A 57,671-nucleotide genomic window follows, 5' to 3' on the forward strand; every position below is an offset into this window, starting at 1 on the left:
CCCAAAACAATATTAGTATTCTGATCATAGTTATGGTAGTTATCAACTTCAAAACCAAGACTATTTAAAGCACTAATAATTTGTTCATCACTAATCTTATTTAAATCAATATAACATTCTAGTCATTTTCTTGTTATTATCATCGTAGTTGTCCTTTCTTAATTAAAACCTTTAAACTGGTCTAAAAATCGTAAGTCATTAGTATAAAAGCGGCGAATATCATCAACCCCATATTTTAACATTGCAATCCGTTCAATCCCAATTCCAAATGCAAATCCAGTTAAATCTTTTGATTGTCCACATGCTTCAAATACGAGCGGGTTAATCATCCCGGCTCCTAAAATTTCAATTCACCCGGTAAATTTACACAAGTTACATCCTACGCCCCCACAACAAATACAAGTCACATCAACTTCTACTGATGGTTCGGTGAAGGGAAAGTAACTTGGACGCATTCGAATTTGGGTTTTATCACCAAACATTCGTTGACAAAAGTATTGTAAGGTTCATTTTAAGTTTGCAAAACTAACATTCGGGGCCACTAAAAATCCGTCAATTTGCATAAACTGGTGGGAATGTGTGGCATCATCATCATCGCGGCGATAAGTATTTCCGGCGGAAATTATTGCTAACACTTGGTCTTGGGAAGTCATCCCACTAATTGCACGAGCGGTAACATTTGTACAGTGGGTTCTTAATAAAATACTATCACTAATGTAAAAAGTGTCTTGCATATCACGGGCGGGATGGGAAACCGGTAAATTTAACTGTTGAAAATTATATTCATCACTTTCTACTTCTGGTCCAAATACTGTGTCATAACCTAACTCTTGAAATATTTGGGAAATTTCATCAATAATGATATTAAGCGGATGTTTATTTGCAAACTTTAATTGATATTCTCGTAATGTTAAATCAATTTTTTCATTTTCTAACTTATTATTTAAATAAACTAGTTCTAATTCTTGCTTTTTGGTTTGTCATAAGGTGGTTAGTTCACTTTTTGCTTTATTAGCTAATGCCCCCATTGCCACGCGTTTTTCATGTTTTAAATCTTTTAAACCCCGTAGTAAATCATTAATTGTTGATTTTTTCCCTAAATATTTAATTTGCATGTTGTTTAATTCTTCTAAACTACTTGATGTGTTAATTTCCTTGATTGCATTTGCAATTAATTCTTGTAATTCTTTTTCCATTGTCTAACTCCTTTTTGTGTTGATAAGAAAACTCCTTATTTAATATCAAAAGATATCAAATAAGGAGTGAATATATCACGGTACCATCCTTGTTCAGATTAAAGTAATCTCTTAATTAGTTAACGAATTATGAAATAATCCGGCTGGGATTAGCAGCTCTCATTAGGTGAATTCATTAATCCCTCATAAACTATTTCTCACCAATTATAGTCTCGCTGGATATCAGTTAAATTAATTACTACTCCTAAATCATTGATTTAAAATATTAAATTTTATTTATATAAGTATTATAACCTATTTTATTCAGTTAGTTCATTAAGTTTACGTTTTTTAACTAAATACATTGATAGCATTCATGACAAGACAAGAACAACGCCAATAATAACCCCGGCTTTGAGTGGTGTTTGTCAATTAAGCGGAACATTTAGTACTACCATAAATTTTGTAAAGATAATATCAAGGGCAATTTTTCAAATTAAAAGTGTTAAGAAATAAGATAAAATAAAAGTCAGAATAATTCCTAAAACATAATTTCCAATTACAATAAAATTGACTTGGCCGAGGCAATAACTTAGCGCTCGCATTGTTAAAATAATTTGACTTGCTTCATCAATAAACGAAGAGGTTACAACTGCTAAAATAATGAAAATAATTGCTCCGTTTAAAATTTGCATTATTAACAAGGAATTATTAACTAATTTTAAAGCGGCTTTGGCGATTGCTTGCTGTAAGGTAATTGTTGAAATGCTATTTGGGTTTAATAACAAGGCCGCGTTGTTATCATCATTATTCACTAATTTTTTTAAGATATCCAATAAACTACTATTTAAATCACTATTAAAGAAATTTAACGCTAAATTTTGAAGCTGGAATTTAACATTTGTTTTTCCTTTAATAACATTATCAATATTAATGTTGGGATCAATTAACTACTCTTTGGAAATGATACTATTTATAGAAGACTGGTAATGGTTGGTTATTATTATCCACATACAAGTTTTTTAAATTATCATAATTAATAAAAACATTATTTTTTAAATTATCGTTTTTAATAATTCCTTTAATAGTAATCGGAATATTAAATTTACTTAAACGATTATTAATAGTTAAATTAAAATAATCATTAACTTGTAAATGGGCTAACTTAGCAAAACGATAAGAAATAATGTCAGGAATTTTACCATTTATTAAATTAGTAGTAAAAATATCATTAACCTGATTAGTTCGAATTTTATCAAAACGATAAAATTGATCCCAATTCTGACTTGGTAATCACACTAAACTAATATCATTCAGAACAACATTCTCCTGGGCACTAGAACTAACTTTTAGATTTAGATATGGTAACCCAGTCTGGGGATTGTAATAAACTTGGTTAAAAGCAAGGAGAGTGTGGGTAGTTTGCAAATCTAAAATATTTGGTAACTGTTCTAAACTCTTAATTCAACTAGGAATCGGAATTGTCTGGCCCAGACACTGACAGCTAAGGATAAATACTGAACTAAATCCGCCAAATAAATTGCTTTATAACCAGGATGATAACTAGCAATTTGAGCTAAGGCAACAGCACAATAACTTGGCAGTTTTTTTATGTGCAAAAGTAGTTTCATCATAACAAAAATAAACATTAATTTCTTTTGTTGTGGGATCAAAGGTTGCTAATAAATAAGCTAAGGTTAAGCCATCACCCCCATTATTCCCAAAATTACTAAAAATTAAAAAATTTTGGTGCGTAAAATTAAGATTATTAAATAACCCGCGAGCACTGCGTGTCATTAGTTCTTTAGCTTGATAATTTTTAAAGTTTTCATGAAATATGCATCAAGTTGATAAGTCATTTTACTAGTACCCAAGTATTTGATTGTCATCATCCTTACTATGTGTCAATAATATTTTACTATCAGAAAATAAAAAAAGTTTTAAATTCCTTGTTTTTTTAAAACTTCAATTTTTTCACGATAATTTGGTAAGTATTTTTTTACATAATGTCAAAATGATTTTGAATGATTGTGGTGGACAAGATGACTTAGCTCATGAACCACAACATATTCAATAACACTTGGATCAAAATGAATTAATTTAATATTTAGCACAATTTTGCCGGTTTGTGGATAACAAACTCCTCATTTTCTCGTCATTGATTTAATGTTCAGGTTCTTATATTCTAACTGCATAATTTTAGCTCACTTATTAACTAATTGCTCAAATTTATAAGTAAACTTCTGACGTAAAAAATTATGGAGTTTTTTTAAGTTTTCTTCATAACTCCCATAATCTTTCATTATAAATAATTCTTTATTAATAATTTTGGTATGAATATTTTTGGTCGTTAATTGAAGTGGGTATTTGTTATTAAAAACAATTACATAACCTAGATGGTTAACAGGCGCAAAGGCAACTTTCCGATAAATATCATGATAATCCATAATCGTAAGAATTTTTTTAATATTGCGATAAATTAATCCTTCAATTTCTCAGTCATTCGCGTGACTCGGCGCTGAAATTTTAATCTTGCCATTATTAACATTTAACACAATATTCTTTTGTTTTTTAATGGTTAATTCATATTTAATTAATTTTCCTTGGTAAGATAATGTTTTTGTCATTGTTATAATTTACCTTCAAATTATCAAGCGCTCAAAGAAAAACCGCAAAGCTTAACAAGGTGGTTTTGATTGTTTAATTATTGTGCTCGTCATTGTTATTGTGGGGTGGATAGTTATTAACCAGCGGGTTTTGGTTATTAAACTCATTATGTTGCGGTTTTTTTACTGTAATATCTTCACGATATTTTTTCCCCGCTTTTCAGATTTTATCAATATCTCCTAAAAATACTTTCCCATCATAAGAATGATCAACCTTGGCATTTGGATTCGAACGACCACCAACAGTCCCTTTGATATAAGGACCCCCAATTTTTTGTTCAAGTGTTCTCGTATCAATATGGGCACTTTGTTTTGATTTAGGAATAAATAACGAAGTTTTGGTTTGCACTTTATTAACTTGGTTCGGAGATTGGTAATGATATGATTCATGGTGTTTAATAACATCACCTTTTTGAACTAACTCAGCGAGGTTAGCGATGTCAACTCCTTTTGATGATTCATCCAAAACTTCCCCATCACGTAGGGTACGCAAATATTGTCCTTCAGAGCCCACCCGAATTTCTTTTTTTGTTTCATTTTTTCTTGTGGCACTAACTCAGCGACTATTATTAATACTATTTTCATTAGCAATTTTTTGGGCGCTTGCCATGCGTTGTTTTAATTGGGCCATTTTTAATTTTAAATCATTATTAACGCTTGGCGCTTGATTAACTGGGGGAAGCGCACTAGGTTTAATTTCATTTGCTTGGACAAATTGTTTTTGGGGAACTGTCCCGCCAGCTCCAATCCGTCCGGCAGCTAGGTTAATAGCACGTTGACGGTTACAATCATCTTCAGATAATTGTGAATTTTTCATTACCGCAAGACTATATTTTAAACCAATAATGGCCCCAATTGTTAATAAGAATGGACCAATTAAAAGTAAGATTTCTAGTGGTTGAAATTTTAAACCATAACGATATTTTTCGCCAATTGTAGTTGGTGTTACTGTGGCTAAATAAATTGCCACAATTGTTAAGGCTAATGAAGCAAGTCCAACAACAAACGCTAAAAAGTAACCAAAAATTTTAAAACTATTATTTTGGGGAATTAGCACTGGAATTAAGTATAATAAGGAAATTCCAAAAGTAATTGCAATTAAAACTTCTCCAACAGCGGTTTGATTGGCAATCATTTTTGCGACAGCACTACTGTTATCTCCCTCAATAGCGCGTACAACACTCACAAGATCGTCAAAAATTATTTTTCCCGGAACTTTAATCCCTTGGGCGGTGGCATCTTTGGCAATAATAATTACCACCCCAAAAATTATTGTTGATAAAATCGCCCCAATAATAATTAAAATTCTTGATGATATTTTTAAACTCTGCATATTTACTCACCCATATTTCTTTATATATTGTCTTACATATAACCATCACTATACTATTTTATTTTACATTATTTTTAGCAAAAAGGAATTAGTTTAAAAAAATTATTTACTTTTCGAAGTTATTTAGGATATGTGAACAAATAACTAGAAAACTAAGAAAAGAAAACCCCTATTTACTTCTTATAGGGGTTAATAAAACTTAAATTAAAAATTAACAAATAATCTTAATTCAATGTTAAGTTTTCTAATAATAAATCAAATGTTCCCGGTGCTTGAGTTGAAGTTATTGCTAAGTAAAATAATTTATCTTGCACAATTGTGTCATCACTATATTTATCCCCAGGAATATATGTTCCTTCTGATTCGGGAGTTGCGATTTCAAGTTGATCAATACTAATTTCACTAATACTTGTTGATAATGTTTTATTAATATTAATTGCGGCAGTTTTATATGTAGAATCTACATTAAACATGTCTTTTAATTGTCAAGCATAGTAATAAAATCCATGATTAGGTAATGCAATTGCTGATTGTGGTGTTGAATCTTGGTGTTCAATACTTTGTGATTTTGTATAATTAATTGTATAATTTAGTCTTAATGCTAATAAATTTTTAACAACTTGTTTTAGTTTTTTATTTTCTATTGCATTAATTATTTGCTGGTTACCAAAAACTTTTATCTTAACTGTCCTTGCTTAGTTTAACCTTATCAAAAATTTTCTATTTTCATTATACATCTTTTGCTAAATATTTAAGGAAAATATTAAAAAAATAACATATTTTTGATTAATTTTATAAAAAGAAAAAAATTAAGGTTAAATAATATAAGTTAATTTTACTAATAAAAAAGTTATTTTAATTAATTAAAATAACTTTTTTCTCTATTAAAATTTTTATTGTTTTACTATGTAAAAGTTAGATTCTTGATATTTGCTTCCAAATGGAATATAACTAAAATAAGGGCCATAAATACTTCTACCATATATAAATTTAACTTCTCAATTTATTTTATTATTTTGATCATCATTAAATAATATGGTTGAATCATCTATAAGTTTTGATTTTGAGACATTTTTAAAACTATTTTCTAATCAAAAATAATTTGTATCAATTGAAGCATTATTTCTAAAATTGCTACTTAAAATATCTAAAATTTTACTTTTAGATGTAACATTACTTTTAATTTGGTTAAAAATATCACTATTTACAAAAAGTTTTATCTTATCTCCGTCTTTTATAGCATTAAAAAATTTGAAAAACTGGTAAATTAAATTCCCAAAATTATTAATTTTATTTTTTAAAGCTTCTTTTGTTAAATAAACATTAATTTGTTCATTTGCAAAACTATTGCTAATTAAAGGAATTCCTCAAATTTTAAAATAGCATAAATTAAAACTAGAGGAATTTAATAAAATTTTATCATCTCATTCTTCTCTTAAGTACTGTTTATTAAATTCATTGGCATTATCTTTTAAATTATTATTACTAAATAATCAGTTTAAATCTTGGTCACTAATATTGTCCCTATAAACTGAATAGTCATAATATAATTTTCATCCCTCGCGAGAAGTCACAGAATGTAATAATTCTTCATTATCATTAATTTGATAATTAACTTCATTTTTATTTATATTATTATCTAAAAAATTTAAAAACTCATATTTTATATACTTACTAATTTCTCTTACAACATTATTACTGAATAAAAAATTATTGTTTTCATATAATTTTTTATTTAATGAATTATTTTGCTGATCATCTATTATAATTTCATTATTTTTTTCGCTATTAAATTTTTTTATTTCTTCTAAAATTTTTGAAGCATATTTATTTACTAAACCCTTAATATATTCTTTATGATTAGTAAAGATAAATTCACCAATTAAATTTATTTTGGTTTTGTGTTCTTTATAATTTAGTTCTATTTCAAACTTATAACTTAGATTAATTGTTTTAATATTTGATATATCAAATTGGGTAGTCTTATTAAGATTGAAAACTTCTGGATTAATATAATTTCCGATAATTTCAACCGAATTTTTGACAATTTCAGTGGGTGGTTTAATATTACTACTAATATAAAAATTAGAATATTCATTCATAAGTTCTCTATTTTGAGATTTTTGTCAATTATTAATAATATAATCCATAATATTTTTTCAGTACCATTTTCTATTTTAATATTATCATTTTCTTCAGTAATTTGTGAAAATAATTGACTATTTTCTAGTTTAATAATGCCTTCACTATTTACTTTTTCATAAAATGAATTTTGTACTTTATTTTTTATATTATTTAAAGTTTCTATATCTTTTATTTTTTCTAATTCTTTCTTATTTGTTGTTTCTTTCTTTAGAGTTTTACACGCATTTATATTACTTACTATTGATGTTGTTAAAGTAAATATTCCTAATAAACTCATTAATTTTTTCACTTTTTCTATAACCTCCCATTATCAATTATTAAAATAATTGATAATAAAATTATATAAATTTAAAATTATATAAGTAATTTTTTATTAAAAAAATTTATAAAATTACAAAAAAATTGATAAATTTAGAAAAATATAATTTTTGAATTCAGAATATATAAATTAAAATAAAGTTTACTAATCTTAATTAATGTTTATTTCCTCCAAAAAATTCCTTTAACTATTTCTAAAAATTATGAATAAAAAGTTAAACAAAAAAACTCTTTTTGCTATATAAAAAGAGTTTTAAAATACAAAATTTTTATTTTTAAAGTAAATTTTATTTGGTAACTTTAAAAAATTTAATTTTTAAATGTTATTATACTAAATCATCTTTAATTATCAAATAAAAGTTTCAAGAAGTTAAAGGTGTATAGCAAATTGAATTATTGATGCTTTTGCCACCATACATTAAATCAAAATTTCATGTTATTCTTTTTGGAAGTTTAATAGTGTGATCATCGACTATTGTTCAAGTATGATTTTGCTTAGTTTCATCCCCTAAAGTAAACATATCAATATCTTCTAATTTTGCAATATCTTCTTGATTAATAAAATTATTAGTAATATCTATTAATGCATCATTATATTTTTCATTTTTAATTTGATCAAATAAACTTTTACTCAATGATCACTTTCTGACTCAATATGGTAATTTTTTATAAATAAAGTAATAATTGTTGCAAAATTAAATAGCTTTTTATTTAATCCATCTTAGGGGTTTGTCTCCATTTGAAACAATTTTCGATAACTGTAATCCTGCGATACTAATTTTTGCTAAATTAACATTAAAACTAGCTAGTTGTAATTCATCGCTACTAATTTCAAACACTTTTAAGATTTGTTTATAGAATGGTAAAAATTTTTCCGGCGTAATTTGATCTGATTGAAATCCCTTTCCTGTTCAGTGATTAGAAAAATATTTAGAATCGGCAATTAAAATTCCATTTGTTGTTTGATCAATTGCAGAAGATAATAATGTTAAAATTGATTTATCATCATTTCAAGTTACTTGTTGCATTATATCAGTTAATTCTGAATCATTATTTAAAAAACTAATCAACACTCAGCTTGGACGATATTATCTAAATTAATATGAGAAGTTGTATAATTAATATCAAAATTATCATATAATTTTTGGTAGGCAAGTTTTTTATAAATTATAATATATTCACCACTAAAATAGTTAATAATATATATCACCTGATAATTTAGTCATTGTTTCAGTTTGAAATTGATTAATTTTTTGAGGATCATTGGAAATAATAAAATTAAAGGTAAAATTATTAGATGATGATATTTTCTTATACTCTATATTATAATGAATATTAAATTGGTAAGAAACAGCTTTTAAACCATCAATCCCGACACCCGGATTTAAATTATGTAAATCTTCTAAATTAATAAAATTTAGGGTACTAATATTTTTCTCCATGTTTCAAGTTAAGGGATAACTGTTAACATATACGTTGGAGTATTCTTGAGCAATTTTAATATTAATTTGGTCTAAATAGTTTTTAAAAATAGTATTAATATTATTAATCCCCTGATTAAAATTACTATCAGCAATATCAATAACCGCAGTTGGTTCTTGTTTATTAACATTATTGAAGAAATTAGCAAACACCTCTGAACCATATTGCGTAGTATCAACATATTGGTTAGAATTTAAAAAATCTAAAAAATATTTATTAGTTTTGTTAACAATATTATTTAAAACTTTGGCATCTTTGGTTGTCGTAGCACCTGGAGTAGCATTATTTGTTTTAGAACCGGTACAAGCAATTAGTGTCGTTATTGCTCCAACTGTTAAACTAATCGTACCTAAAATTATTAATAGCTTTTTCATACTATCCTCTCCTTTAATAAGTTATTTTTAATTATGGGTAATTTTTTGATTTAAAAAATTAAAAGTAAACTTCGCAGTTGAAATTTTAGTGACCGGAATTTTATATTTAAGTGCAAAATTAGTGATATAAAATAGTGATAAGGGGGATGAAATGATAAAAAATAACCGATTAGTGATTAGTATTTTTATCATGCCAATTAACTGCTTTATTAACTGTTAGGAACCGCGAAATTAAAAGTCCAGACGTTTACATTCAATAAAGTAAGTGTTACTAAGGTTAAACTGTTTGAAATTACCAGTATAATATTGAGTACCATTCATCACCATTGTAAATTCATCAATATAGTCTTTAATTTCATTTAACAAGTGAGATAAAAAGAAGACTGTTTTACCCCGTAATGTTAATGCTTTTAAATATTTAATTATTTTTTCCCGGTTTTCAACATCTAATCCCGCTTCAGGTTCATCTAAGATTAAAATTTCGGGATCATGGATAATTCCCTGAATAATCATCACCCGCTTTTTCATACCTGAAGAAAAAGAATTAACATCTCTATGACGAGAATCTCAAATTTTTAGTGATTTCATTAAATATTCTAAACGATAGTATAAATACTTACCATTAACCCCATTCATTGGCTTTACCAAAGTTTTTTAAAAAACTCCAGGCACTAATATTTTCAGGAAAAGTAATATACTCGGGAACATATCCAATCTTTTCTTTAGCAGCAATGCTGCCAGCTTTTTTCCTTCAATAGTAATTTAATTGACCCTTTATAACCTTTTAACCCCCCAATAAGGGATTTAATTAGCACTGTTTTCCCACTCCCAGAAGCGCCCAAAATAGTATGTAATTTACCTTGGGTTACAACAAAATTAAAGGGTCCAATTTTATTCTTTCGAAATTTTCGAATAAAATTTTTTACTATAATTACTGGTTGGTCTCTAAGCATAATGGCATTTGTCATTGGTAGTTTTAAATTATTTTGTTTCTCCATAAAGTCACCCCCTCTTTGTAAACGACATTATACTATATTTTTTCGTTGTAAAATTATTATTGACATAATAATTAAAATTGCGGCTAAAATTAAGTAAATATTCCGTATTAAAATAATATTCAAATAAAACTGATAATTAAGATCAATTTTATTATTGGTATTTATTGTTAAAGGAAAATCTTGATAATTCATTAACAAGTTTTTTTGACTGTCAAAATCAATATGGCTATTTTCTAACAAAGCAAAACTTACTGGTAAATAAGAAAGTGAACTTGTTCAAATTTGATTTCAATGTTCAATAACATTTAATTTTGAAATTAAACTATAATTCTATGATAATGCAAGATATTTTTTTAATCCAGCCTATTCTTGGGTCACATTTTTAAAATTTAAACTAATATTATTACTAATATTCATAATTAACGAATAAGGAATTCCTCCGATTAAAAACAAACTACAAAAAATTACCACAATTATTAGGACTGCTTGAGAATTTAAAAATGTGGAAATAAAAATAATTCCACTGGATGCGAAGTAACTTAACATTAAAGAATAAACTAATAATTTTAAAATTAAAGAATTATATAATTGGAAATAAACTTCATTTTTAGTAATTGCTTGGCTTAAAAACCAACTAAAAATGTGGCTAACATATTAATTACTAAAAAAATAAAAATCATTAGCCAAATTGATATATATTTAAGTAGAAAAATAGTAAAGCGAGAATATGGTTTTGATAAAATTAATAAGTAAGTACCGTTTGAAAATTCTTGACTAAATATTTTTGCTACAATTAATAAAATAAAGAGTAGCAAAAATATATTATTAAATATTAAAACTCCATACTGAAAATTAACCATAAAGCTTTCAACATTAGCCGATGATAAGAATAACATTAATCCTATTCCAATAAATAATGCTATTGATAATCCTAATAATACTCAAATAATAATTGAAGTATGAATTCTATACTGTCAAAATTATTAATATTTTTTTACCTTTTGTTTAAAAATTAAAAAGAATAAAAAAAATACCCAACAAGTAAGATAAAAAAACTAAATGATCTTTTATGTAAACTTGTTGGATGCCAAGATAAATAATATTTACTACAATATTTTGTAGTATATTATTTAAAATTGTTTGAATAATTTTATAATTAATTCTGTCGACATATAAGTGTTTTCATAAGCATAAACATTGAACATAGTTGAATCACTTTAGTAGTGTTTGTTCTTGTTCCACACCTGAACCAATAACATAATTTAGTTTCATCCCAACATATGTAAACGCTGTTCCTGGTGTATCATTTCTTACAAATGTCATACGAGTAGCTTTAAAATCTGGAGTTTTCATTAATTTTTCTACACTCTCTACAAAAGTATAATAGATACTTCCGTGAGCACCGAAAGTTCCATTTTTATACGAATAGTAAAAATTTGCTATTTTTCATTCTGTAATATGATTTTCATTAATAAACTTAACTGCCTCATTAATATTATCAACAGATCTTGAGGATAAATATGTGTACCTGTCCCTGGCGGTAACATACTTTCAAAACTAGTAAATGATTTTATTTCGGTTACCATATTATTATTAATATTATTTGATATTGTTGGTAATACGGCTGATGGTACTAAAGCAGCAATACTTAATAAAGATAAAATTATTTTCATAATTATGTCCCTCTTTCTAAACATTTTATTCCCACCCAAATAAATCCCAACTCATAAATACATATTTTTAAATATTAAAATAATTTTATTTATTATTTAATTTTGAATATAAAATCTTATTATAATTTACTTAATCTTTATTTATTTTCTTAAAATAATTTTAGATGTTATTTATTATTCACCTTTATTCATAAATAATTTCTAAATTAAAATATATTTATAAAATTATATTTTAATTTTACAACAAAAAAAGAATAGTTTCTACTATCCTTTGCTTACTTTAAACTTTCTTTAGGGTGCAATTGGATTAATCTTATATATTAATCTAAATTTTAATTGTGAATACTTATAATTTAAATTATTACCCCTACTAAAAATTTCCTTATATCCTATTATTTAGAACTTATTTTAATAAGTTAAAGTAATCATTAAAAAAATTAGAATAAAATATTTAATCATCAATTTTTAACACAGCCATAAAAGCTTCTTGTGGGACTTCCAATGTTCCAATTGCTTTCATCCGTTTTTTCCCTTCTTTTTGTTTTTCTAGCAGTTTTTTCTTACGGGAAATATCCCCCCCGTAACATTTTGCTAAGACATTTTTTCGTAAGGCTTTAATATCTTCGCGGGCAATAATCTTATTATTAATTGCGGCTTGAATTGGGACTTCAAAATTCTGACGAGGAATAATTTCTTTAAGTTTGGCACATAATAATTTTCCCCGGTGGTAGACAAAATCCCCGTGAACAATAGTTGATAACGCATCAATTACTTCGCCATTTAAGAGAATATCCATTTTTACTAGTTTGCTAGTTTGGTAGCCATCAAATTCATAATCAAATGAGGCGTAACCCTTACTAATTGATTTTAACCGGTCAAAAAAATCAAAGACAATTTCATTTAATGGCATTTGGTAAATTAAAATCCGGCGGGTATCATCAATATATTCTAAGTTTTGATAAATTCCCCGTTTGTGCTGACATAATTCCATTAACGGACCAATATAAGTGTCAGGAGTCATAATCGTTGTTCGCACATATGGTTCTTGAATATAATCAATTTTTTGAACCGGGGGCAGTTTACTTGGATTATCAATTTTAATCATTTCTTTATTTATTAAGTAAACATGGTAAATTACCGATGGTGCGGTGGCAACTAATTCTAAATTGTATTCTCGTTCTAAGCGTTCTTGAATAACATCCATGTGTAATAATCCTAAAAAAACCACAACGAAAACCAAATCCTAATGCTTGTGATGTTTCTGGTTCATATACTAGGGAAGCATCTGATACTTGAATTTTTTCTAACGCTTCTTTTAAATCTTTATACTTTGCAGAATCAATTGGATATAATCCACAAAAGACCATTGGGTTTAGTTTTTTATAACCTAATAATGGTTCCTGGGCAGGATTAGCAACACTAGTAATGGTATCCCCCACATTAATATCTTTAATAGTTTTAATACTAGCAGCAATTCAACCTACTTCTCCCGCTTCTAACTGGTCTTTTTTAACTTCTTTTGGCGTTTTAATTCCCACTTCGGTAACATCATAAACCGCATTGGTACTCATTAACTTAATTTTTTCCCGCACTTTAATAATTCCTTGCTTTACCCGAACTGAAAGCATTACCCCTCGGTACTTATCATAATAAGAATCAAAGATTAAAGCGCACAGTGGTTTATTATCATCCGCATCAATTGGGGCAGGAATATATTTAACAATTGCTTCTAACACTTGGTCAATATTAACTCCTGTTTTCGCACTAATTAAGGGCGCTTGCTCGGCAGGAATTCCAATTATTTTTTTAATTTCAGCTTTTACCCGTTCAGGATCAGCAGATGGTAAATCAATTTTATTAATAACTGGAATAATTTCTAAATTATTATCAATTGCTAAATAAACATTTGCTAAGGTTTGGGCTTCAATTCCCTGGGCCGCATCAACTACTAATAACGCTCCTTCACAAGCAGCTAAACTCCGGGATACTTCGTAAGTAAAATCAACATGACCGGGAGTATCAATTAAATGAAAAATATACTTTTCACCATTTTTAGCATGGTATGTTAGTTGGACTGAATTTAATTTAATTGTAATTCCACGTTCACGCTCTAAATCCATCGAATCTAATAACTGGTTTTGCATTTCCCGCTTTTCCACGGTACCAGTTAATTCTAAAATCCGATCAGCTAAAGTTGATTTTCCGTGGTCAATATGGGCAATAATACAAAAATTGCGAATATGTGATTTTTTCATTAATTAACTTCCTTCTTTTTACATTAATCTTTTAATCTCTAATAATTATAAAGGATAAATTGCATAAATAACATTAAAATAAAAAAATCACGCTTGTGATTTTTTACTTTTATTTTCTAATTTTTAACGCTTCAATAATAGCTTTATAACGTTCAAAATCTTTGTTTGCTAAATATGATAACAAGTGTTTTCTTTGCGCAACATTTTTTAACAAACTACGACGTGAAGTAATATCTTTTTTATGTGTTTGTAAATGTTCTGTTGCGTTATTAATTTCTTGGGTTAGAATTGCAATTTGCACTTCTGGTAGCCCCGTATCATTTTTATTTCTGCCGTATTTTGATACAATTTCAGCTTTTTGTTCTTTAGTCAACATTACGTAATATTCTCCCTTCATTTAATGGTTTATTTAATGTCAAATCAAAGTAATTAACAAAGGGTGATGTTAATAACAACGAAATAACAACCTTATTAATCATAACGGATTATCAAATGAAACTCAATAAAAATTAAAGAAAAAACATAACTAATTACCTCAACTATAATTATTAAACTAACTTAATTAAAATATTATTCTTATAATATTGGATTTTTTCCTATTTAATCAATTTTAATATTTTTTACATTATTTTTTCCTAAAAATTATTATATTACACAAGCGTCACATTCATAATTTTCACTATCTGCTAATACTTCTTGGCGGACACGGACATAATAAATTGATGAACATCCTTGTTTAAAAGCTCTAATATATGCTTTATTTAAATCACGGGTCGTAGAGGTATCGGTCATGAATAATGTTAATGAAATTGCTTGGTCAACATGCTGTTGGGCGACGGCAGCAATATCAATAATTGGGTTTGGTCCGACTTCATAAGCTCCTAAAGCGTAATAGCCCATATTATCAAAATTAATTTGGTAAGCAGGTACATATACCCGTCCTAATTTTCCTTCCTTGCGAACTTCAACGGGAGCAACCACAGGTTGTAAACTTGGAGTACATGATGATAGATAACTAATCGAACCAGTTGGTGCTACGGCCATTAAATGAGAGTTAGCCATCCCCGTGCTTTTAATTTGTTCACATAACGTAATTCAATCTTGTTGGGTTGGAATTATAATATTATATTTGGCAAATAATGCTTTAACTTTATCAGTTTGAGGTTGGTAGTGATCTGGTGCACACTTGGTATATTTATCAAAATATGAACCATCGGCAAATTTAGATTCATCAAAGTTCTTAAAAACACCAACCCGCTGAGCCAGTTGATTTGATGCTTTAAAAGCATGGTAGGCCATCACATAGAAAAAGATATTCGTAAAATCAACTGCTTCGGGAGAATTATAAAAAATATGATTAGTTGCTAAAAAACCATGGAGGTTCATTGCTCCCAAACCAACCGCATGATTTTTTTGGTTACCATATTCAATTGAAGGAGCACTTGCAATATTACTGTTACGTGATACATGGTCTAATGCTTTAATTGCTTGATAAATTGCTTCAGAAAAATTGCTTCCACTTTCCATCATTTTGGCAATATTAACACTCCCTAAATTACAACAAATGTCTTCCCCCATTTTCTTAAAACTAAGATCTTCATTATATTCACTCGGAGTACTTACCTGAACAATTTCACTACATAAGTTACTCATCACAATTCGGCCAGGATGCGCATTCCGATTATTAACTGTGTCGTCAAACAATAAATATGGATAACCACTTTCGAAATGTAATTCCGCAATTGTTTGAAATAATTTTCGTGCATCAATAAAGGTTTTTTTAATGTCCAGATTATTTAACATATTATAGTATTCTTTAGTAATGGCAATATCACTCATCGGTTTTCCATAAACTTTTTGAATATCATACGGACTAAACAACGCCATTTTTTCATTATTTTTTGCTAATTCAAATGTAATGTCAGGAATCACAACCCCCAATGATAAGGATTTAATTCGAATTTTTTCATCGGCATTTTCTCGTTTCGTATCTAAAAATAACATAATATCAGGATGATGAACATTTAAATATACTGCACCAGCTCCTTGACGTTGACCTAATTGATTAGCATATGAAAAGGAGTCTTCCAAAATTTTCATAACCGGAATAACCCCCGTGGCTTGGTTAGCAATATTTTTAATTGGTGCTCCAAATTCACGAAGGTTAGTTAAACATAAGGCTACACCCCCACCGCGTTTTGATAATTGTAAAGAAGTTGAAATTGCACGACAAATTGATTCCATATTATCTTCAACTCTTAATAAGTAACACGAGATGTATTCTCCTCGTTGTTTTTTTCCCGCGTTTAAAAAAGTCGGAGTTGCTGGTTGAAAGCGCCCTAACATCATTTCTTTTAGGATTGCTTGGGCGGCATGAAAATCACCATCCCCAAAAAATAATGCATTCATTACCACCCGATCTTCATAAGTTTCTAAATATTGCTGATTATCAAAAGTTTTTAAAGCATAGGAGTTAAAAAATTTTAACGCTCCCATAAAACTAGGAAAGTGATGATGATAACTTTTGGCAAGAGTTGTTAATTTTTCAATTTCTTCGATTTGATATTTATTAATAATTGTTTCATCATAGTATTGTTCGGCTACTAAGTAGGTGATGCGCTCTTTAATATCATCAAATTTTTTAAGATTTGGTAACACATGGTGGTTTAAATAACTTTCAGCCGCTAACACGTCAAATTGAAAATTATCTTTTCCCCGTTCAAATATTTTTGATTTTGCATTCAAAGCAATGTATTCTTCATTATCTACATTATTTGTTAACAGAGAAACTTTATTTGTCTTCATAAATTCTATTCCTTTCAAAAATCACTTAATATTTTTTTGATGGTTTGAACATCATGTGGAGTTCCTAGTAATTCAAATTGGTATAATAATGGAACCTGTAATTTTTTGGAAAGAATTGGTCCAGCCACCGCAAAGGTGTCACCAAAATTAGTATTTCCAGAAGCAATCACCCCGCGGCAAAACTGGCGATTTTGGTTGTTATTTAAAAATTTGATTACTTGTTTAGGAACTGCTCCTTTATAATCATTGCCACCACCCCCATATGTGGGGCAAATCAAAACATAATCTTTCGCAACTAAGATTTCTTCTGATAAATCATAGGGAATACGTGTATTTTTAATATTTAGTTTTTGGATAAAGCGGTGCGTATTATTTGATGTTGAGGAAAAATAAACAACATACATTTCACCCGTTGGTTTGGTAACTGATTGGTTGGAAACTCTAATAACATCCTCATGCATAATTATTCATCAAATCTAAAATTCTCAATCTTCGTCTTCAGTTTCTTCAGTAATCCCCATTACATAAGAAGAACCATTTCCAGAAAAGAAATCATGGTTTTCATCTGCGCGGGCTGATAACTGAGTGAAAATCTCGGGGGCAATTCTAGTTTCTTCCTCACTAAAAGGTGATTCATAACCTAAATTTTGTAAAAACTTCCCAGCATTATATAAACTAAAGCGAATTGCATCTTCAGCTAACCCAAAACCTTCATAAAGTTCATGTAAATATTTTTTTTCTAAAATAATTAACTCATTTAGTAAATCAAAAACAAATTGTTTCATTTCTTCCTGCTGAGCTGGGGGTAATTTAGCAACTTTTTGTTGGTATTTATAACCACTATAATAGTTATGAATAACTTTGTCTCTTAAAATTAATCGGATAATATCCGAAGTATTTGGGAGCTTACCACGGGCCGATAAATAAAATGGTAAATAAAATCCTCCATATAGTAAAAATCCTGGCATTAAAGCAGCCGCAACTTTTGATTTTAACGGATCATCACCAACATAATATGGAATTAACGCTTGGGCACGTTCTTGTAAACTTTTTGTGTTGATAACTCATTCATGGGCTTCTTCAATTTGCTCACTTAAACATAAAGTTGAAAAAATAGTTCCATATGATCGCGCATGAACAGCAACCATAAAAGCAAAGTTTGTATAAATAACTTGTTCATGGTCGGTCAATGAGTTAGGAATTTGGGCAACATCCCCAACCGTTGCTTGGATTGTATCTAATAATGTTAAACCAGTAAATGTGCGGGTAATTAATTGTTGTCATTCCGGATTTAAAGTACGTCATGATGTTAAATCATTAGAAACTGGGATTTTTTCTGGTAACCAAAAATTTTGGGTAATTCTGGTTCATACTTCTAAATCTTTATCATCATTAATGACATTTCAGTTAACTGACCGCATTTTCCCCTGAAAATTAGCTTGGGCATATTCAAGGGGTGAAAGTGATGCTTGATAATATTTATTTTTTTGTGCTGCCATAATTGCTCCTTTCAAAGATATTTTTAATTAATTAGCGTTACTAAAATAAACCCAAAAGTAATCTGGATTTTTTAATTATTCAACAATATTAATTCCCGTTCAATGCTAGATGGGATTTGTTAATAAATTATGGAAAGTTAACAAAAAACTTGTAATAATCCCTAAAACAAGTTTTCCTTGACAACTAAAAAGCATTCACTTCATTAGGGAAAGGAGTACAAATATTTTTAAATTATTTAAAAGTAATCAAAAAAAAGCATTAGCAAGATTATCAAAGATTACAAAATAATTTTGTTATTTCATTCCCAGGAATAACATAATTTTAGTGAGATAACAGACTGGTTTCCTGGCTTAGCATCATTTTACTAGTTACCCTTCTCAAAGTTTCCTTTAATGGCTATGTAACGTTCATCCGCATCACAGTTGCTGGGACAGCAAGAGAATCTAACTCTTTTCCCAAACATCTATTATTCCAAAGCTATTTAGTTGTAAACATATCTTACTATATTATTTTTAATTTGTAAAATAATAAAAAAGAATAATAATTATTCTTTTTTATCCTTAATTATAAAGGTTTTTTGTATTCATTTGTATTTGTTGAAGAAAATTCATATGAGTCAAGACGAGATATCTTTCCTATTTTAAGTTTTTTTCCGCATTAATTTTTTTCGTAATAATAGTTTCTTTTTTTTAATTTTGTTACTACTAATTCACCATCATTAATTTCTTGCTTTTATTTTTCTTGAATTTTGTGAATGGTCTTCAAATAATTATCTATTATATTAATTTTTGGTTAAAAACTTGACCATAATTATTAGCAGTTATAAATCTTAATAAACAGCTTTGAGCATTTAAAGCATTTCACAAAAAACTTTCAAATTCACCAGTATCACTAAAAATAACATCAGTTATTTTAAGTTCTTTTTTTTGATACTTACTTTTACTTAAAATTTGTTGCTTACTGCTTCTTGCAAATAACATTCCGTTTGCAAATTTGAAGAGTCTTCTAATTTTTTCTTTATAGAATTTTCATAATAATTCTCGTGCTTTATATTCATTGTAACGAATTTGGCCTTGAATATTATAAACTTTTTGATAATTTGTAAAAGTTTTTAAAGCATCTGTTCAATTTAAATAAGCACTTTTATCATTCCACTGATAAACTGTTATTGGTTTCTCATAAGATGCTGATAATACATCTCGTGATAATTCTCCACTACCATTAATGGTAAAATTACCTGGATTTTGGATTGTATTAACAGTTGCAATTGGGATTTTATTTTTAATATATAACGATTTAATTGTTCTCTAGTATTAAATACCTCACCATTAAATACATAATTATTGTCATTAAAGCCAAAACTTATTACTTCCGCATTCGATCTAGCCTTGGACCAGAATCATAAAAATATTTCAAAGACTCATCTCTTTAATCTCAGAAATTAAATCTGCCCTTACCAATGAAACTTCTATATCTATATCATCAAAATATAGTTAGCATAAAAATAAATAAATACTCTATATTAGAATTTGCCAAATAATTTAATCTATCATAAGTCATTTCTAGATTACTTACTGATTTATCTTAATAAATCAATTCTTAAAACTATTTTTTAAATAACATTTATTAAAATTATCTTTAAAAACTAGTAATAATTAAATACAGACATTAATATGCCTTTTTAATAATAACATAATATTATTTTATTTAATTTTAAATTATAAAAATTTTTTTATAAAAATAAGTTTTAATAATTCTTAATAAAAATTATTTTACGGTTTCTTGTTCTAATTCACTTTCTAAATCAACTTCTAATAAATTATGTTCTGCTAGTTCTTGGTCAAGTTCAATTGTATGTTCAGTACGTTTTAAATCTTTGTAAATAAAGAACCCAAACAAAATTCCTAAACAAATTAAAATTACTAATAATACTGTTAAAGCAATAATCGTTAACATCTACTCCACCTCGTCTTCTAATTTAGGTTGTGATACTTTAGGAATTTCATTTTGAATAACTGTCTTCTTAATTTTATTTTTTTTAGCATCAAAAATTTCAGGACTATTAGCTAATGCCGAAATTATTGGTACCAAAATTCCTAACACTAATGCTAAGATAAAAATATATAATGGGTTAGTTGTTGTTGAAATCACAAAATCATAAATAGAAAAGCCAATAATAATAAATAAAATAACCGGGATAACATAATACATCATTAAGCGGTATAATGTCCCTAATTTAATTCATGAAACTTTATTGTTATATTTAATTAGGACATCTAATTTTTTAGTTTTATGAACAAAGAAGATTACTTGTGCAAATGATACTAAAATTAAATCTAACCCAGCAGCTAATAATTGGAAGGAATTAATTAACTGGTAAGTATTTTCAAATACTAACGCTAAGCCAACCACAATGATTAATGTACATATTCCAAAAATAACTCGGCGCTTTTTAAAATGATACTGAGTCTCAATTGCATCTACAATAACTTCGGTATTTCCGACCGTAGTACTTAATCCCGCAATGAACAAGGCTAAGAAAAAGAGAATTCCTAAGAAGCTACCAAAGCCTACAACAGTATTTTGGTTAATAATATGGAAAGTCTTTGGAAGCACATTAAAGACGAACACTATCGAATCACTACCAAATTTATTAGTAATTTCTTGCTGGAATAATAAAATGTTAGTTTTATCACTTATACTATTATTAACAATTGCCCCGGACGAACCAAAGATAAAAATTAAATTGGTAACTGATAAAAATAAAATCCCAATTAGTAATAAATATGTTTTGGAAGTATTATCTTGGTTATGGGGAGCAACTCCGGCAAACCGTATCATCATTCCCATTCCTAACGAAGTGGTAAAGAATGCTAAGGAAAAGACACTACTTCAAGTTTGGGTTGTCCCTAGTTTTTTTAAATTATCTTTTAAAAATAAAGTAGCTAACCCTTCTTTGCTACCCGGAACTGTTAAAATATAAATTGCTAAAATAAAAATAATAATAAATAATAAGGGCATAAATACTTTGTTTAATTTTTCAATCCCTTTAATCCCAAATGATAAGATTAATCCCACTAAAATAACAACTAAGAGAAAGGCTAAAAATACAATTCATTGAAAACCACCATGCGCACTAACACCAAAGCCACCACTCTGCAAAATATGCTTATTAAAAATATTACCACCCATATCATTAATAAGACTGGGACTAAATTCAATTCCAATTGAAACAATTGTATAACCAACTAAAACTGAATAATATATTGGAATAATAATCATTAAGGTTGATTGAAACCACCCAATAAATTTACTTACTTTAACATTTTCTTTTTCAAAAATATTAATCACACTTTTACGGCGCAAGTTTCCTAAATTAAATTCAAAGATTAATAACGGAATTCCAACAATGATCATTGCTACAATATAAAACAAGAAAAAATAAAATCCCCCGTTCTTATTAATATAACCAGGTAATCCTCAAATTACCCCTAGTCCAATTGCTGCTCCTAAAGAAGAAACAATAAAACCAACTTTGCTCATTTGCTTTTTCTTATTCATAGTTATCTCCTAACTTTTATAATAAAATTTTAAATATTATGGAAAATAAGATAAATTTATAAAAAAATTTTTACCTTTTACATTAAATGATTATACCGTAATTTTAATAATTTGTCATCAATTTTAAATATTTTTTTATGACCCTAATTTTAATTAACTGGTAAAAGAAAAAATCTCTTTATAAATAAAGAGATTTTTCAATATAATATTTAATTAAAAATTACTTTGTTTCTGGTGATGTTTCATCTGTTAAATTATTAAAATCATCAATTGTTTTAGTGCTTCTAAGTCTTTTACACTTTTACTATCAACAAATGTTAATTGACTAATTTCTCCTGAATTTTTATCTGATTTATCACAAACAACAACACTACTTGCTCCGGTTGCTGTTAAACCTAGAGCTCCTAAAATTGCTAAAATTTTTTTCATTCAATTATTACCTCTCTTATTTTGTGTTTATAAAAAAAACATAAAAAAGACCCCTAATCATCATAGTAAACCTACTATAATATTTACTGGGCCTAATGCTTTTTCATAGTCTTAATTTAACAAAAAAAGCACTATTTTAAATATTTTTGTAAAAATTCTACTATTTATTAGTTGCTGTGAATACTATAATGCTGTTTTCAATAATTTAAATCACTGTTAATTAATTCTGATAATTCAGCAATGGAAGAAATTTTAATATTTGGTCGAATATATTCTAAAAACAAGACTCTAATTTCTTGACCATATAAATCCATGTTTTGATCAATTAAATAAGTTTCAACTGCTTCTTGGTTTTTACTATTGACCATATAAGAAGTTAGTGATGGATAAGAACGATTATTAATTAACGTTTCGGTAACATATACTCCGTAAGGTAATAAACACTTTCTTGGTAAATAAATATTAGCTGTCGGAAAATTAATTGTGCGTCCCAATTTTTTACCATGGTCAACAATCCCGGTCACTGAATATGGAAAGGCTAATAATTTATTAGCGCTAATTAAATCATGGTTATTAGTAATTAAATTACGAATATAAGAAGAAGCATGGCTGATTGGATCTCGTCTAATTATTGTAACATTATCTTTGCCAAAAAAAATCTTGTAAAGTTTCAACATTCCCGGCTCTCTTATTACCAAAAGAAAAGTCTTGTCCAACTACTACTTTTTGGACCCCATACTTTTCTTGTAGAATGGTTAAAAATTGGTGGGCAGTTAAGTAAATAAATTCATCATTAACAACACCTTCTAAATAATAATTAAAACCTCGAGCATCAATTAATTCTTGCTTAACTTTGTTTTCCATTAGTTTAGTATTCATTTTTTTAAAGTAATCACTAACGCTTTTTGATAATGTAAAAAATAACGATAATAAATTATTTTCGTGGGCAATTACTAAAGTAGCATCGATAACTTTTAAATGGCCTTCGTGTAAACCATCAAAAAAACCTAAGCACGCAATTTTGGGAGTACTATCAAAATCTTTTTTTCATCTTAAAATTTTCATAATTTTAGTTTTCATTTTCACCTTCTAATTTTTTAACATTAGGGTCTGGAGTTCAAATTCCCCGTTGGGAAGCAAACACATGACGACCAATATGTTTATAAATTGCTAATACTTTTTTTTGTTTATTAATAATAAAAATAATGGGATCAGTATGGTTAATAATTACAATTGGTTTCCCGTGTTTAATTTCATCTTCATAATGGTATAACAATAATGGTTGCTTATTAATAAATAACGCGTCATACATTGAAATAATATGTTTAGGTTCTAAATTTTCAATTTTAACAGCTCTGGCTAAGGTAAAATTTCCCGATAAAGTTCGTGTTAATTTACTAACCGTAGCAATTGTTCCTAGTTTATCAGCAAGATCAATCACCAAACTACGAATATAAGTTCCTTTTGAACAAATAACACTAAACTTAATAATATGCTGGTGGGAATTATATTCTTTTAATTTAATTTCATGAATTGTTACTGTTCGTGGTTTGATTTCGACATCCTGATTTTGACGAGCATATTCGTATAACTTTTTACCGTTTACTTTAATAGCTGAATATTTAGGGGGATATTGTTCATACATAAAACCATTAAACGCCGCAAAAACTTTTTTAATTTCTTTTTTCTTTAGTTTCCACGGCGGTTCTTCCTTAATAGTTTTCCCCGTAATATCACCACTATTGGTTTCTTGAAATAATTTCATTTCAACATCATAACCTTTATTAGCGCTTAATAAATATTCACTAATTTTGGTTGCATTGTTAATTAACACTACTAATAAACCCGTTGCCAAGGGATCTAACGTTCCCGCATGTCCAATTTTTCGCACATTTAATTTTTGCTTGATTTCTTGGATCACTTGATGGCTTGTTTTATCCTTTGGTTTATCAATTAAAATAACACCATCTTTCATCTGCTAAAACCCCTTTAAATCTGTACTTAAATTCATTATATCATTTAATTTGTTCTAAATTAGTTATATTTTACTAAAAAATCTTGATAATTTTTCATAAATAATTTATTATAATTACGTATGAAAAATAATTATTGTTACATTTATATCTTTCTTACAAATTATTAATGCCTTTCCTTTTGTGCTTAATAATTATTCTTTTGTAGCAGTATTTAAAAATAATTATAATCTTAAAATAGTTTGTTTTTCATACACTTATATTGAAGAGCAGATTTGGTTTTCTAGGCTGTTCATTTTACCAAATCTGTTTTTTTTATTTTATTTTAATAGTAATTATGACCATTATTAAACCCTTGAATTTTAAAAGTTTAAATGATGTTAAAATATATTAAATTGTCAAAAATTTGCAAAATTACTGTTGCATTTTTAAAAATAAGTGATATTATTTAATTGTCTTAAGTAGACAAAACAATAAGTAAATTAAGAATGCACATATAAAGAGAACATGTTAGGTAATTATTATATTTTAAATATAATAGAACGAACGTTGACCGTGTATGATACCTAAATGGTCTTTTAAACAAAATGTCTCAAAAAAAAATAGTAGTGAATACTACTATTTTTTATTTTATTAAATTATTATGGTGCAGAGCATATACTAATCCCTTAAATAATAAGAGTTTATCAAATAAATAATTTGATAATAACTGCTCAAAATGATAACTATTTCCCCCAGTAATTACAATAATGGGGTTTTTTAAATGAACAACAATTTCATCAACAAGGGTTTTAATTGCTAAACCATGGCCTTTTACCAAACCAATATTAATAGCTTGTTTAGTATTCTTACCAATATAGGCATCTTCATAGGAAATCTCAAATTGTTGCAATAATTGCGCGCGGGAAAATAAAGCTTCGCTGGCTGTTGCTAACCCGGGCATAATAACTGTTCCTTCGAATTGATGGTCCTTGACCATTGTAATTGTGGTGGCGGTCCCCATATTAATAACAACACTATCATTTTTATTAAACTCATGATAACTAGCATAAGCAACAGCTAGTAAATCAGCTCCTAAATTACGGGGATTAGGAACATTAATTGTAAAATCATCAATAACTAAATTTTTTTTCAATTGGTAAAACGTCAGATGATGATTACTTGCTAAATCACGAATAATTCCATCCCACATTGGGCGGACAGAAGATAAACAAATTAATTTAATCATTGCTCATGTGATGCCAATTTTATTAAAAGCAACATTAATTTTTTGCAATAAGTGTTTTTCAATAATCAAATTTTGACTCGGTAAGGTTAAAAAAAGATTAATTTTTTGCCCATCATAATTAGCAAACTTGATGGCAGTATTCCCAATATCAATTAATAAGTACATATTATTGCTCCTTTTGCTGTAAAAATAAAATTTCATTGATAATTGCTTTTGCAATTGCTAATTTTGAACTATTATCTACCGGTAACGCCCTTGTTTTTGATAATAAAATAATTTTATTTTCCTCACTATTCATTGCTGAAATTTCGTTAATAACAATTAAGTCTAAATTCTTATGCACTAACTTTTCTTTCGCATATTCTAAGTCAAAATTATTTTGGACACTAAACCCAACTAAGAATTGCCGTGTTTTCTGAGCTCCTAATTCTTTTAAAACATCAACATTTGTTGTTAATTTGACTTCCAACTCTGGATGATCTTTTTTGCTAATTTTCCCCGTTAATGGTTGGGCAATTTGGTAATCATTTAAAGCCGCACAAGCAATCACGATATCTTGCTCGGCATAATTTTTTAACATTGCCTGGAGCATTTCTTGGTTAGTGATTACTTTTGTGGTTGGGTAATTAATGGGAATATCAACATCTCCTTGCACAACAGTAAGGTCGGCTTTTGCTCACTGTAAAACATGGGCTAAGGCATCTCCCATTTTACCCGATGAATTATTTGTTATGTAGCGAATGCCATCAAGATATGTTCTGGTACGACCAAAGTTTAATAAAACTTTACGATTTTGGAACTGATCTTGGAAGGAAAAATACTCTTCGACATGGGCCAGAACATCTTCTCATTCCCAGGCGCGACCAATACCATAAATTTTGCATGCCAATAACCCATATTTAGCTGGTAAAACTTCCACCCCATCCCTGGCTAGGGTCTCTAAATTACGTAAATTAGCTGGTGAATTATACATTACCGTATTCATCGTCGGAAATACAATTTTATAAGCATCCGTGGCACTATATACTAAACTTGCTAAACTATCCGTAAAACCATTCGCAATCTGAGCAATAAAATTATGGGTTGCAGGATAGCAAATAAATAAATTACTATCTTTCGCAATCCTAATATGTTCAGAGGGATTATTTTTACTATAATAGTCATGGGGAAAAATTTCAGTATTAATTTCTGCCGGCAGGTTTTCTAAAAAATGCAGGGCGCCTTTGGTAAGCACTAGTTCAACATGGTATTTCTTTTTTAAAGCTTCATATAATTTTAACCCCTTAAAAGCAGCAACACTACCAGTAATTGCTAATACAATCTTTTTCATTTTCTTGTCTCCTTAATTTTGCCTTGTTAAGGTTATTCTATAATATAATGACCAAGAAAAAAAGAGATAATTATAATTATCTCCTTACTCATCATCTTTTTGTTCTTCAATTGGAATTAAATTATATCCTTCTAGCAATTCTTGAAACTCATCATCTAGTACTTCTTTATTAATAAATTCTGCTAATTCTTTTTAGTTAATTTGAAATTTCCCATTATTTTTTTTCAAGATTTTCAATAATTTCCGATACTTTGTTAGAATTACTTTCGTTGTCTTTACTTACCATAATTGCTTCTTTAAATAAGATTTTAGCAATTTCTGTTAAAGTTCCATAAATTGTCTTTTGTAAATCACTAATTATTAAAATTTTATCCCCAATCAAACGGTAATTTTGCTGAGCTAGCGCTAAGGTTTTTTTAGATGGGGATTACTTGCTAAAAATTGCTTAAAATCTTTATCATTATCTAAAACAATTTTTTTAATTCACCCATTTGCCTTTGATAATTCTAAAAAGTGGTTTTGAACATCTTCAATTAAATCGTTGCGTTGAAAGCAAATACTCATAACTATTAACCATTATTGTGGTACCGCAAGCAATTTTTTTAACCGCTTGTGAATGTAAATCTTGCAAGTTTTCATTTCACATTATTCACTCTAAATAATGGAAATAAAAAGTTTTAACATAATTTAATTTTTGGCCATATAACTTCTAAGCAACTAACTTAACTTTTTTTAAAAATTTTAATATAAGTATAGTGTAACTCGGGTTCTTTTTGATAAAGACGTTGGTAAGCATCAGCATATTCTTTAACTAGCTCACTAATGGTATGTTCTAAACTATAAGTTTTTTCGATGATAATGCGTTTAATAATATCATGTTTTTTTGTCATTGTATAGTTACCATTTTTCTTAATATAATATAATTTCTAATAATAAGATTGGATTAATTTGGTCCACAATATTTTCAGTTTCCACAATTAAAGATAGTTCTTTAATAACAGCATTATAGAATGGACTACCCCTACCAATTTCATTACTTTCCATATTTTCTCTCCTTATTAGACAAATATTTTTCTGCAACTCAATATAAATAATAAATTTATATGCTATTAATCTTATCCTATTTTCTTAAATTATGAAAATCATTTGAATCATATTTTTTAATTTTACTTAATTACTCAATTATTAAAAATTAAGTATCATATCCAATAATATAGTCATCATTTTTTAAATTATCCACAGAAGAAATAATGGCTTGGATTTTCATATAGTAGTTAGTACCAGATAAAATTGGATATTTCCGATCAAAATAAGTTTTAATGTATGTTAATTTTTGCCGATAAGTTGTTAATCACTTGTGGGCAATTAAATTTAATTCTTCCATAATTTCGCGTTGATTAACACTAATCGCATCTTTCCGTTTTTCAGGATCTAGTTTTTTAAATAATTCAGTTGCTTTTTTTTTAAAATTGATTGCATAGTCAATAAAACCAACCACCCCTTCAATTTTAATGGGAGTCACATAAATCCCTAAATCATGTGAACGACAATAATCATATTGAATGCGAGAAATTTGGGAATTTTTTAATTCATTTTGAACAATATTTAAATCATTAAATTCTTTAATATTATAAATTTTAAAATCAACATAATAATCATATGGTGTTAAAAAAACACTATTAGTATACCAACTATAACGAGAAATTGATTCAAAAATTTCTTCTTCAATAAATTCAAACTCACGGAAATAATAAGTTTCTGAACGTCAAAAACGCTCTAAAATATAAAAGATTAATTCTTCCCCATCAATATTTTTACTAAACCAGTTCTTTTGATAGTTAATGTCATTATATTTTTCTAAGTCCTTTTTTTCAAGGCGATTAATAGTATCAATCTTCTGTAAAAAAGCATCATAGCACTTGATAAAATATTCATAAAATCAGCGCAAGACTAGAGTGTATAAAATATAATAATAAGCAAAGTCTTCTTTTAAGACATATTTAATTAGTTTAACTAAACATCGCAATAAATTATTTGAAATCTTATTGGCTTTGTTAAAATGCTGGACGACCTGAATCATATTATCAGTTTTTTCCACACCATTGCGTCAAAAAAAGTAATCAAGTTTCCCATTATTATTTTTATAACAAAACGGAATAATACGAACTTTAATCGTAACTTCCTCTTCAACTAAATATTCTAAATAGCCATCATTTTGCGTATTTTTTGAGTCAGTGTAATTACTATTTTTACAAATTTCACTAGCAATATTCTGAAACATTTTTTCCCGTAAACCAGTTATTATTTTTGGTAAGTATTTAACAACCGCAATTTCTAATTCAATCTTTTCATATTTTGTTAAGGTCTTACAGCCAAATTCACCCAGGGCAATTGTTTGATAACCATATTTTTTAAACACACGGCGGTAATTATCAAAAATTGTTTTTAACTTTCGTTTAATATTGGTCTGTAAATTAAAATGTTTACTAACAATACTATTCAATTCTAAAAACTTTGGTTTCTTGTCCATCTGTAGCCCTTCTTCTATTGAATTTAAAAATTCCTCTTCTTATTAATTATATCTTGAATTAAAAGATTATTTAATGTTAATTATTGTATTATCTTGAACATCAATTACAAAGGCATTCGGATTCTTATTTAATCCTGGCAAGGTAATAATTTTTGATAAATAAACAATAAAATATTGCGCTCCCGAGTTTAATTTAATATCCCGAATAATTACTTTATTATCATGGCGATCAGCATTCCCCCAAATTGTTTGGTGATTTTTAGCCATACAAACTGGAAAATGCTTAAATTCCGAAGTATTATAATGCTTAATTTTAGCTAATGCTTCAGGGCGATACTCAATATTATTGGTAGCATATATTTTTTGACAAATTATATCAATTTTTTCATTTATTAAAGTATGGTTAAAATCAATAATTGGTGTATAGTGTTGTGGTTGATTTGCTAATTTAATAATTTTATTTGCTAAATCTGGTTGATCTTTAATTCCTAAATAATAAGTATTATTAATGCCATATTCAATTTTATTTTTTTCTAACCAGTGAGTTAAAAATTCAATTTCAACTGGTAAATCAGTAGCAAATTGATTAATACAAACTAAAAAATTTAAATGGTAATTTCTAATAATATTAATATGATGTTCCAAGTGAGTTAAACCTTTAGCAAGGCTTGCTAAATCAAGAGTATCTAATTTTTCTTCGGGCAAGTCTCCATTTAATTTTAATGCTTTGATGGTGACCACCAATACCGTACAATCAGGAGTAAACTCTTGATGAAAATTAACAATATCATTAAATTTTTCAAAACCCAAATCACTACCAAAACCAGCTTCACAAACAACATAGTCACTTAATTTTAACCCTAATTCGGTGGCAATAATTGAATTCGTACCATGCGAAATATTAGCAAATGGTCCACAATGAATTAAAGCGGGAGTTTCGTATTTGGTTTGGACTAAATTTGGCAAAATTGCATCTTTTAATAAAGCTAGTAACGAACCCGTTATTTTCAATTCTTTAATATAAATTGGCTCATTATTAATATTATAAGCAACAATTGTTTGATCTAAGCGCTGTCTTAAATCAGCAAGGTTCTTACTTAAACTTAAAATTGCCATAATTTCACTAGCAGCAGTAATTTGAAATTTTTCCTTGTGAACAAGATTTTTTTTAATATTAATCTCAACTTCCCGTAAAGCACGATCATTTAAATCTAAACAACGTTGTCACACAATTTTATTAATATCAATTTGGAGTGGGTTATCTCAATATAAAAAATTATCAATCATTGCTGATACTAAATTATTTGCGCTGGTAATAGCATGAAAATCCCCAGTAAAATGCAGATTGATTTCATTTTCTGGCAATAATACACACTCACCACCACCGGTAGCTGATCCTTTCAAACCTAAGACCGGTCCTAACGAAGGTTCACGCAATGCTAAGATTGTTTGATGTCCTAAATTATTTAATTTATCAGCAATTCCGATTGCCGAAGTAGTTTTCCCCTCACCTGATTTGGTCGGGTTAATAGAAGTGACTAAAATTAATTTGCCCTTACGGTTTACCTGGTCAAAATTATTATATTTAATTTTAGCAATATTTTCACCATACAAAATTAAATCATCAGTTGCTAAATTAATTTGTTTTGCAATGTTACAAATATCTTTCATAACAATCATTCCTTTCAACTAATTTCTTACTATGATTATATCTTAAATGCTAAATATAATATTTTTTAATTATTAAAATTACTACTTTTCATATAAAATATTGATAGATTACATTCAGAAAGGAACTAAAAATGAAAGAAAAAATAATTGATGGAAAATTAGTGGCCAGTAAAATTAAAGCTAAAATTACTGCAGAAATTAATAATATTAAAATGAATAATTACCGAACACCAAAACTATGCGTGATCCAAGTTGGCAATAACGTGGCTAGTAGTACTTATATTAAAAATAAGAAAATTGCTTGTGAAAAAGTTGGAATTTTATTTAGTTTACTAAAATATCCAGCAACAATTACCGAAAAAGAACTAATTGAACATATTATGACTTTAAATAATGATCCCGATGTTGATGGTATTTTAGTTCAGCTACCCTTGCCCGACCATATCGACACTAATAAAATTATTGATGCCATTGATGTCTTAAAAGATGTGGATGGATTTTCATCCCATGTACTTGGAAATTTAATGATTAATAAAACAAAAGTTGTACCAGCCACTCCCAAAGGTATTATGAGTTTATTTAACTATTATAATATTGACTTAGTTGGTCAGCATGTTGTTATTGTCGGAAGAAGTAATATTGTTGGCAAACCCCTTGCTAACTTAACAATTAATGCCCATGCTACTGTAACTGTTTGTCATTCAAAAACAAATAATTTATCTTATTATACTAAACAAGCTGATATCTTAGTCATGGCTGTTGGAAAACCAAAAATGTTAACCAAAGAAATGATCAAAGAAAATGTCATTATTATTGATGTGGGAACTAATCGAGATAAAAATAATAAACTATGTGGTGATGTTTATTTTGATGATGTCTACTCCAAAGTTAAAATGATTTCACCAGTTCCTGGGGGAGTTGGACCAATGACAATTGCCTCATTATTAGAAAATATCATGCACTTATATGAATTACATAATAAATAAAAAATAGTAGTTTTAAACTACTATTTTTAAGATAACTTTTTAAACTTAAATTGACACCACAGAATACTAAAGTTAATTATCAGAATACTACTAACTAAAATGATCGGAATTAAAATTCAAATAAGTGGTTTTTGTAAAAGATGCACCTCTTGGAAAATTAAACCAATAATTAATGTTGGCAAATAACCACCAATTAAGATAAAGAAACTTAGTAAAATTGATGACAGAATAAATGCAGGAATATTTTCTTTCTTTGATAATCTAATTTTCTTAATAACTCATATTCATTAAGATTACTAATGATAAAAACTTACAAATAGTTAATGGCAATCACAACAGAAAACACCCTCCAACACAGATAATAAAATTGTTTCTAAAAATTCTAACGCATGTTTAAAAATAATAAGGTGAGAATTATTATTAGACCCACTCAAAGTGGGTGAAAATAAGTCCAAATTAAGACCATATAATAAATAAGTTAAGAAAAAATAATAATTATTATCACTAAAATAATTTGAAATAGTTTATTTAACGAACTATAAAATTATTTTCCGGTATTTTGTAAATAGTAGGCTTTCTTATTTATCTTAATAATACCAAGGAGTATTCCCACAACAATTTTTTCCCATTAAACTAAAACTAATAATTATAAATAATCCACCAAAAAGGAAAGTTGCACCATTTAAGGTCGCATTCGAATAGTAAATCCCAAATCCGGATCCCAAGAAAAGACAACCCAAAAGCTAACGCTAAAATTGGTACTAAGAAAATAATATTTTCTAAAAACACAAGATAACGAATTTGACCGATTCGAAACCCAATAATCCTTAAATTCATATATTGTTCTAGTTTTAAATTAAAATTTAACTTTAAAATTATTTTAATTATTAATAGTGAAATTAAGATAACTAGCCCAAAATAAATAATGAAAAATAATGTTGTATTTGTTGCCTTTGGTTGAGCACTGCTAATAAAACTGGCGATTAATAAGTTTAAAAATGTCCCAATAAATAAGGCTCCAATAAATAAAGTACAATATATTGCAATCGAAAGCGGGCAATTCTTTTTAAATTGAAAAATGGCAAACTTAAACATTTTTAAATAACGCTTTCATTTTCTTTTCAATATCATCAAGTTGTACTTGGGAATGAATTGATTCAATTTGATGATCAGCAATAAAAATAATACGATCAGCATATTGAGCAACATAACGATCATGGGTAACAATAATTAAAGTTTTTTGAAAATACCGCACATTATTAATTAATTCTTTTAAAATTTGGTCACGGGTAATCAAATCCAAAGCACCAGTGGGTTCATCAGCAAAAATAAAATTATTATTACCAATTAAAGCACGGACAATTGATAATCGTTGTTTTTGATCGCCACTTAAATAATTAATTTTTAAATTTTTAACTTGCTCTAAATTTAAAGTTTTTACTAAGTAATCTAATTTATTATTATCAATTTTTTGATGATTAATTCGCTGGGTAATTAAAATATTTTCTTTGATTATAAAATAATCAATTAATTTATAATCATGAAAAATATAAGAAATATTTGTAAACAAAATTTTGTTAACTGTGGTTCTTTTAATTTTGTTAGATTTGTCCGGTTTATTTCAATTGTTAACGTGGTCGGGTTATCCAGTCTCCTAATATTAAATTTAAAAGTGTCGTTTTACCAGAACCACTAAAACCCATAATTGCTATAATTTCTTGATGTTCAATTTCTAGATTAATTGCATTTAAAATATTTGTTTTACTAACATTTTTAATAATAATTGCTTTTTTCATGTTTACACCCTTTCTAAAATATTAGTTTATTTTAGAAAACTTTGGGGCGATAACACCGTTTTAATTTTTAATTTTCTTATTTTATTCTGCAGAACGATGATAAATAATAATAACCACCAGAGCATTTGGTCAGGTATGATAGTTATTATTTCAAAGTCTGATTTTATTGGTTCCTTTTCTTCTATTAAGAAATAAGCAATTTTAAACTTTTAAAAAATAATAATAGTATAATAAGTTCCAAATAAAGTAGTTCAACCTAAAACAAATAAAGACTCATGGAATTGTTTAAAGGTAAAAATAACAAAACCAATTTGTAAAATAAACATCCATAGGGCTAATATTAATGGAATAATAAACTATCCACTAAAGAAAATTGCTTTCGTATTAAATTTTTTCTTAATTCAAGTAAACACTAATATTAATAAAACTCACAGAATCAGAGCTGGCAAAAAGGGAATCACGAAAAAATATCAACATAAAAATATTAAATACAATATTGGCAATAACTTCACATTAAATCTCTTAAAAAATACCGTAAGTTTATTTTAAATTTTCCTTATTGTAATATTAATAATATCGGATCTAAAATTTTAGCAAGATAGATAATTTATTTATTAATTAAAAGACCCTATACGGGTCATGTAATTTTCTTAATAAACTTATTCTTTTACTTTTTTTAAAATTGCCTCAATTTTATTAGCATTATCTAAGGAATCATCATAAATGAATTCTAACTCCGGGCATTTATAAATATCTAATTTATGTGCTAATTTTGATCGAATTTCTTTACGATAACGATCAATTGTGCTTTGCAATTCATCTTTATCTTTTGACATTAATGAGGAGTAATAAACTTTCGCATGACTTAAATCATTTGTTAATTTTACTTCACTAATTGAAATCCCACTTAAAACTTGGCCCTTAATTTTTCTTTGCATAATTAAAGTTAAATCCCGACTAATAATTGATTGTAGTTTTTCAATTTTAACCTGATTAGACATTTTTTTCACCTCTTCTATCAAATTGATATTTTTAATTATAACTTTAATTTCTCCCAAAAGATAGTGTTGATAAATACTTTTAATTCCGTTATGATGTAAATAATTCTAATAAAAGACATAAGTGAGGCATCAAAATGAAATGGTGAATTCCTAAAAAATGATATAAAGATTACATTTGATACTATAAAGTTATAATTAGTGGAATTGCCTTTGGTTTTTTAGCTTATGGTTTCTATATGAATTGTTTTAAAGAATTTTGATATGTTAATCCACGCTTTGAGCCATGAACAACTGATTATAGTTTAAAAAATTATGATGTCTTATTAAGTTTTTATTCTGTCCAAGTTAATATCATTACCATTGTCTGGTTAATTTTAATTATTTTTAATCATCATCGCGAGCAAAAACTCTGGTTTTTTTCGACAAATTTTAAATTAAGTATTTTAAATTGAAATATTTTAATGTTTATCATTTTTTGAATTAAAATTATTACTGGTTATAAAAATGGTCAGTTAATCATTAGTGATTATACTACTGCACAGGTTACTTGTACAGTAGTTACTCACTTTGTCATGCCAATCTTATTTTTTGTTTATACTTTCCTAACTTTTGGGGATTATAAAATTCATTGGGTTAAAAATTTTGTTAAAAAAGACTGGTGAGTTGCTATAAGTTATCCATTATTTTACTTTTTTTCTGTTGTGGTGCGCGGGGCAATATGAACAAAAGATGGAAACACCGCATGAGCTTATCCGTATCCCTTCTTAGATTTAAATTTCCCCATGGTGGAAAATGCTTCAAAAGTTGAATATAGTATGTTAATTATTGTTGGGTTTTTTGTTATTTTTTCGATGGTTCAAATTTTATTAAATTTACTAAATAATGCAATGTTTAAAGTGTTTGAGAAATACCAGGATAAAACATTATGGTATGAAAGAATTTGGGTTAAATTTAAAAATTGAATTAAAACCAAAACTAATAAAAGAAAAGATTATCAAAAAGAATAAAAGATAACCTGAGGGTTATCTTTTATTTTGAATATTTTTTAATAAACTCGGCAATTGAGGATAAATACTTTTCTGGATTATTATAAATTCCGCGCACATGGTCACCATCGAAATCAACCTTAACACTAAGTTGGGGTTTTTCACTCGCAATTTTATTTTGATATGCTTCTTCGCCCATTAAATAAGGCGTGGCATGGTCGCGTTTGTTCAAAATATATAAAAATGGTAACCATTTTAATGGTTCTAACCCTTCCCCGGGATTTAATTCTTCTGGATCATAACCTCTCGTATCAATTGCATATCTGCGAATTGCATAAAAATGATCAAAATAATTAAAACGTAATTTTAAAATATAGTAGCGGTATAAATCATTTAGATTAGCAACAGTTGAATCAAGAACAATTCATTTAATTAATTTTCGTTCTTTTTCATAATCTTCTTTTAAATATTCAACAATGACAAAAGTCCCCATTGACCACCCATGAAAGTTAATTTCGTCAACGCTCCCTTTAAATTGGGTTTTTAAAAAATTAACAATTGCTGCTAAGTCATATTTTTCATTGTAACCCATTGTTGTAATACTTTTATCAGATTCACCATGGTTACGTTGATCATAAACTAAAATATTATAACCTAAGCGTAAATAAATTAATCCAAAGAAAATTGAACGAAACTTGTGCGAGTTTAAACCATGGACAACAATTACTCATTTATTATTGTTTTCATTTTTAACTCAACTTTTAATAGTGACTGTTTTTAAATTAATCCCTTTGTAACCTTCAACATTATATTCGTGGATTTCCCATGACGAATTAAATTCTGCTTCGGTTAAATGCATCCCATTAATTTTTAAACGCTCTGTTAAAACATTAATATATTTTTTAGCATAATCTTGGATGTTACTATTTGGCAATTTTCGCCAAAAATTATGACGAAATGATATTCTTTTATCATGCATTTTATAAAATAACTTAATATAAATCTTGTTATTTTCCATATATTGTGCAAGTTCACTGTCGGTCACTGTTTTATAAACTTGGGGCGTAATTAAATCGGTACTATTTTCTAAATCAACCGTTTCCAAGTCATCATGGAACTTTAGTTTTTTAACTTCCTGTTTTTTCTTACTAAACTTCATAACTAATTTAAATCTCCGCTAGTAAAACCATATGGTAATAAATCAGTGACTTTAATCGTTAATGACTCGCCCCCCTGATTATAAATTTCAATATCTACTTCACCACCGACCAATTCAAAAATAAATTGGCGGCACATTCCGCAAGGTGAACCAATATGATGACTATCAGTATATAAATAAAGTTTTTTAATGTCTTTTTTTTGATATCCTAAAGTATAAACTTGGGACAAAGCTGTTCGTTCGGCACATAACCCAACGGGATAGGAAGCATTTTCCACATTAACACCCGCAACCGTCTGACCATCAGTTAATTCGCAAATACAAGCAACATGAAACTTGGAATACGGAACATAAGCATGGTCCTTTAACTTATTTAATTTATCAAATCAACTAATCATTGCTATTTTCCTTTACTATTTCTTGTACTAAATTTTTAAATAAATTTTAATAACATTAACTAATGGTGGTAACATAATTAGTAAACCAATCGCAATAGCTAAAATTGAGTTAATTAAGGTCGCTGCCGCACAAATATCTTTAATCTTTTTGGCCTTAATATTATATTCAAATGATAATAAGTCAACAAAGTTTTCGACCATCGTGTTAATTAATTCAAAACCAATTACACTCCCAATTGTTAACAAGACAATTGTTCATTGTAAATACCCAAATTCACTGGGAACTTCGCGTTGCAGTCAAATTCCTAATCCAATTACCGCAATTGAAACAATAATATGAATAATTAAACTTGATTCTTCTTTAACTGCCGTGTAAACACCACGAAAAGCATTCGCAAATTTATTACGTAATTTAAAGAACATCTTTTTTTTGTTTGGATTTCGAATTGCCATTATTTTTTCCTCTCTTAATAACTCACAATATTATTCTATTGGATTTCGGAGGATTTGTAAATCATTTAGAATAATTCGTTGTAAATTAAACATAATTTCTTCCTCTTGTTTAGTTTGGTGATCATAGCCTAAAATATGAAGAATCCCATGAGTAAATAAAAATGCTAATTCTCTGCGCAATGAATGTTGATATTCTGCTGCTTGGCTAACTGCTTTTGGATAGCAAATAAAAATATCACCAAGTGAGCGTAAACCAGTTAGTTTAAATAAATCAAGCTCTTCATTTTCTTCTAACGCAAAAGTTAGGACATCCGCCACATAATCCTTATGACAATATTTTTTATTTAATTCAACCTGAGTTTGTTCATCAACAAAATTTAATGTTAATTCTAATGGTTCAATGATTTTTAACGTTTCTTTAACTTTGTTAAAAATATTAATAAAATCTTGGTTAAAATTATCAATTGCAAAATGCGTCTCATTATTAATATCAAAATTATCTTCCACAAAATCACCCTTCATTTCGCTATTTATATTATAACAAATTAAAATATCATCGTAAAAAAATATTCTAACATCGAAAAATTACCAAAGAAAACCTGGGCTGGTTGGTACCACGTGGCAAGTTCAGTTAGAGATAGCGTTTCTAAAACAACATAATTATTAGTAGGATGAAATTGGTTAGTAATTTGGTACCATAAATTATTTTTTTAATATTTAATCATTTTAACAGTGGTTAATAAAGCTGAACCATGAAATTGCGGGTCATTAATTTCTAAAATTACTTCTTGGTTATCATCTTTCCCAATATCACTACTAAGGTTGTGCAAAGTTAAGAACCCATTATAAACAATGCTAACAGTTGGGGTGCTTAAAAAAAATAAAGAGCACCCCAATTAAACCAAAAATAATAATTAGTCAAAACCCTGGTTTAATTTTAAACATTATTGCGTTGAACCTCCGCACTTAGATCAATTACTTGGGAAAAATATTGCTCAATTTTGGGATCATGACCACAATAAATGATTAAACTATCTTGTTTAGAAGTTAATAAGAGATTAACTCTAGCGCTAACTTTGTTTTTTCATCAATATTACTTAAACTTTCATCAATAAAATCTTCTTTGTGTTGGCAAAGTAAATTAAGAAATAAGATAATTTGGCGCTGACCCTTTGACAGGTTTTCACCATTATTAACAAGCACTCTTGTTAAGTCAATCTTATTTGCTTGTAAAATTGCTTCGACAACCAGATTCCTTAAAATTGTAAGATCAGCATTCGGATTAAAATTAATAATTTTATCATAAACACTATTAGCGAATAAGTAATCTTGTATTGGTGCAAAATCATAACTTTTGCTCTTCATTCTGCCTCATTATCGGTCGTTAAGTTAAGTTGCTTATTAATTAAAATTTCACCCTGGTAGTTTTGTTTGAGGCGGCCAAGGAAGATAGCTAGTAAAGTTGTTTTGCCAACCCCAGATGATCCTTTTAAAAAAAGATGGTGCTGAAAAGTTAAGGAGAGATTTTTAAATAAACTAACCCCATTAATTTCATATGTTAAATTATTAATTGTAATTTCTTCAATTTTGGTTGGTAAATTATTTGGCGAAGGCGTTCGTTGATTCACAATTCTTAAATAATAATCATTCAACTCGTTGGTAAGCATTAACAACATAACTTTTATTGGCAATAAGGTTTGCAAATAAAGTACTAAAATCATTAAAATATAACGCTAACGCCGAGTAAAACATCAAATCACCAATAGTAAGGTGCTGGGTGGTAATTAAATTAACCGCCAGGTAAAAAATAACTAAATTTAAAAGTTGGTTGAAAATATTTAAAGCACTCTGTTGATAATAACTAGCTTTCTCTAAATGGTAAGTTGCTTGTAATAAATCTTGGTATTCTTTATTTCACTGGTAATAAAAATGGTTAGTAATTAACATCGCCGCTTGGTGACCAATTTTGATGGTACTTTGGGCATCATAGATATATCACTTATTTTGGTGGTCAAATTAAATCATATTAATCACTCCCGCCATCTTATTAACAATTTCGAATGGTGAATGGTTAACCGACCCCTGCCATATATTAGTTGTCTCAACATCTTTCATATTAACCGCCGCTATTCATTCACCCATTGTATTAACATTAAAAGCAGTAATTTAAAGATTAACTTTATCTTGAAAATGTTTGGCAAAATTAAATAATTCTTGGATATTATTGACCCTGTCATCACTAGTTTACATTTGAAAATCATCAACAATATATCAATTAACACAAATATCAAATTGTAAAATTGGATAAGTTGACGTAATAATGTTAATTTTTTTTATTAATAAGACAACTTCCCCGGTGGATGTTATTTTCAACAGTTCATCATTACCTAATAACACATATAAATTATTTTGATAATCTTTTTTAAAATTAACAATTCTATTATTAAATTGGTGGAGTAGTTGGTACTGGGGATCATTCATTTCGTCTAATGATGGGGACGAATTATTCAAATGGTTTTGTTTTGCTGCTAAACCAAGTCCATTTAATTTCATGTTTCCGATTCTCCTTCCAATAAATTAATTATTAAAGAAAAAAATAAAAAAACAAGTAATTTTTAAAAAAATTACCTTAAACATACTCTTGGCGAGCTAAATGATGATATAAATTATTATTGGAATTATCTGGTCAGTTTAAGTTCCCAATCAACATTTGGTTATCATTAATATTGTCATATATTAAACTATTATAGCGGAAAAACTTCTTATAAACTTGCAAGCGAATTTTTTTCTCAATAATTTGAGGGATAAATTCATTAGGCATATTTTCGTTAATTTTTTTTAACCAATTAACAAACAGATTAGCAAACGCAAAACTAATAATCTTCGAACCTGTGTGCGAAGTTGCGCTTTTAATATCAGGGATCAAATAATCAAAACGATAGTTAATAAAATTTAAATAATTACTATTTGATCCTTGCAATAATAAATCATGGTAAAAAGAAGATAATGTTTGGTTATTATAACTCAATAAATCATAGGTTTTTTGTTCAATGTATTTATCAATTTCTTGAATTGTTAAAATTAACCGGTTTAAAAAAACACTATTTTTTTTAGCAATTAAAAACTTATCATTATAAAAATCATTTGGTCCCCCAAACATAATATGATAACCATTGCTAATAATGTAATCTCCCAATGGCACAATTAAATTATCAAACCCAAAATGATCAATAATTTCAGTTAAAATCCTTTCAATATAACTTTTGGAAGTGATTCATGGGGAGGTTGGTTGGTGGTGCTTTAAAAAAATTTGTAAATAACTTTTGCTAATTAAAGTTAACATTTTCACTGTTCGCTGTGAGCGATAATCTAATAAATCCTGATTATTTAAAAGCATTAGGATCTCTCTTTTTAAAATTAACCGCGAACGGTCATTATCTTTCAAATTAAGTAAATAACTTGCTAACATTTTTTTATTAAAACTTGGTAAAACATCCCAGTCTAAATAAATCCCGCCATAAGCACGTAAAATTAGATAACGCAAACGATTAGAAACCGACTTTATATGTTGGCGTAAATTTAATTCCTTATTTAAAAATCAATAAGTAACCTTCCCACAGCGTAATGTTTCTTCATTAATTTCGCGAATAATTACCTGGTTGCTCGTAAATTTTTGTAATTCTCGTTGAGCCTGGTAAAATGATTTTTTAATTTCCTGAATCATCTCTTCAATGCGGAAAGCTAGCATTAACTTTTTATTAACTAAAAATTGCTTAACATTTTCGTTAAAACTAACATCGCGATGTTTTAAATAATAATCATGGTAAAACTCATTTTGTAACTTAATAATCTTTGCTAAATCATTGTTGGCCGCTTCTTTAATTTTTAAATGTAATAAATTGACTAAACTACTATCAAAATTAGTTCATAAATTAATCTGGTAATCCGGATTATAATAAGTTCACACTTTAATACAATTAGTTTGGCGGGCTTCTAACAGACCATACCAAATATAATGAATATTCTTTTCATCAGCTTCTAATTTACCATCTTGACGAATAAAATGGTTAATTAATTGAAATAATTGGTTAGTTTCATAATTTTCTTTAAACTCGTGAATACATAATAAATGTAACGCATTTAAATATTGCTCCTGTTCAATGGTAGTTAAAGTATCATAATTATTAAAAAACAGGTCAAAGGTTGGTGCAAATTTTTTTAAAAAAGTATCGCTTTGGGTATAAAAAAGTTCGCGTAGTTGGATAATATCTTGATGCAATAACATATACAAAGTTCTCCTTTTATTAATTAGAACCTGTGGTTTCCAAAATAATCTAAATAATCCGTAATAAAAATTATTAATAAACTACCTTCATTCCTTTAAAATATCAGTTACTAAAATAATTACTTAACTTACATTCATAAGTTAACATAAAATAGGAGAAAACAAAATAAGAAATAATTACTAATTTTAAACACTTTTTTTGTTAAAATTACATTTTTTTTCAAATTTTTTGCCATTATTATGTGGCACCAGTCCTAATTAATTAATTTTAATAGTTGCTTTCCCCAAAACTATGGTAAATTTATTATGTGAGGTGAAAAATGAAAGCATTTGACTATGAAGATATTCAGTTAATTCCCAAAATGTGTGTGGTGGAATCACGGAAAGAATGTGATCCCCGCGTCAAACTAGGAAAACATACATTTAACTTACCAGTGGTCCCTTCTAACATGGCGACTGTTGTTAACGAAGAATTATGTGAGAAATTAGCCCAACAAAATTACTTTTATATTATGCATCGTTTTAATGTTGACCAAGTCGCATTTGTAAAAAAGATGAAACAACAAGGTTTAATTGCCTCAATTTCAGTTGGGGTCAAAGAAAGTGACTATCAAGTAATTGATAACCTAAAAAAAGAAAATCTTACTCCGGATTATATTACCATTGATATTGCCCATGCTCACGCGTTATCAGTTAAAAAAATAATTGAACATATCCGCAAGAATTTTAAACAAGCAGTATTTATTATTGCCGGAAATGTGGGAACACCCAAAGGAGTTCGGGATTTAGAATATTGGGGCGCAGACGCTACCAAAGTTGGAATCGGTCCGGGGAAAGTATGTATTACCAAACTAAAAACTGGATTTGGAAATGGTGGTTGACAACTAGCAGCCGTGAAATGGTGTAGTAAAGGAAGCTCAAAACCAATTATTGCCGATGGTGGTTTACGCGTTAATGGTGATATTGCAAAATCAATCCGGATGGGTGCTACCATGTGTATGATTGGAAGTTTATTTGCCGCCCATCAAGAATCACCGGGAAAATTAGTTGTCGAAAATGGTGTTGAATACAAAGAATACTTTGGATCCGCTAGTGAATATAATAAAGAAGAAAAAAGATATGTCGAAGGAAAAAAAGAATTAATTACTGTTCGGGGTAGTATCTTTGATACCTTAAAAGAAATGACCGAAGATTTACAATCTTCAATTTCCTATGCCGGGGGGTGTGATTTAGAAGCCATTAAAAAAGTTGATTATGTAATTTTAAAAGATAGTAATTTTTAAGGAATTTTAAAAAAACCAGATTTCTGGTTTTTTTATCTAAAACTACGGTTTTGTTCTTGCTTGTATCGTCTTTTTTCTTTCTTACTTAAGAAATGTTCTTTACGACGGGCTTCTTTACGACGCACTGCTGATACCTTGTTAAAACGTTTTAACGCTTTATCTAGCGGTTCACCATTTTTTACAACAATAGTAGCCATTTTTTCAACTCCTAAAATCTATTTAAATTAACAATTTAATCTTATCATAGATTTTTATTTGTTGAAACACTTTTAAAACTATTTAAACTAAATTATTAGTTTTTTTAACATTTATCGTATTTTAACAAGTTATTAACTTTGATAACATTGGTAAATAGCTCCCAATAATTAACAAGAGAATTGCGACAATAAACATTATTGCTAAAATTGGTCACGTCCCCTTAAAAAACTTCACATAATCAACATCTGCCAATCCTAAGGCCACAGGGACCATTCCCGACGCGGGTGATCATAAATTAATTCATCCTAAAGCCATTACAAATGCCATAATAACTTGGAGAGCAACCCTCAAGTTATTGGCAACTGGTCCTAAGACGGGGAAAGTAGCGTTCTCTAATCCCGAAGTCGAATAAATTAAGAATGATAATGGTAAATAAATAAAGTATGATACCACCACAATTCCAACTTTTGGTAAGTGACTAAGTTCTTTCGTTAGACCATTAATAATATGGTGTGACATTCCCGACATTGATAAGGCGACCCCCTACCCTATTCTAGCGGAAACCCCAACAATGAAGGAAATTCCTAACATTTCCACACTACTACTAATAAATTTATCCACAAAATGGTGTTCAGTATGTCAAAACATAAACCCAATAATTAATTTAGAAATAAAGAATAAAAAATCCATTTCTGCCATATACCAGGTTCCAATCACAATCATATTATCAAAAATATAGACCCCTGATTTTGTGGTATCAGCTAATGCGGATAAATAATCAAAACTTAATTGGCCCCTGATAACCGTGACTTGTTAAAAAGTTTTTAAAAGCATCAGTAATTTCATAATGGACTGTTCCATCATAATCGTAGTGCAGAACAAATGCTCCGGAAAAAGTGGCGATTTCATGGGCATTATCACTAGCATTTTGAACGGTCACATTAATAAATTCACCATTGGCACTATCCCAAAATTACCCCAGACCACCAATGCCATGTAAATGAGCCCAATAAACAAAGTTATTATCGGTGTTCCCATTAACATTTAAAACACTGGCCAAAATTAAGAAAACATTAATTTCAAACTTATATCAGGCAATAATACAAAAATTAATAAATCAAAAGTTGTAATAAAAATTCCAATTACTCATTTACGTTTACGAGTTAATTCGGGAATTTCCCCCGCTTTGACAAATTTTTGCAAATGTTCATCATAATATTCGCCATAAACAGAGTTTTTTTATCTTTCTTCACCCGTGCGGCATACCAAGTAATAAAAGCAATTAATAACCCGCTAAAATTACTCATCCAATAAAACGTCAAATAATTCCATCGGAAATGGCAATTTGCGCCCCGTTGGAAATCTTATTAATGGCATCGGCCGCCGTAAATAACACAAACGGATCAAGTGTGACTGCTAAACAACTAACTCCATTCCCCAGCATAATTACCATAAAAGCGGTTAACCCATCCCATCACAAACGACCGCTAATAATAATGGCATAATAAAGGGATAAAACGCAAGGGTTTCTTCACACATTCCATATACTGTTCTCCCCCTAGTAAAAAAATAAAGCTTGCTAAGAGAATAAAATAAATTTCTTTCCCTTTCATCTTCGCTAATAAGCAACCAATTTCCGCTTCTAACGATTTTGAATCCATTGTTACTTTTAAAAAAGCTCCAATTATTAATAAAAAGACAATTAAATCAGCACGATTAATAAATCCTTTAATTCCCTAATAATACAACGGACCATAAAAGTACTAAAAAAATTAATGGTATAGTCGTTGTAATCACCTTTATAAACGGTATTAATAGTATAGTTATCAAAATAACCACCAATTAAATTTCAAATTAAAATACTAATCTTAATGATAGCAAATGATAATTTATAACTTTGTTTTCAAATTTGGTTGATTTTCTTAGTTTCTAATAAAATTTAAGGCTCCTTTGTTTTAAATTGGATAAAAAAAGTGCTATTTTAAATTAAAATAGCACTTTTTTTATCTTAACAAATTTTATTAGAAAAAGCAACTTCACCAAATTTATAATAATTTTCTTATTTTTTATTTTTAAAAGCTTGGTATAAGTCATTTAACCGTTTTTCATACACACTATGTAATTTAGGATGGTAATAAACTGTTCCTAATAATTTATTTGGTAAATACTGCTGTTTAACATAGTCATTAGGAAAATCATGAGGATATTTATAACCTAAACCCCGGTTTAATTTCTTGGCCGATTTATAACTAGCATCACGCAAATGTAAGGGAACTGGATATACTTTCCCATTCATAATAACATCTTCATAAGCTTTAAAAGTTGCTAAATAAGCACTATTTGATTTTTCACTTAAACACATTTCAATTACTACTAATCCCAGAGGAATAATTCCTTCGGGCATGCCAATTTGGCGAAATGAATCAATTGCAGCTTTGACATGTAAGGAAATAGCGGGATTTGCCAACCCAATATCTTCATAACTAATAATTAACATTCTTCGTAATAATGCTTCATAATCCCCACTTGCTAATAACCGGCTAAAATAGTGGAGAGCTGCTTCCACATCACTACCGCGGATTGATTTTTGAAAGGCCGATTTTAAATGATGGTGTTCATCACCATAATGGGAATTTAATAAATTAGCAGTTGGTGAAATTGCCTTAACAATATCTAGATTAACTAATTCTTGGGGATATAAATGAATTGCTAATTCTAAAATATTAATGGCAACTCGTAAGTCCCCACTCGCTAAATTACAAATATAACTTAAGGCTTCATCGGTAATATTTAGTTTAATATCCTTTGATTTTTGTAAACTTCGTTTTAAACCACTAAACATTTCAGCAGCTGAAATAGGTTTTAACTCAATAATATTACTGCGACTTCGAATCGCGGGGTTAATGACAAAAAACGGATTTTCGATCGTACAAGCAAACATAATTAAATTACCATGTTCTAAATATTGCAAAAGGATGTCTTGGCGATCACGATTCATCCGATGAATTTCTTCTAAAACTAAAATATAACGATCATAATTTTCAGCTTTTTTAATAATTTTTTCTAAATCACTTTTTTTATCAATGGCGGCGTTAAAAATACTATGCTCAATCTTTAAATCATTTGCTAAGGCTAACGCAATACTAGTTTTTCCAATTCCGGGATTACCATAAAAAATTAAAGAACTAACAAAATTATTTTTAATCATCCGGGATAAAATTCCATTTTGATCATTAATTAAGTGTTCTTGACCAATTACATCTTGTAATGATTGTGGTCGCCATAAAAATGATAACGGCTGTTGCATCATTTTCACCTCATTTATCTACCTTAAATTATAATAGTTTTCTTGTTAATAACAATAAGGTAAAAAGAAAAATCCTTAACGACTAGATTGTTCGCTTGTTTTGGAAACAGTAATTTGATCTTTTTGTTTTTTGAGTAACCTGTGTTTTTCATTATTTTGTATTTTTTTATATAAATAAAAAGGTCGATGATTTATGCGCATTATTATTGCTTTTATGTTTAAAAAGATCTTGATTAGGAGCATCCTTTCCATAATAGTTCCGTTGATAAATGTCTCATTTTTCCTTTTCCATTTGCTCTCATTCGGCTGATACCCCTTTTTCATAAGGTTGATATCTAATATCAAAACAGACATATAAAAATCAACGAAAAAAGATTCGTTTTCAATAATAATTTTTCATAATTTTCATTTATCTTTTTTTCATTGCGGCACAGGTGGTTCTGGTTTTTTCCTAAACATTTTTTCACCCTCTCATTTAAAAATGTCACCACTTTCGTTGATTACATTTTAAATATTCTACTTTTGTTATACTAAATTTCGTATTTAATATCAATTGCTTCAACCGCCTTTTTGACTGTTTCTTTAATAGTTTGACATGAACGATCAAATCCTTTTTGTTCTTAACTATTAATATGTAAGATAATAATCCGACTTCATCCATTTTGGTTAACAATCGCGGGAACTCCAATATAAATGCCTTTTTGACCATATTCACCATCTAAATAACCACCAATTAATAACGTGGCATTTTCACCACGCATAATAGCACGCACAATATATGCTAACGCAACTCCGATGCCATAAAAAGTTAATTTTTTCTTTTCAATAATTTTATAAGCCATATTAACTGCTTCTTCGCGGCATCATTCTAATTCCGCTCGGGTAATTTTACCATCTTCAATGTAGTCACTAATTCGTTTCCCCATAATTGTCCTGGCACTTCACGGGACAATTGAAGAGTCTCCATGTTCACCTAAAATATAAGTATGAACAGAAGATGATGGGAGCACATTTAATTTGGTTCCCACTAACCGACGTAAGCGCGAAGAATCTAAAATAGTTCCTGACCCTAACACCCGGTGGTGATCATAACCAGTTACTTGTTAATAAACAATTGTCATGACATCAACAGGATTTGAAGCAACAATTGTAATTCCGCTAAATCCTTATGCTTTAATCTGCAAAGCAATATCTTTCATAATTCAAGCATTATCGGCAACCATGTCTAATCTGGTTTCCCCTGGTCGTTGGCGACGACCAGCCCTAATTACAACAATATCAGCATCTTTACAAGCAGGATAATCTCCCCTGAACTTCGACACTAACAAATGCCTTTTCTAATACTGCGTTACAATCAGCAAAATCAAGGGCATTTCCTTCCGCCAGGTCATGGTTAATATCAATTAAAACATATTCTGGTAGTAACCATTGGTTAATTGAAACATATAAGAATGAAGTTCCGACGCTTCCACATCTTACTAATACAATTTTATGATTTTTCATTATTTATTCTCCTTATTTATTGATTGTCTTTCTTAATAACATAATTTATGTTTCCATTATTGTCTCATCTCATTTTTACTTTATAATAACTTTTTAAAATAAGATACCTCTTTTTAATAAAAAATTTTAAAAACAATTGGCAAATTAGTTACCAACAAGTTAAATAACCATTAATTTTCAATTTATTTTTTATAAAAACATTTTATAATATTTATGTAGAACTTTATGAAAAATAAGGGAAAAGAGAGTAGTTCAAATGAAAAGAAAATATCGCCAGAACCGTAAGATTAAAAAAATATTTAAATTTAAAGGCCATTATGAGGCCACCACCCTCGCACAAAATTTTGTGCGTTATGTTACCGACCCCTTTCGGGAAGAAGGCGGCTATGATATTATTGATGTTGAAAATGAAATTTATCAAACAGAAATTACCACTGAAGAAGGTAATTCTTACACGGTTGCAATTAGTACTCAATTTGATTATGAAGAAGATAGTGAAAAAATTAAAGAGATTACCAAATATCAAGTTGATAATGACCTTGATTTTATTTTATATACCATTGGAGATCACCATGACGAGCAAGAAACAGACTTTTTAGAAAGTTTAGGATTAGTATTAAATGAACAATTAATTGGAATGGTTTTTGATTTGAAACGGTGAAAAAAAGGACGCAAAAAAATCCCACCGAATGTTAAATTTCGCCGGGTAAATGATAATAAACGCCTAAAAGATTTTAGTCTTATTTTAAAAAGCGCCTTTGGTTCAAAAAGTTGAGATTATGCTTTTTACAAGACCTTATTAAAATTAAATAAGGATGAAACAATTTGTCAAATTGACTTATTATATAAAAATAACCAGCCAGCAGGAACCGGGAATATTTATTTTGAAAAAGAAATTGCGATTATTGATGATATTGCCACCCACCAAAACTTTCGCCACCAGGGGCTAGCAAAATTAATGATTAACAATCTCTTAACAACCGCTTGAAATAATGACTATGATTTAGTCGGTTTAATTGCCACTCCCGAAGGGTTTAATATGTATCGCAAACTAGGTTTTCGCCCAATTAAATTATATTTAAACGAATATGTTACCAGAAGTCAAACTAATAATCTTGAGCAAATTGCGAAAAAAATTAGTCGGGGTAAAATAAAAACCTTACAAAATGTTAATTATCAACAATTAATCAGCCAAGTTGGTAATAAAAAATGTCATGGCTGTGAAAACATAATTAATGACCCTGAATATTTAATGGCTTATCACTTAACTAATGACTTTGAAATTAATGTTTACCACCAAAATTGTTATAAATTAAATGCAAAAGATAAGTGAGTTATTATGGTCAACCAAAAACAATCGTAACCAAGATTAAAAGTTACGATTGTTTTTTACTAGGTGCCGTGGTTGTTTCCTTGGCAGCTTTCACTTCCATTTTTGATAAATGTTCTAAACTATCTTTAAAAGTTTCTTTGTTAATACTTGTTGAGCGAAAATCATCAGGTAAATCAACTAATTTCTGACGGTATTTAAACCAATAATGAACAAGAATTGGAACAATAATGCAAGATGAAATTAAATCATTTAAACCAATAAACACAAAGAAATAAATTGGGTTTCCAGTTGCCATACTTACACCATAACCAATTCCAATTAATGGTAAAATTACTAAGAAAGTTCGTAAACTACTTGTAAAAGTTCCTAACATTGATTTATTAATTCCTTGAAATAAGGTTAACGCAATATAAGTAAAGGCACAACAAGGATAAGTCATAAAGTTAATTATTATTCACCATCGATATTGGGGAACATATTCTTTGGGAAAGGCAAAGGCTTGCATCATTAACCCGCCAAAGCAAATAAAGACCACGAGCATTAAGGTAAACCAAATAATAATCAAAATACTTACCCGTTTTAATACCTGTCAGATCCGGTTATATTTTTTAGCACCATAATTATAAGCAATAATTGAACGGGCTCCCTGGGTTAAACCAATCCCCGCCGATAAAACAATTGTCATTCACGGGGTAATTGAAGAATATAATTCCTGTAAAATCGAAATCCCGTTATTATAACTTTGGTTTGGTAATTGCACAACTAAAGTTGTTAGGGCAAACGAAGTAATCACTAACGCCGCATTATTAATAAAATTTGGTAAACCTGCTTTCATAAACGCAACAATATTTTGTCATTTTAAAAATAAAATGTCTTTTCAACCAAATTTCAAATAACTACCTTTAACACCAAACACAATAATTAAACCCCAAATAATTTGGACTAGTCAAGCAAAAACAGTTCCCAGCATTGCCCCAGATAATTGTAAGTGACACACGCACATAAAGAAAATTCCAGCCCCACAGTTAACTAGTAAGGATGACAAAATCATAATTACCACCCACAGCATTTTTCCTTCACTGCGCAACATTGACATAAAAAAATAACTTAAAAACATTAAGGGAGCGGCGGCTAATAACGGAATTGTATAAGTTCAACATAAATGTTCAGTAATAACATTATAATGACTCCCCATTTGCGAAGTAATAAAAACGGCATTTCAACCTGGATAAACAATACAAAAAACGCCAAACGCGGTGATACAAGAAAATAAGATTGTTGAAGTAAAACCATTTCCTGATAACTCTTTCATTTTACTAATATTGCGTCGACCATAAGCCAATGAAAAGTTCATCGCCGTTCCCATCCCCATCATGACACTAAACGCCCATTGCAAGTTATAAGTTTGACTTGCATATTGGGTGGCAATATTAATATATGATTGCATTTCTTTTAGGGGAATTTCAGTTACAATCTGAGAACCAGTAAAATGATTTAACGCGTTATAAGCATCAACATAAAATGGGTCTTTCATCGCATCCGGAGCCGCAAATTGTAAGGCTAATGTTTTATCAATGATATTATAAAAACCTTGAATGATCATCAATAAAACAGTAGGAATACAAAAATACGCAATGGTTAATCATGGTTTGGCATACCGTAATTTTTTTTCACGCGCAGTTAAAATAACTGATGTCATAGTACCTCCTCTCTATTTTATTTTTTACGATAAAAACAGTTAATGATATTTAATAAGACTACGTACTAGTTTTTACTAAATATTAATAATATTATAGTCCAAAAAAATAAAAAAGGTGGGGAAAATAACTTTTTTCTAATTATTTTCCCACCCTATTTAGTATTACCTATTCGCCAGGCTGGAATAACACAGAAGCTTTTCCAAAATCACGGTTGACCGAAAAAAGCAACCGGTCATAGATTTCGGAAATATTAGTAATGTACGGTTGAATTTGGGTTAAAAAAATTCGTTTTTCCATTGAATTATAAGCAATTGTTTTAATATTATCATTTTGTTTTGGTAAGTGAATAATTAATGAATCAGGTGTTTTATTAATTATTTTATAATTATAACGCTCAGCAATGGCAGTTAAATCACTTAGAAATGCTGGTTCCATTTTTAGCTTGGCGATATTTTAACCCTCGTAAAAAACTCATCTCTACTAAATATTGGTAAACATTTAAATGATTTGAAAAATGAGCATTTTCCGAAATATAACCAATAATTTGTTTGGCGGGAGTGGAAGCAGATTTCATCCCGTGAATAAATAGTTTTCCTTCGGTTGGAATAATTGCCCCAATAATTGATTTAATAGTTGTTGTTTTCCCCGAACCATTAGATCCAATAAACCCGTGAATTTTCCCCTTGCTAACAGTTATCGCAATATTATCAACAGTTTTAAAATCTTTAAATTTTTTGGTAAAATGACGGATTTCAATTGCCAAATTAGGATCAGCCACGATTTTATTTGTTATTTGTAACATCTTTTTTCATATTAGACAAAATCCTTTTTACATACTCTTCAAATTACTAATCCCAATACTCCTAAGGAAATGAAAACATAAGCCGCATACATTCCCCCTAAACTATGAATTGTTTGGGCTTGGTTAAAATGACCAGCAATGTAGTATAAAGTATAATCAATGGCATTATTTTGATAATTCACTTCTTTAACAGTTGGGGGTAATATAGTTATTTAAGGGTAAAAACATTCCTGACAATGATGAATTTTCAACCGGACGATCATTTCCAGTTCACATAATTACTCATTGTTATCAAATATTTAAATATCCCATTAATTTATATTTTACAATTGCCCCATCAATATCACTTTTTGTAGCAGTTCAATAATCCGGCGAACTATCCAAATCGTTTTGATCACCATTATAAATAGTTGTTAATGTATAATTAAATAATAAATTAGCAAATTTATAAACTGTTGAATATAACCCATTAACTAAATAGGCTCCCGCTTGTTGATAACTATAGCTATCATAATTTTCTTGTACTAAATTTTTAATATCATCAATTAAAGCACTTTCCCCCAGAGAGGAAAGTGAAATCGCGCTTGTTAGCGCATTGATTAATAATTGGCACTTTAACTAGTTCCATAATTACTACTATTCGTAGTTCCATATACCATGCTAGATACTGTTGCTAGTGAATTATTTAAGAATTTACTATCATAGGTTGCTTTTAAGAAATGATAAATTTTTTTGTCTCGGACTGTTGGTAATAAATCAGGGTTAATAGCATTTGGACTCGCCGAAGTTATTTTCCCTTTTACTTCTGTATCATTTTTAATCATAATTGTGGGAGATCCGCTAGCTGTTTTTAACGCTGCTTGGTAAAACTGATTAATTAAATTAAGACCTTTATTCAGATTATTATTAATTTTAACTGTTTTACTAATATTATTGACAATGTTAAAATCAGCACCATCAAGAATAATTCCCCCGTTGTGATCATTAAATTGCCCAAATTTAACTAAGTCAGAATACTTGTTTCCTTGGCTAATAAATCACATATAAAAATTATTTCAGTTATCATACCTCGTTGCGGTTGCCAAATATTCTGTTAGCGCATTATTTAGTTGCGTTGCAAAAGTTGTTGCGTTAAGATTAGGTGCTAAACTATATATTTGGTTATTATAAATCCCCCGTAAGCTATCATTAAAACTCAAGCGAACATTTGGTGTATCATCCGTTGCTCATAATGGTCATCCGGTTGGGTTTGTTAGCGCCGTTACTAATTGCTTACTTGGATATGTGCTTTTGCTACAATTATCTTAAAATTTTTCCCCAGGTTACTTGTATTATTTAAATACATATTACATACGAGAATTATTAGAAGCATTATAAATCATCGGAATAATTGCTCCAATAATTGATAAAAACCCAATCACAAATAAAATTCCTATGACCCCTTTTGAATTTAGGCATAGCGATAATAGAATAGCAATGGTAGATAATAATAATAATAATTGGACAATAAAACTCGTTAAGATCACATAGACAAAGCGCCCCAGCGCATAATTACCAAAGGAATAAACCCAATCCCCACAAGCGCCATACTAATTAAAATGGGGAACAGTAAAATAAGCACGGGATATAATAAACAAGTTAATTGTAAAGCCAATTATTTTTCAAAAATCATTTTTACCCGCGAAATGGGAATCGAAGCAAAGATTAATAAGGTTCCATCATCTATTTCATCACGAATAATTTGGGTTGATTTAAAAGCAATATACATTGCGCAAAAAGTGAAGTAAATAATATAAAAAATTCACGAATATAACACATAATTTTCTGAAATTGTGACTGTTCAATCACGAGCATCACGAATAATATTAGCGGCAATCGAAACTACCATAATTAAATGTAGTAAAAATATTAAAATAAACATTACATAAGTTGAGGATGATTTTAACATTTTGATCAGCGTATAGCGAAACATTTTTAAATTAAAAATGTCTTGTAGTTTTTCCTTAGTTTTTTCAGAGTTTCAAGGTTGCTTAACAGTTTGTGAACTGTTAGGGTTATTAGTCATATAACTCCTCCGTTTCTAAACTAATTATTTAATTATAAATTAAAACCAAGCAATTACCAAAAATATTTTAAAAAGAAAAACAATGAGTAGTTACTCATTGTTTTCATTAATTACCACTGCTGGTTTGGTTAATCGGTCTAGTTTAATAAACTTATGCATGTAAGTTAGAATTACCCCAATAATTGGTCCCGAAATAAACGTCATAAAGATTGTTCCAAATCCTAAGTAATTACTAAAAAAAGCAAGTTTTAAATCTCATGGTCACGAGCAGGCGAGAATTAAAATGATTCCGACCAAGGCTAAGCATAAATCAGCAATTATCCGCGCTAATTTATAATTCATTTTGGTTAACCGATGGAGCTCCATTGATAATGCATTATATGGTCCAAATAACATGTTGGCATATACTGCAAACGCAATCCCAAAGCAATAAATTATAAACGCGGCCATAAAAATTAAGGTGCGTTCTAAAATTCCCATATGACTAATGCGATCACCAACCGTTCCGCCTAAAAATAAGAGGTTTAACTGAACAAAATAAGCTCATACAAATAAAGGAATTAAATCTAAAACCATATAGACATTTCCTTCCATAATTACTTTATTATCTTTAGTATGGCGATATTTAATAATAACATTGATAATGCGCATAATTGTCGCTACCCCAAACATACAAACATAAAAAATCATTAGAAAATATGAATAATGCCTTAGCTCATCGGGACCTAAGGCTCCTTTATTCTCACCAGTTTTTGTAATATTAATTAGCACACTTAAAAAAGCAAAGTTTGTAATATCAACTTGTGAAGCACCAACTCTGGTATTCATATAAAGGGCAATCCCTAGTCCAAATAAGTAAACTCCAACAATATAGATTATAAACCGGATTAAAATAGTTCGTCAGTTGTTTTTTCAGTTTATTATTTCTCTTTTAAAATATAGTTGCATAATTTAACAATGCTACCTCCTTAAAATATAAATATTTCTGCAATAAGAATATGACAAGATTATCTTAATCTATTTATCATACAATTTCAAACTTCTTTGCTTAGCTTTTTGTTTTTTTATTTTTTTAATTGAGGCTTTAATATGTTCACCGCGCGTTTTTCGTTTTAATTCAGCAATTTCTGCTTTCCGTTTTTTCTTATACCCAGGTTTCACTTTTTTCTGATTATTTTTTGTTGGATATTTGTTAATAATTTTATTAATTTCATGGTTTGGCTCTGATGTCGATTTTTTTGCCATCGGAGTTAAATTAGCAACCACCAAGTCATTCCCCCGTCATTTCATCACTTGGAATTCAATTCCCTTACTTTTTAATTGTTTAACTAAGTTTAAATTTTTAGTATCATATAAAACATAACTATACCCATGGTAATTAGCTCGACCAGTTCGCCCACTGCGGTGAATATAATATTCTAAATCTGTTGGTAAATCAATTGAAATCACATGACTAACCCCATCAAGATCAATTCCACGGGCAGCAATATCACTGGCAATAATATATTTAAATTCCAAATTCTTAATACGCTTAATTGTTTGCATGCGAGTACGGGGCGCTAAGCCAGCATGGAGCTGCGTTACTTGGTAATTATTTTTTAATAATAAATCATAGTATTGTTCAATCATTTCTTTTTTATTAACAAAGATAATACATAAGTACGGGTTAAGCGTAGCTAATAATTTTAATAAAACACTTGATCGTTCTTGGTGTTTAGTGGGAATTAAAATATGTTCAATGTTCTGGTTAGTTGCCAAGTTATCGTTAATTTCAATTAAATGAGGATTAGTTAAATATTTTAGTAAAAAAGGACGAAGACCAGGAGCAATTGTGGCGGAAAAAACTGAAATTTTCACATCCGGACTAACTTTACTTAAGACAAAATCAACATCTTCAATAAATCCTAAATCAAAAATCATGTCACATTCATCAATAATAAAAGTTTTTAACTTCCCAAAATTAAGAGCTTGGTGATTAAACAAATCTTTTAACCTTGTCGGTGTTGCCACGATAATTTGGGGTTGGTGCTTAGTCAGCTGATCAATTTGACGGTTAATATCCTCGCCCCCAATATAATAACCAGTTCTTAACGCAGGATTATATGTTTTAAAAAAACGAATGTTTTCATAAATTTGTTTTGCTAACTCTCGCGTCGGCGCAACAATCACGCTTTGAAGAGCAGAACTATTATAATCTAAATTATTTAAAATTGGTAAAATAAAGGTATGTGTTTTCCCCGTTCCGGTGTGTGATTTACAAATAACATTTTGGTATTTTAATAAATACGGAATTACTTGTTGTTGCACAGGAGTGGGACTATCAAACCCTAAATCTGTAATTCCGGTCATCAGAAATTTTTTTAAACCAAAATCAATAAAATTATTCATTGTTATCACTCACTTTCAAACCTATGCTATTATAACATATTTTATTTTAAAGTTTTTACTATAAATATGTAATATTTAATGGATTGAACAATAAAAAAGATATTTAAATAAATTAAATATTATTCTTTTATACCTGTGGTTTTAAATTTTTAACATTTGGTTGTTTTTGATAACGTTCTTGATGGAGTTCTTTTTGGTGATCAAACTCTTTTTGAGCAGCACTAACATTTTTATCTCAGTAATCAATTGTTCGTTGTAAATCAGTTTGGGGAGCAACACCGTGTTTAATTTCGGTTTTAATTTTTTTGATTGCTTTTTTACTTTTTTTAGTATTTTTTTTTAAGAGCTTTCTGTGCGTCAATATATTCAATTGAATAAGTACGAGTCATTGCTTTAACCATTCTAACAGTAACATATGAAGATAATAAAATTAAGACCGGTACCGCTACTAACAGTGCAACCATAATCCCTCCGGTTACTTCGGCAAAATTAGTTCCATTTGCTAATTTATAATCTTCTGGTCATTGGATAACACCGCTGGCTTCACTATGTCCCTGTGCTCAAGTTTTTAAATCAAACCAT

73 protein-coding genes, 2 pseudogenes and 1 riboswitch (2 of these 76 running past the window's edge) are annotated in these 57,671 nt (G+C 28.6%); of the genes and pseudogenes, 4 read left to right on the plus strand and 71 right to left on the minus strand.

The features are described 5' to 3' along the window. The 38 genes and pseudogenes from pheT to P344_RS03600 form a co-directional block, all read right to left on the minus strand. Nucleotides 1–143 carry the 5' end (the start) of a phenylalanine--tRNA ligase subunit beta gene (gene pheT, locus P344_RS03440; protein ID WP_025317492.1) on the minus strand. The gene continues 2,248 nt to the left of window position 1, outside the view, so only the first 143 of its 2,391 coding nucleotides appear in the window; it begins with the start codon at nucleotides 141–143; its stop codon lies off the left edge, out of view. A 15-nt stretch (nucleotides 144–158) separates the two neighbouring features. After that, a complete protein-coding gene (gene pheS, locus P344_RS03445; protein ID WP_025317493.1) occupies nucleotides 159–1,196 on the minus strand; it encodes a phenylalanine--tRNA ligase subunit alpha in 1,038 nt (345 codons plus the stop codon). 299 nt (nucleotides 1,197–1,495) lie between these two features. Further along, on the minus strand, nucleotides 1,496–1,990 hold the full coding sequence (locus P344_RS06070; RefSeq protein ID WP_148552313.1) for an FtsX-like permease family protein: 495 nt from the start codon (nucleotides 1,988–1,990) through the stop codon (nucleotides 1,496–1,498). A 154-nt stretch (nucleotides 1,991–2,144) separates the two neighbouring features. Beyond that, entirely contained in the window at nucleotides 2,145–2,603 is a 459-nt protein-coding gene (locus tag P344_RS06075) for an ABC transporter permease family protein (RefSeq protein WP_025317495.1), read from the minus strand. 135 nt (nucleotides 2,604–2,738) lie between these two features. Then, a complete protein-coding gene (locus tag P344_RS03455) occupies nucleotides 2,739–2,972 on the minus strand; it encodes a hypothetical protein (protein WP_025317496.1) in 234 nt (77 codons plus the stop codon). A 143-nt stretch (nucleotides 2,973–3,115) separates the two neighbouring features. Further along, nucleotides 3,116–3,802, minus strand: coding sequence for a M48 family metallopeptidase (locus tag P344_RS03460; RefSeq protein ID WP_236681352.1), 687 nt, complete (start codon nucleotides 3,800–3,802; stop codon nucleotides 3,116–3,118). 73 nt (nucleotides 3,803–3,875) lie between these two features. Continuing rightward, nucleotides 3,876–5,174, minus strand: a complete 1,299-nt coding sequence (locus P344_RS03465) for an SLC41A family transporter (RefSeq protein WP_025317498.1) — start codon at nucleotides 5,172–5,174, stop codon at nucleotides 3,876–3,878. Nucleotides 5,175–5,398: 224 nt separating this feature from the next. Then, nucleotides 5,399–5,647, minus strand: coding sequence for a hypothetical protein (locus tag P344_RS03470; protein ID WP_025317499.1), 249 nt, complete (start codon nucleotides 5,645–5,647; stop codon nucleotides 5,399–5,401). A 420-nt stretch (nucleotides 5,648–6,067) separates the two neighbouring features. After that, nucleotides 6,068–7,276, minus strand: a complete 1,209-nt coding sequence (locus P344_RS03475; RefSeq protein WP_025317500.1) for a hypothetical protein — start codon at nucleotides 7,274–7,276, stop codon at nucleotides 6,068–6,070. Nucleotides 7,277–7,963: 687 nt separating this feature from the next. Then, nucleotides 7,964–8,272: a hypothetical protein gene (locus P344_RS03480; protein WP_025317501.1), complete on the minus strand. Its 309-nt coding sequence runs from the start codon at nucleotides 8,270–8,272 to the stop codon at nucleotides 7,964–7,966. 72 nt (nucleotides 8,273–8,344) lie between these two features. Continuing rightward, entirely contained in the window at nucleotides 8,345–8,710 is a 366-nt protein-coding gene (locus P344_RS03485) for a hypothetical protein (RefSeq protein ID WP_156028687.1), read from the minus strand. Next, nucleotides 8,692–8,847, minus strand: coding sequence for a hypothetical protein (locus P344_RS06970; protein WP_156028552.1), 156 nt, complete (start codon nucleotides 8,845–8,847; stop codon nucleotides 8,692–8,694). The genes P344_RS03485 and P344_RS06970 overlap by 19 nt, the downstream gene beginning before the upstream one ends. Next, nucleotides 8,831–9,493: a hypothetical protein gene (locus tag P344_RS03490; protein WP_025317503.1), complete on the minus strand. Its 663-nt coding sequence runs from the start codon at nucleotides 9,491–9,493 to the stop codon at nucleotides 8,831–8,833. Before P344_RS03490 ends, P344_RS06970 begins: the two co-directional genes overlap by 17 nt. A gap of 231 nt (nucleotides 9,494–9,724) precedes the next feature. Further along, nucleotides 9,725–10,141, minus strand: a complete 417-nt coding sequence (locus tag P344_RS07475; protein ID WP_236681353.1) for an ATP-binding cassette domain-containing protein — start codon at nucleotides 10,139–10,141, stop codon at nucleotides 9,725–9,727. A gap of 74 nt (nucleotides 10,142–10,215) precedes the next feature. Continuing rightward, on the minus strand, nucleotides 10,216–10,491 hold the full coding sequence (locus tag P344_RS07480; RefSeq protein ID WP_051413772.1) for an ATP-binding cassette domain-containing protein: 276 nt from the start codon (nucleotides 10,489–10,491) through the stop codon (nucleotides 10,216–10,218). A gap of 363 nt (nucleotides 10,492–10,854) precedes the next feature. Beyond that, nucleotides 10,855–11,037, minus strand: a complete 183-nt coding sequence (locus tag P344_RS07485) for a hypothetical protein (RefSeq protein WP_236681354.1) — start codon at nucleotides 11,035–11,037, stop codon at nucleotides 10,855–10,857. Nucleotides 11,038–11,114: 77 nt separating this feature from the next. Next, nucleotides 11,115–11,456 carry an ABC transporter permease gene (locus P344_RS07490; RefSeq protein WP_416374953.1) on the minus strand — a complete coding sequence of 114 codons (342 nt, stop codon included), beginning with the start codon at nucleotides 11,454–11,456 and terminating at the stop codon, nucleotides 11,115–11,117. A 474-nt stretch (nucleotides 11,457–11,930) separates the two neighbouring features. After that, entirely contained in the window at nucleotides 11,931–12,164 is a 234-nt protein-coding gene (locus P344_RS03520) for a hypothetical protein (protein ID WP_025317507.1), read from the minus strand. 451 nt (nucleotides 12,165–12,615) lie between these two features. Next, nucleotides 12,616–14,419, minus strand: a pseudogene (gene lepA, locus P344_RS08095) (translation elongation factor 4). 109 nt (nucleotides 14,420–14,528) lie between these two features. Further along, nucleotides 14,529–14,795 (minus strand): 30S ribosomal protein S15, encoded by a 267-nt coding sequence (gene rpsO / locus P344_RS03530; protein ID WP_025317508.1) that lies wholly within the window; start codon nucleotides 14,793–14,795, stop codon nucleotides 14,529–14,531. Nucleotides 14,796–15,064: 269 nt separating this feature from the next. Next, the gene (nrdE, locus tag P344_RS03535; RefSeq protein ID WP_025317509.1) at nucleotides 15,065–17,224 is read right to left on the minus strand and encodes a class 1b ribonucleoside-diphosphate reductase subunit alpha; all 2,160 of its coding nucleotides are present in this window, start codon (nucleotides 17,222–17,224) and stop codon (nucleotides 15,065–15,067) included. Nucleotides 17,225–17,229: 5 nt separating this feature from the next. Next, a complete protein-coding gene (gene nrdI, locus P344_RS03540; protein WP_025317510.1) occupies nucleotides 17,230–17,685 on the minus strand; it encodes a class Ib ribonucleoside-diphosphate reductase assembly flavoprotein NrdI in 456 nt (151 codons plus the stop codon). Between the two features lie 15 nt (nucleotides 17,686–17,700). Next, complete coding sequence (gene nrdF, locus P344_RS03545; protein WP_025317511.1) at nucleotides 17,701–18,723, minus strand: class 1b ribonucleoside-diphosphate reductase subunit beta; 1,023 nt, start codon at nucleotides 18,721–18,723, stop codon at nucleotides 17,701–17,703. 319 nt (nucleotides 18,724–19,042) lie between these two features. Further along, nucleotides 19,043–19,206: riboswitch (cobalamin riboswitch) on the minus strand. A 294-nt stretch (nucleotides 19,207–19,500) separates the two neighbouring features. Then, nucleotides 19,501–19,704 carry a hypothetical protein gene (locus tag P344_RS03550; protein WP_025317512.1) on the minus strand — a complete coding sequence of 68 codons (204 nt, stop codon included), beginning with the start codon at nucleotides 19,702–19,704 and terminating at the stop codon, nucleotides 19,501–19,503. A 787-nt stretch (nucleotides 19,705–20,491) separates the two neighbouring features. Next, entirely contained in the window at nucleotides 20,492–20,680 is a 189-nt protein-coding gene (locus P344_RS03555) for a hypothetical protein (RefSeq protein WP_025317513.1), read from the minus strand. Then, entirely contained in the window at nucleotides 20,681–22,285 is a 1,605-nt protein-coding gene (locus P344_RS03560) for an SLC5/6 family protein (protein ID WP_025317514.1), read from the minus strand. Between the two features lie 249 nt (nucleotides 22,286–22,534). Further along, nucleotides 22,535–22,714, minus strand: coding sequence for a lipoprotein (locus P344_RS03565; protein WP_025317515.1), 180 nt, complete (start codon nucleotides 22,712–22,714; stop codon nucleotides 22,535–22,537). A gap of 167 nt (nucleotides 22,715–22,881) precedes the next feature. After that, nucleotides 22,882–23,391 carry a riboflavin kinase gene (locus tag P344_RS07495; RefSeq protein WP_248679125.1) on the minus strand — a complete coding sequence of 170 codons (510 nt, stop codon included), beginning with the start codon at nucleotides 23,389–23,391 and terminating at the stop codon, nucleotides 22,882–22,884. Further along, entirely contained in the window at nucleotides 23,354–23,794 is a 441-nt protein-coding gene (locus tag P344_RS07500; protein ID WP_248679127.1) for a nucleotidyl transferase family protein, read from the minus strand. The genes P344_RS07495 and P344_RS07500 overlap by 38 nt, the downstream gene beginning before the upstream one ends. Beyond that, a complete protein-coding gene (gene truB / locus P344_RS03575) occupies nucleotides 23,784–24,689 on the minus strand; it encodes a tRNA pseudouridine(55) synthase TruB (protein WP_025317516.1) in 906 nt (301 codons plus the stop codon). The genes P344_RS07500 and truB overlap by 11 nt, the downstream gene beginning before the upstream one ends. Before the next feature lie 623 nt (nucleotides 24,690–25,312). Beyond that, entirely contained in the window at nucleotides 25,313–26,080 is a 768-nt protein-coding gene (locus P344_RS03580) for a type III pantothenate kinase (RefSeq protein ID WP_025317517.1), read from the minus strand. Between the two features lies 1 nt (nucleotide 26,081). Beyond that, complete coding sequence (coaBC, locus tag P344_RS03585) at nucleotides 26,082–27,245, minus strand: bifunctional phosphopantothenoylcysteine decarboxylase/phosphopantothenate--cysteine ligase CoaBC (protein WP_025317518.1); 1,164 nt, start codon at nucleotides 27,243–27,245, stop codon at nucleotides 26,082–26,084. Nucleotides 27,246–27,459: 214 nt separating this feature from the next. Further along, nucleotides 27,460–27,627 (minus strand): hypothetical protein, encoded by a 168-nt coding sequence (locus P344_RS06760; protein ID WP_156028554.1) that lies wholly within the window; start codon nucleotides 27,625–27,627, stop codon nucleotides 27,460–27,462. 23 nt (nucleotides 27,628–27,650) lie between these two features. Beyond that, nucleotides 27,651–27,809 carry a hypothetical protein gene (locus tag P344_RS06975; protein WP_162488600.1) on the minus strand — a complete coding sequence of 53 codons (159 nt, stop codon included), beginning with the start codon at nucleotides 27,807–27,809 and terminating at the stop codon, nucleotides 27,651–27,653. A 158-nt stretch (nucleotides 27,810–27,967) separates the two neighbouring features. Then, complete coding sequence (locus tag P344_RS07065; RefSeq protein ID WP_201773780.1) at nucleotides 27,968–28,135, minus strand: hypothetical protein; 168 nt, start codon at nucleotides 28,133–28,135, stop codon at nucleotides 27,968–27,970. 19 nt (nucleotides 28,136–28,154) lie between these two features. Further along, the gene (locus P344_RS07900; protein WP_269078579.1) at nucleotides 28,155–28,289 is read right to left on the minus strand and encodes a hypothetical protein; all 135 of its coding nucleotides are present in this window, start codon (nucleotides 28,287–28,289) and stop codon (nucleotides 28,155–28,157) included. A gap of 148 nt (nucleotides 28,290–28,437) precedes the next feature. Continuing rightward, nucleotides 28,438–29,775, minus strand: a complete 1,338-nt coding sequence (locus P344_RS03595; protein ID WP_025317519.1) for a hypothetical protein — start codon at nucleotides 29,773–29,775, stop codon at nucleotides 28,438–28,440. Nucleotides 29,776–29,841: 66 nt separating this feature from the next. Continuing rightward, nucleotides 29,842–31,446 (minus strand): formate--tetrahydrofolate ligase, encoded by a 1,605-nt coding sequence (locus P344_RS03600; protein WP_025317520.1) that lies wholly within the window; start codon nucleotides 31,444–31,446, stop codon nucleotides 29,842–29,844. 131 nt (nucleotides 31,447–31,577) lie between these two features. Between P344_RS03600 and P344_RS03605 the strand changes: the two genes are divergently transcribed. Next, nucleotides 31,578–32,432, plus strand: a complete 855-nt coding sequence (locus P344_RS03605; protein ID WP_025317521.1) for a bifunctional 5,10-methylenetetrahydrofolate dehydrogenase/5,10-methenyltetrahydrofolate cyclohydrolase — start codon at nucleotides 31,578–31,580, stop codon at nucleotides 32,430–32,432. Between the two features lie 639 nt (nucleotides 32,433–33,071). On the opposite strand, the gene P344_RS08160 is transcribed toward P344_RS03605, so the two are convergent. From P344_RS08160 to rbfA, 4 genes are all read right to left on the minus strand, one after another. Further along, nucleotides 33,072–33,629, minus strand: a complete 558-nt coding sequence (locus P344_RS08160) for an FtsX-like permease family protein (RefSeq protein ID WP_465165647.1) — start codon at nucleotides 33,627–33,629, stop codon at nucleotides 33,072–33,074. Beyond that, nucleotides 33,520–34,002, minus strand: a complete 483-nt coding sequence (locus tag P344_RS03615; RefSeq protein ID WP_051413774.1) for an ATP-binding cassette domain-containing protein — start codon at nucleotides 34,000–34,002, stop codon at nucleotides 33,520–33,522. The genes P344_RS08160 and P344_RS03615 overlap by 110 nt, the downstream gene beginning before the upstream one ends. A gap of 58 nt (nucleotides 34,003–34,060) precedes the next feature. After that, nucleotides 34,061–34,228 (minus strand): ATP-binding cassette domain-containing protein, encoded by a 168-nt coding sequence (locus tag P344_RS06345; protein ID WP_081717393.1) that lies wholly within the window; start codon nucleotides 34,226–34,228, stop codon nucleotides 34,061–34,063. 659 nt (nucleotides 34,229–34,887) lie between these two features. Beyond that, a complete protein-coding gene (gene rbfA, locus P344_RS03620; protein ID WP_025317523.1) occupies nucleotides 34,888–35,229 on the minus strand; it encodes a 30S ribosome-binding factor RbfA in 342 nt (113 codons plus the stop codon). Nucleotides 35,230–35,363: 134 nt separating this feature from the next. Between rbfA and P344_RS03625 the strand changes: the two genes are divergently transcribed. Then, nucleotides 35,364–36,236 (plus strand): hypothetical protein, encoded by an 873-nt coding sequence (locus P344_RS03625; RefSeq protein ID WP_025317524.1) that lies wholly within the window; start codon nucleotides 35,364–35,366, stop codon nucleotides 36,234–36,236. Between the two features lie 22 nt (nucleotides 36,237–36,258). Here the strand turns inward: P344_RS03625 and P344_RS03630 are convergent, their stop codons facing one another. From P344_RS03630 to P344_RS03665, 9 genes are all read right to left on the minus strand, one after another. Further along, entirely contained in the window at nucleotides 36,259–37,374 is a 1,116-nt protein-coding gene (locus tag P344_RS03630; protein WP_047797226.1) for an alpha/beta hydrolase, read from the minus strand. Between the two features lie 2 nt (nucleotides 37,375–37,376). After that, nucleotides 37,377–37,772, minus strand: a complete 396-nt coding sequence (gene cdd, locus P344_RS03635) for a cytidine deaminase (protein ID WP_038677597.1) — start codon at nucleotides 37,770–37,772, stop codon at nucleotides 37,377–37,379. Between the two features lie 27 nt (nucleotides 37,773–37,799). Further along, nucleotides 37,800–38,225 (minus strand): diacylglycerol kinase family protein, encoded by a 426-nt coding sequence (locus tag P344_RS03640; RefSeq protein ID WP_025317526.1) that lies wholly within the window; start codon nucleotides 38,223–38,225, stop codon nucleotides 37,800–37,802. 30 nt (nucleotides 38,226–38,255) lie between these two features. Continuing rightward, the gene (ybeY, locus tag P344_RS03645; protein ID WP_025317527.1) at nucleotides 38,256–38,732 is read right to left on the minus strand and encodes an rRNA maturation RNase YbeY; all 477 of its coding nucleotides are present in this window, start codon (nucleotides 38,730–38,732) and stop codon (nucleotides 38,256–38,258) included. A gap of 540 nt (nucleotides 38,733–39,272) precedes the next feature. Then, entirely contained in the window at nucleotides 39,273–39,590 is a 318-nt protein-coding gene (locus P344_RS06770; protein WP_025317528.1) for a P-loop NTPase family protein, read from the minus strand. After that, nucleotides 39,482–39,901, minus strand: a complete 420-nt coding sequence (locus P344_RS08100) for an ATP-binding cassette domain-containing protein (protein WP_408069006.1) — start codon at nucleotides 39,899–39,901, stop codon at nucleotides 39,482–39,484. The genes P344_RS06770 and P344_RS08100 overlap by 109 nt, the downstream gene beginning before the upstream one ends. Further along, nucleotides 39,825–40,172, minus strand: coding sequence for a 6TM ABC transporter family protein (locus tag P344_RS06980; RefSeq protein ID WP_025317529.1), 348 nt, complete (start codon nucleotides 40,170–40,172; stop codon nucleotides 39,825–39,827). Before P344_RS06980 ends, P344_RS08100 begins: the two co-directional genes overlap by 77 nt. Nucleotides 40,173–40,469: 297 nt before the next feature. Beyond that, nucleotides 40,470–40,778, minus strand: a complete 309-nt coding sequence (locus P344_RS03660; protein ID WP_025317530.1) for a hypothetical protein — start codon at nucleotides 40,776–40,778, stop codon at nucleotides 40,470–40,472. Between the two features lie 76 nt (nucleotides 40,779–40,854). Continuing rightward, the gene (locus P344_RS03665; RefSeq protein ID WP_025317531.1) at nucleotides 40,855–42,510 is read right to left on the minus strand and encodes a TcdA/TcdB catalytic glycosyltransferase domain-containing protein; all 1,656 of its coding nucleotides are present in this window, start codon (nucleotides 42,508–42,510) and stop codon (nucleotides 40,855–40,857) included. A gap of 320 nt (nucleotides 42,511–42,830) precedes the next feature. On the opposite strand from P344_RS03665, the gene P344_RS03670 reads away from it, so the two are divergent. Continuing rightward, nucleotides 42,831–43,793 carry a GMP reductase gene (locus P344_RS03670; RefSeq protein WP_025317532.1) on the plus strand — a complete coding sequence of 321 codons (963 nt, stop codon included), beginning with the start codon at nucleotides 42,831–42,833 and terminating at the stop codon, nucleotides 43,791–43,793. Between the two features lie 32 nt (nucleotides 43,794–43,825). On the opposite strand, the gene rpsU is transcribed toward P344_RS03670, so the two are convergent. The 9 genes and pseudogenes from rpsU to P344_RS08105 form a co-directional block, all read right to left on the minus strand. Then, a complete protein-coding gene (gene rpsU, locus P344_RS03675; protein ID WP_025317533.1) occupies nucleotides 43,826–43,990 on the minus strand; it encodes a 30S ribosomal protein S21 in 165 nt (54 codons plus the stop codon). A 121-nt stretch (nucleotides 43,991–44,111) separates the two neighbouring features. Continuing rightward, nucleotides 44,112–44,519 (minus strand): hypothetical protein, encoded by a 408-nt coding sequence (locus P344_RS03680; protein ID WP_025317534.1) that lies wholly within the window; start codon nucleotides 44,517–44,519, stop codon nucleotides 44,112–44,114. A 15-nt stretch (nucleotides 44,520–44,534) separates the two neighbouring features. Further along, nucleotides 44,535–44,690, minus strand: a complete 156-nt coding sequence (locus P344_RS03685) for a hypothetical protein (protein ID WP_156028556.1) — start codon at nucleotides 44,688–44,690, stop codon at nucleotides 44,535–44,537. 25 nt (nucleotides 44,691–44,715) lie between these two features. Then, nucleotides 44,716–44,931, minus strand: coding sequence for a hypothetical protein (locus tag P344_RS03690; protein WP_025317536.1), 216 nt, complete (start codon nucleotides 44,929–44,931; stop codon nucleotides 44,716–44,718). A 122-nt stretch (nucleotides 44,932–45,053) separates the two neighbouring features. Next, on the minus strand, nucleotides 45,054–45,194 hold the full coding sequence (locus P344_RS06775) for a hypothetical protein (RefSeq protein WP_156028558.1): 141 nt from the start codon (nucleotides 45,192–45,194) through the stop codon (nucleotides 45,054–45,056). Between the two features lie 79 nt (nucleotides 45,195–45,273). Then, on the minus strand, nucleotides 45,274–45,528 hold the full coding sequence (locus P344_RS06780; RefSeq protein ID WP_169728178.1) for a hypothetical protein: 255 nt from the start codon (nucleotides 45,526–45,528) through the stop codon (nucleotides 45,274–45,276). Nucleotides 45,529–46,050: 522 nt separating this feature from the next. Then, nucleotides 46,051–47,298 (minus strand): replication-associated recombination protein A, encoded by a 1,248-nt coding sequence (locus P344_RS03695; RefSeq protein WP_025317537.1) that lies wholly within the window; start codon nucleotides 47,296–47,298, stop codon nucleotides 46,051–46,053. Nucleotides 47,299–47,373: 75 nt separating this feature from the next. Continuing rightward, nucleotides 47,374–47,757, minus strand: a complete 384-nt coding sequence (locus P344_RS03700; protein WP_025317538.1) for a hypothetical protein — start codon at nucleotides 47,755–47,757, stop codon at nucleotides 47,374–47,376. A 71-nt stretch (nucleotides 47,758–47,828) separates the two neighbouring features. After that, nucleotides 47,829–48,801 (minus strand): annotated as a pseudogene (locus P344_RS08105) (L-lactate dehydrogenase). A gap of 256 nt (nucleotides 48,802–49,057) precedes the next feature. Between P344_RS08105 and P344_RS03710 the strand changes: the two are divergent. Then, nucleotides 49,058–50,164 (plus strand): GNAT family N-acetyltransferase, encoded by a 1,107-nt coding sequence (locus P344_RS03710; RefSeq protein WP_025317539.1) that lies wholly within the window; start codon nucleotides 49,058–49,060, stop codon nucleotides 50,162–50,164. 13 nt (nucleotides 50,165–50,177) lie between these two features. On the opposite strand, the gene P344_RS03715 is transcribed toward P344_RS03710, so the two are convergent. The 11 genes from P344_RS03715 to P344_RS03745 form a co-directional block, all read right to left on the minus strand. Further along, nucleotides 50,178–51,833 carry an MATE family efflux transporter gene (locus tag P344_RS03715; protein ID WP_025317540.1) on the minus strand — a complete coding sequence of 552 codons (1,656 nt, stop codon included), beginning with the start codon at nucleotides 51,831–51,833 and terminating at the stop codon, nucleotides 50,178–50,180. A 166-nt stretch (nucleotides 51,834–51,999) separates the two neighbouring features. After that, entirely contained in the window at nucleotides 52,000–52,269 is a 270-nt protein-coding gene (locus P344_RS07515; RefSeq protein WP_025317541.1) for a hypothetical protein, read from the minus strand. Continuing rightward, entirely contained in the window at nucleotides 52,220–52,636 is a 417-nt protein-coding gene (locus P344_RS03725; protein ID WP_025317542.1) for an ATP-binding cassette domain-containing protein, read from the minus strand. The genes P344_RS07515 and P344_RS03725 overlap by 50 nt, the downstream gene beginning before the upstream one ends. Nucleotides 52,637–52,647: 11 nt before the next feature. Continuing rightward, a complete protein-coding gene (locus P344_RS06790; protein WP_156028562.1) occupies nucleotides 52,648–52,818 on the minus strand; it encodes a hypothetical protein in 171 nt (56 codons plus the stop codon). Between the two features lie 432 nt (nucleotides 52,819–53,250). Then, the gene (locus P344_RS06080) at nucleotides 53,251–53,835 is read right to left on the minus strand and encodes a hypothetical protein (RefSeq protein WP_025317543.1); all 585 of its coding nucleotides are present in this window, start codon (nucleotides 53,833–53,835) and stop codon (nucleotides 53,251–53,253) included. Between the two features lie 147 nt (nucleotides 53,836–53,982). Beyond that, nucleotides 53,983–54,162: a hypothetical protein gene (locus P344_RS06085; RefSeq protein ID WP_025317544.1), complete on the minus strand. Its 180-nt coding sequence runs from the start codon at nucleotides 54,160–54,162 to the stop codon at nucleotides 53,983–53,985. A gap of 128 nt (nucleotides 54,163–54,290) precedes the next feature. Beyond that, nucleotides 54,291–54,701, minus strand: a complete 411-nt coding sequence (locus P344_RS06090; RefSeq protein ID WP_025317545.1) for a hypothetical protein — start codon at nucleotides 54,699–54,701, stop codon at nucleotides 54,291–54,293. 90 nt (nucleotides 54,702–54,791) lie between these two features. Beyond that, on the minus strand, nucleotides 54,792–55,649 hold the full coding sequence (locus tag P344_RS03735; protein ID WP_025317546.1) for an SPE_1075/MLC_0560 family membrane protein: 858 nt from the start codon (nucleotides 55,647–55,649) through the stop codon (nucleotides 54,792–54,794). Between the two features lie 69 nt (nucleotides 55,650–55,718). Further along, nucleotides 55,719–57,089 (minus strand): DEAD/DEAH box helicase, encoded by a 1,371-nt coding sequence (locus P344_RS03740; RefSeq protein ID WP_025317547.1) that lies wholly within the window; start codon nucleotides 57,087–57,089, stop codon nucleotides 55,719–55,721. Nucleotides 57,090–57,216: 127 nt separating this feature from the next. Continuing rightward, entirely contained in the window at nucleotides 57,217–57,450 is a 234-nt protein-coding gene (locus tag P344_RS07520) for a hypothetical protein (RefSeq protein ID WP_051477556.1), read from the minus strand. Further along, on the minus strand, nucleotides 57,416–57,671 hold the final stretch of the coding sequence (locus tag P344_RS03745) for a hypothetical protein (RefSeq protein ID WP_051477560.1). Its footprint extends 266 nt past the window's final position; only the last 256 of its 522 coding nucleotides appear in the window; its start codon lies beyond the right edge, outside the window; it ends in the stop codon at nucleotides 57,416–57,418. The genes P344_RS07520 and P344_RS03745 overlap by 35 nt, the downstream gene beginning before the upstream one ends.

This window comes from Spiroplasma mirum ATCC 29335 (genome assembly GCF_000565195.1).
GTDB lineage: Bacteria > Bacillota_I > Bacilli_A > Mycoplasmatales > Mycoplasmataceae > Spiroplasma > Spiroplasma mirum.